This is a genomic window from Frankia sp. R82, from assembly GCF_023716925.1.
Classification (GTDB): domain Bacteria; phylum Actinomycetota; class Actinomycetes; order Frankiales; family Frankiaceae; genus Frankia.
This window is the reverse complement of record NZ_JAMQQG010000016.1, coordinates 1-44,871: the sequence shown is the minus strand read 5'-3', so window position 1 is coordinate 44,871 and position 44,871 is coordinate 1. Positions and strand designations below refer to the sequence as shown.

Genomic DNA, 44,871 nt, shown 5'->3' with positions numbered 1-44,871 from the left:
GGCCGGGGACACGGCCGCCCCCGTCGATCCGGTGCTCGCCGCCGCCGCCCGGGAGGGCGTGGCCGACCCGCGGGCCGCCCTGCAGGACGCGTTCGACGACGGACGGATCCTCGCCGTCGCCGACCGCATCGCCCTCGAGCGTTATGCGATGGCCGAACAGTCCATCGCCGACGGCGTCGAACGCCTCATCGCCACCGCAGAGCCGCTGCGGGCCGGTGAGCCCCGGGTTCGCCGCCGCCCCGACTCCACCGGCGACACCGACGACGACTCCCCCGGCACCGACGCCACCCCGTCCGTCCCCGCCCCGCCGCCGGCCACCGAGCTGAGCTTCGACGACGGCCCGTCGGACGACGACACCCCAGCCGACCCGGACGCCGGCAACGCCGATCGCTCCGACTCCGGTGTCATCCCCACTGCCGGCGCCGGCCTGGATGGTGCCGCCGCGGACGCCTCCGGCCCCGATGCGACCAGGGACGCCGACGACGCCGTGCGCGGACTGGACGAGGTCCAGCTGCGCGCGGCCCACGCAGCGCTGGAGTCGGGGGTGAGCGTGCTCACCGGTGGTCCGGGCACCGGCAAGAGCCGCACCGTCGCCGCCGTGGTCCGCCTGGCCGAGGCGGCCGGCGCCGAGGTGGCGCTCGCCGCGCCCACGGGACGGGCCGCCAAGCGTCTCGAGGAGCTCTGCGGCGCACCGGCGAGCACCCTGCACCGCCTGCTCGGTGCCCAGGGCCGCGGCGCCGGTTTCGCCCGCGGCGAACACAATCCGATCGACGCCGATCTGGTGGTCGTCGACGAGGCGTCCATGCTCGACGCCGAGCTCGCCGCGGCCCTGCTCGACGCCTGCGCCGACGGCACCCACCTGATGTTCGTCGGCGACCCCGCACAGCTGCCGAGCATCGGCCCCGGCCAGGTCCTCACCGACCTGCTCGACTACGGACTGGCCCGCGGCCCCGCCGACGGCAGCCCGCCCGGCACCGATCCCGAGGACGGCCCGGCCGACCCGCATCCACGGGGTGAGGTGCCGGTGACGGAACTGCGCCGGCTCTACCGACAGGTGGACGGTGGAGGTATCGCGACGCTGGCGGCCGCGGTGCGCGGCGGGGAACTGCCGCCACCCGCCCCCGATGCCGGACGGGAGGTCGTCGTCGTGCCCGCGAAGAGCTCCGGCGAAGCCGCCCACCGCACGGTGCAGCTCGTCACCGACTCCATCCCGCGGGCCCTGGGCATCCCGGTCGCCGACATCCAGGTCGTCACCCCTGTCCACGCCGGTCCCGCCGGCACCACGGCGCTGAACGCGGCCCTCAAGCGCGTCCTCAACCCCGGGGGCACGTCCGGCGCTGGAGCTGGGGCAGGTGGCGGTGGCGGTGGGGCGGGCTCCGGCGGCTCGGCCTCGGGGTTCGATATCGGTGATCGGGTGGTGGCCACGGCGAACCACGTCGACATCGGGTTCGCCAACGGTGAGATCGGCACGGTCGTCGCCCTCGGCGATCGCGGCGCGCTGCGAGTCGCCTTCCCCGGCGGGACGGTCGAGGTGCCCGCCGGCCTGCTCGGCGACCTGCGCCTGGGCTGGGCGGTGACCGTGCACCGGGCCCAGGGCAGCGAGTGGCCGGCCGTCGTCGCCGTCTTCCCACCGGAGGCCGGGCGGATGCTCACCCGTCCGCTGATCTACACGGCGCTGACCCGGGCGGCGAGCCACCTGTCGATCGTGGCGGTCAACGGCCCGGCCGTCCGCCACGCCGTGCGCACCTCCGGCGGACGCCGCCGGACGACGTCGCTCGGCCCGCTGCTGGCCGGCCACGAGGCCGGTGAGCTCGAGGACGACTCCGACGACGACCTCGACGACGACCTCAACGACTCTCCCTGACGCCCTTGCGCCCCGCCTGATCTCCCTACCTCCCCGCCACCTCGGTCATCCCGGCTATTCCGGCCATTCCGGCTATTCCGGCCAGACGTGGAGGGTTATTCGGGAAATGACCCGCTTGATCCTCGAACAGCCCTCCACATGTACCCGAACAAGCCTCCGCATGAGGTCAGCACGACAGCGACCTCCGCCGCCGCACAGCGCACCCCGGCTCCGTCCCCGCCACCCACCCGAGGAACCGCCCTGGACCACCGCAACACCGAAAAACCCCAGGCCGCTGCCAGGGTCTGTTACCTGGCCGGGCGGCGGCCCACCCCGGACGACCACAACGTCGAGGAGTCTGACGCCGTCGCCGATCCTGCCGAGGCGTAGTGAAGGATCCAGGGCCCCAGGTCTTCACTAACCCTCGGCAAGACGTGATCAAGGTCTCGGCGCGAGGCGATCAGGGTAGCTTCGACGGCCGACGAGGTAGCGGCGCGACCGCGCCCGGAGCCAGTCTGGACGTCAGGTCACGACACAAACTCCAAGGAACTTCGTGCTGCGCCACAGGAACTCGGGACTCCGGGGCGGCGAGCAAACGCATCGATGCAGGACACCGGGGCAAGGCATCCAGGCGAGGGCCCCAAGGGAGGCACGACTCAAGACGGAAGCACAGCCCACAACGGAGGCACGACCCCAAGACGGAAGCGCAGATCCGAGACAGGGCGGGGCTCGGCGAAGATCAGAACACGGATGCGGACCTGGGCACCTGTGGTGCCACGGCCAGCGAAACTGTACCGTTCCGTTCCTGGGCGATGATGGCGGTGACGACGATGACGGTGGGGTGAGGCCGTGGCAGACGGTGGTGACGGGGCTCGACCTGAGGGCTCGGCGGTGACGCGGGTCCGGCCGGCGGGCAGCCGACGACTGAGCGCCGAACGGGTCGGGGAGATCTACGCCGACGTGATCGAACTACTGATCGAACTCGGCTACGACGGCCTGACCATGGACGGAATCGCCGCCCGATCCCGGGTCAGCAAGGCCACGCTGTACCGGCAGTGGCAGGGCAAGGCCGACCTCGTCGTCGAGGCCCTGCACCACGACAACCCCGCCCCCGCCCGCATCGACACCGGCAGTCTGCGCGGCGATCTGATGGCGATGACCACGGTCCTCGGTGACGTCGCCCCGACCGACGCACCACTGCTAGCCGGCCTCGCCCACGCCTGCCACACCGATCCGGATCTCGGCGCCGCGTTACGCCGCCGGCTGTTCGCCCCGTTCCATGGCATCCTGCGCGAGATCCTCGACCGCGCGGTGCAACGCGGCGAGATCGCACCCGGCAACCCGGCGCTCGACTTCGGCCCGCTCGCCTTCATGGCCATGATGCCCGCCCGGGCCCTGTTCGAAGGCATCCAGGTCACCCCCGAATACCTCGCCGGATTCGTCGATCACCTCCTGCTGCCGTCGCTGGTCGGATCACCACCGACGATGTCGCCGTCGTCAGACGTGTCGCCGTCGGATGTCCGATCGTCGGCGGTCGCAGACGGTACGCCGCCCGGTGCCTCGTAGCCGGCCCGCTCACCGAACGCCGTTGTCCGCCGTCGTGCGCCCCAACCACCGCCTGCTCGGCGAGCTTGCCGCCGAGCGGTATCCCGGGATCACGCTGCAGGTCGAGGACCGCCGGCAGGCGTCGCCGACGCGCCGTCCTCCCGAGGTTCGGACCCCCCGGGTCCGTCAACAACACGCCGAACGAACGCCCGACGACGCTGACCACCGTCTCGGACCCCCTGGGTCCGTCAACAACACACAGGTCAGAAGGGTGACCAGCTCATGAGTCAGCTCGCAGGTCAGGTCGCCGTCGTCACCGGTGGTGGCCGCAACATCGGACGCGCGATCGCGCTGCGGTTCGCCGAAGAGGGGGCGGCGGTCGTGGTCACCGCCCGCCACATCGCGGAGATCGAGGAGACGGTCGCCCTGATCCGGGCCGCCGGCGGCCGGGCGGCAGCCCGCCAGGCCGACGTGACCGACCTGGACGCACTCAGGGACGTTCTGGATTTCGCCCGGTCCGAGTTCGGCCCGATCACCCTGCTGGTGAACAACGCCGGTGGTGGTGGCCGTGGCACATCGGGTCGGTTCAGCCTGCTGGAACCCGAGGGCATCCTGCGCGGGGTCAACCTGAACCTGCTCACCCCGATCTACGCCAGCCGTCTGGTGCTGCCCGACATGCTCGAGGCCGGGCAGGGACGGATCATCAACGTGGCCAGCGGAGCCGGCATGATCGGCATGGCCTACCAGGTGCCTTACGGCGTTTCGAAGACGGGCCTCATTCGGTTCTCCGAAATGCTTGCCCTGGAACTGCAGGAACACAACATCTCCGTCTTTTCGATCACGCCCGGCAATGTGCTCAGCAAGCTGACCCAGCCCATGTGGCCCCACCGCGACGAGCTCATCAACAACCCGCCGCCCGATTTCCCGAAGGTCTTTCCCGCGGGGCATGCCCTGGAGGACGAGGGCTGGTATCCGGCGGAACGGTCGGCCGAGCTGTGCCTGTTTCTCGCCTCCGGCAAGGCCGATGCGGCGACCGGCCGGTTCTTCTCCGTCCACTACGACGAGCACGAGATCGTCGCGCAGGCAGAGCGGGTGGAACGCGAGGAGCTGTATGCCCTGCGCATCCCGACCCTGACCGGGCTGGAACCGTCCATCGACTACCGCAGGCCCAGCAGCCCGGACGAGGCTGCCGGGAACGGCTGACCGAGAGGTCGCCCATGTTGTCTCCCTTGATGTGGCAGGGGTGTGTCCCCGTCTGAGACGGTGGGTCGCCGGGGACGGCCCGATGGCCGTACGGTGACCGTCGGATGACAAGCTGAGGGTGCGGCGACGAGGCCGACGTCGCCACGGCTGGCGCGCCCTGCCCCGGGCGCGTACGCGCCCCGGGCAGGAGGCAAGATCGTGCGGCGAGAGGATGGGTAGCGTTCCCATCGTGGATGCAGAAGCGGCGGACAGCAGCGAGGCCGGTCCGGGACCGGCGCTGCTGCCCGGCCCCCGCGAACCCGGCCGCGCTCAACCTCTCGAGGGCAGAGTGCCATCCTTCGGTGGCAGCCCGCCACCTACCAATGGCTCGTCGTCCGAGCCGAAAGTTGCCCAGTCCGGCCCGGACGCCAGGCTGGCCCCCAGCGCCGGGCTGACCCAGCACACCGAGCTGGTCCCCGCGGCCCCGCCGTCCCGCGACACCGGATCGTCCCGCCACGCGGGGCCGGCCACTGCCGGCGGGCTTCCCGCCGAGGCCGAGTCGCCGGCACAGGTCGGGACCCCGGCACAGGTCGGGACCCCGGCACAGGTCGGGACCCCGGCACAGGTCGAGTCGCCGGCACAGGTCGAGACCCAGACACGGGTCGGGGGGGGCGGGCCGGGCTGGCGGCGGTTGTGGGTGCTGGCCTGCGGGCATACGCGCGCGCTCCTGATGCTGGCGGTCGGACTCGCCGTGGCCGTCGGCGCGGTCCTGCGGTTCGCGACGCCGAGCCATCTGTGGCTGGACGAGTCGCTGACCGTGGCGATCGCCTCGCTGCCCGTCCCGGATCTGCTGCACGCCCTGCGGCACGACGGTTCACCGCCGTTGTACTACCTGCTGCTGCATGTCTGGATCGCGGTGTTCGGCGACGGCGATGTGGCCGTGCGGGCGCTGTCCGGCGTGCTGTCGCTGCTCACTCTGCCGATGGCCTGGCTGGCCGGACGCCGCGTCGGGCGGATCGCGTCCGGTGCCGGCAACGCCGGGTCGGATGCGCCGACCTGGGTGGCCGTCGCGACGCTGCTGCTGTTCTCCTGCTCTCCCTACGCCATCCGGTACGGCAGCGAGACGCGGATGTACTCGCTGGTCGTGCTGCTGGTGCTGGTGTTCGGGTTCACCGCGGTGCGGGCGCTGGAACGGTCGAGTCTGCCGCGGCTGGGGCAGCTCACACTTACAACGACCGCGCTGGTCTACACGCACTACTGGACGTTCCTGCTGATCTTCACGGTGGCGGCGTTCCTGCTGCTGCAGGCCCGGCGGCGGCCGTACTACCGGCGGGTGACGCTGCGGGCGTTCGCGGCGATGGCGGCGTCGGCCGTCCTGTTCGCGCCGTGGATGCCGTCGTTCGCCTTCCAGATGCTGCACACCGGTACTCCGTGGGCACCCAAGGTGCAGGCCCAGGTGCTGCTGGACACGGTGTTCGACTGGGCGGGGCCGCAGTCCACCGGAGCGCTGCTCGGCGTGGTGCTGCTCGGCGGGGCCCTGATCGGGTTCACCGCCCGTCCCGCGGGCGGTCGGGAGCTTGCGGTTCGGGTCACCGGGCGGGTGCCGGGACGCTATCTTGCGGCGATCTGGCTGGCACCGCTGGTGCTCGCCTACTTCGTGAACGCGTTCGGCGGCAGCGCGTACGCCGAGCGGTACACCGGCATCGCGCTGCCGGCCTGCCTGATGCTCGCCTCACTCGGCATCGCCGTGCTGCCCGGGACAAGAGTGCGGGCGATCGTGCTGGTGCTGGCGGTGGGCAGCGGGCTGATCGGCGGCTGGCAGCTGGCCCGCACCGAACGCACCCAGGCCGGGGAGATCGCCGGACGGATCGTGGCGCTGGCCCGCCCCGGCGACGTCGTCGCCTACTGCCCCGACCAGCTCGGCCCCGCGGTGCACCGGGCGCTGAGCCGACACGGCCCGCCGACCGTGCGCGAGATCGTCTACGCGGACTCCTCGGGCCCCTCGCTCGTGGACTGGGTCGACTACCCCGACCGGATGCGCCATGCCAACGGCACGGCGTTCGCCGCCGAGGTCAACGAGCTCGCCGGCCCCGACCATGCTGTGCTGCTCGTGCGCGCCGACGGCTACCGGTTCCTCGAGGGCGCATGCGCGGTGCTCTCCGACCAGCTTGCCACCCTGCGCGACCGCACTGTGCAGGTCTACCAGCGCGACCTGTACGAGGGCGCGTCCCTGGAACGTTTCTCCACCCTGCGCTGAGCAGCCCCACCCGCGCGCCACCCGACGTCGTCCCGCCCCGGGCCACTCGACCACCCACCCACCCATCCGCTCGGCCCGATCGGGTGAACGGGTGGTCGAGTGGTCGAGTGGTCGAGTGGCGAAATGGTGACCGGATCGCGCAGGTGTCGATCCTCCGTAGTCCACCGCACCTCTTCCCTGTGCACTTTTGGTACGGTACCGTTTCGTTCCCGAGCGACGTTCGGTGGAACGAAGGGGTGAGACCATGACGGACAGCGACAGCGGGGCTCGTCCCGCGGGGCCAGCGGTGACGCGGGTCCGGCCGGCGGGCAGCCGACGACTGAGCGCCGAACGGGTCGGGGAGATCTACACCGACGTGATCGAACTACTGATCGAACTCGGCTACGACGGCCTGACCATGGACGGAATCGCCGCCCGATCCCGGGTCAGCAAGGCCACGCTGTACCGGCAGTGGCAGGGCAAGGCCGACCTCGTCGTCGAGGCCCTGCACCACGACAACCCCGCCCCCGCCCGCATCGACACCGGCAGTCTGCGCGGCGATCTGATGGCGATGACCACGGTCCTCGGTGACGTCGCCCCGACCGACGCACCACTGCTAGCCGGCCTCGCCCACGCCTGCCACACCGATCCGGATCTCGGCGCCGCGTTACGCCGCCGGCTGTTCGCCCCGTTCCATGGCATCCTGCGCGAGATCCTCGACCGCGCGGTGCAACGCGGCGAGATCGCACCCGGCAACCCGGCGCTCGACTTCGGCCCGCTCGCCTTCATGGCCATGATGCCCGCCCGGGCCCTGTTCGAAGGCATCCAGGTCACCCCCGAATACCTCGCCGGATTCGTCGATCACCTCCTGCTGCCGTCGCTGACCCTGATCCGGCCGGTGGCCGCGCGCTAGGGGCGCCCCGCCCCGTCCGACCGGGTTCCACACCGATATCGCAAGGGAGCGCCATGGAGAAGGTCGTCTTCGTCGCCCACCAGCCGGGGGACATCCCCGCGCTCAGCCCTGCCGACGTCGTGCAGTTCAACCACCGGCTGCTGGGCGAGCTGCCCGCCGACCGCTGCCCCGGGATCGCCGTGCGGGTCGAGGACCGCGAGACGACCGACCGGTGGCAGCGTCGGAGCGAGCCCGTCACCCGTCGCTTCGTCGCCGCGCTGTCGGTGTGGGTCGAGGCGGGCGAGGACACCGGGGACGTCGCCGCCCTCGTCGCCGACGTCTGGCCGGACCATGTGGCCGCTGTCGTGACGGAGGCCGTCGTCCGGTGGGGTGGCTCCCGGCCGGTCAGCGCCACCCGGCCGCAGCCAGGCCACACGGTGGCCGCGCTGCTGTACCGGTTGCCGTCGCTGACCCACGACCAGCTCGTGCGGCACTGGATCGACGTGCACCAGCCGATGTCCCTGCGTATCCATCCGGCGCGCACCTACGTCCGCAACGTGGTCGCTCGCGTCGTGCCGGCGACGGGCCGGCCGACACCCGACGGTCCGCTGGTCGAGGGCGAGCCGTTCGACGCGCTCAGCGAGGAGGGCTTCGCGTCGCTCGAGGACGTTCTCGATCCGGCCCGTTTCTTCGGCGGCGACGTGACCGAGGCGACCTGGCAGCAGAACGCCAGCACAATCGGCGACGACATCAGGCTCTTCCTCGACGGCACGCGGACGGTCGCCGCGGTCATGGACGAGTACCTGCTGCGTGACCTCCGGTCGTCCCGCCCGCCCGGCGCCGGCTGACCCGGCCGATCCGGATGCGCGTGCCCGGCGGTGCGGAAACAGAACCTGGCAGCCGTCGCCGACGGTCTGCCCGCCGGGGATCGGAATCCCCGATTCCACCGGCAGAACTCACATCACGAAAGGTGATCGACTGATGAGTCAGCTCGCTGGTGAGGTGGCCGTTGTCACCGGTGCCGGACGCGGCATCGGCCGCGCCATCGCCCTGCGCTACGCCGAGGAGGGCGCGGCCGTCGTGGTCTCGGCCCGCTCGACGGACGAGATCGAGGAGACGGCGTCCCTCATCCGGGCCGCGGGCGGGCGGGCGGCGGCGCATACGGCCAACGTGACCGACCTGCCCTCCGTCCAGGCGCTGCTGGACTTCACGACGTCCGAGTTCGGTACGCCGACCATTCTGGTGAACAACGCCGGTGGCGGCGTCCCCGGCACGTCGGGCAGGTTCGAGAAGATGGATCCGGAGGCCATCGTCAAGGGCCTGAACCTGAACCTGATCGCCGCGATCCACCTCAGCCGCCTGGTGCTGCCGGGCATGCTCGAGGCCGGTCACGGCCACATCATCAACGTGGCCAGCGGCGCCGGCATGGTCGGCATGCCGTTCCTGGTTCCCTACGGCGTCTCCAAGACCGGGATCATCCGTTTCTCGGAAATGCTCGCCCTGGAGCTGGAAGGCCGCGGCGTGTCGGTCTTCTCGATCACGCCGGGCAATGTGCTCAGCAAGCTGACCGACCCGCTGTGGCCCATCCGTGACACCCTCGCGGCAAACCCACCGGACACCTTCTCCTGGATCTTCCCGCCCGGCCACGAGCTGGAGGACAAGGGCTGGTACCCGCCGGAGCGCGCCGCGGAGCTGGCCACGTTCCTCGCCTCCGGCAGGGCCGACGCGGTGTCCGGGAAGTTCTTCTCCGTCCACTACGACGAGCATGAGATCGTCGCCCAGGCCGAGCGGGTGGGGCGCGAGGAGCTGTACGCGCTGCGCATCCCGACACTGGACGGGCTCGAGCCCGCCATCCTCTACGGCGAGCGGGCCCGCAGGCAGGCCGACGCCGCCACCTGATCTCGCCGGACAACCAGGCCGGGTGCGTTCACCCGGTGGTCTCACCACCAGGGCGGTGCGGCGGGTCAACGACGACCTCGCGGTATCGCCCTGTGGGCGTTGGGCTGGTGAGCAGCACGGCGGTGAGCACGAGCAGGCCCATCGGCAGCGTGTAGTGGTTGAAGAACGTCTGCTTGTTCATCAGGCTCGCGCCGAGCAGGACGAGCGCGCCGCCGAGACAGAACCCGCCCGCGTCGCCCCGGGCCCGCCAGGCCAGCACATAGGCCGCGGCCAGCACGACCAGCGCCGGTCCGAAACCGAGCGTCACGCCGAAATGGGACGCCCAGCCCGGTACCGACAGTGAGTGGCCGAGGACCCGGTAGTGCAGGTTCGTGGTCACGGCATCGTCGACAAAGTCGCGTGGGCCGGCGACCAGCCAGGGCGCGACCAGCAGCAGCGCCGTGCCCGCGCTCACCGCCGTGCGCCGCACGCCGAACGCCGGCCAGGCCGCCGCGACCGGCACCAGCAGCGTCACATGCTGTTTGGACGCCAGGGCCAGCGCGAACGCGACGACCGCCACCCGGGGGTGTCCCCGGGCCACCGCGAGCACCATGGCGGCCAGGCAGGCGATCAGCAGCGGCTCGGTCCACGACTGCTGCAGCGCGTACATCGACTCGGGCAGGATCACCACCAGCAGCGGCAGCAGCCCGACCGCGCCCGCCGCCGCTCCCCCGTCCGGACCAGGCGAGCCAGGCGAGCCAGGGGCGGCGCCCAGCCGGCGGGCGCAGATCGCGGCGATGGCGAGGGCGGCGAGCAGACCGTAGCGGACGTCGCCGAGCAACAGCCGGGCCGGGGCGAGCAGCACGGACGTCCACGGCAGGTACGGGTAGACGTCGAACAGGCCGTCGAGGCCGTAGGACGCCCGGTCCGGCGCCCACTGCTGGCGGTACAGGTCCGCGCCGTGAACGAGCCCCACCGTGGAGACCTGCAGCAGGTGGAACACGTCGATGCGCGGCGCGGGCGCGGCCCGGATGGTGGCCACCCCGGCCGCACCGGCCAGCGTCAGCACCGTCCGGAACACCGCGGTGGACCCGGCCGTCCACCGGCGCGGCTGTCCGCCCGCCGCCCCGGTACTGCGGCGGCCCAGGAGGGTGCCACTGGCGCCCCGGGCGATGGTGGCGGCGGCCAGCAGGCCGGCGCAGGCCGCGAGGAAGTCGGCGGCGGCGGCCGGTGTTCCACTGGCGTAGTACCGGGGATGGCGCACCAGCGGACCCAGCCCGACGGTGAGCGCAACGAGCGCCCAGGACAGGCGCTGTCCGCCCGACTCGCCCCCTCCGGCCTGCTGGCGTGCGTCCAGTGGCCGGGGCCCGATCGGCGCAGGTCCACGGGGACGTGGTCGGGCCCACCACGTGGCGCAGGTGGCGGCGGTGACGCCGATGCCGATCGCGGCCATCGCCCAGGCGCCGTAGCGCCCGTCCTTGGCCGCGATTCCCCAGGCCAGCGCACACCAGCTGACCAGCACCGCGGCCAGCACCGGCCGGGAGCCGGCGGCCGGTGCCCCGGCGGCGGGGGCAGCCAGCGTGAGGTGGGCGTCCCGGACCTGGCCGCGCCGGGACGTCACGCGCCGCATCGGCGCACAGGAGCCATGACCGCACGATCCCAGAGGCCGACCACCCCCATCCCGGGGGATCGGTGCGGGGCCGCGCCGGGTGCCCCGCGTACCACGGTTGGCTGGCACGGAACGGCAAGGGGGTGGGGGTGGATCACAGCCGTACACGTGCAAGACTCACCCCGTGGCCGGCCCCAGGGTCCGGCGCCCCCATGGACCGGTGCATCGGCATCGGCTCGGGAGTGACCATGCAGGTGTGTTGAGGAGAGGTCCGGCACAGTGACCGAAAAGCCAGAGGTAGTCGTCATCGGGGCCGGGCCGGCCGGCCTGACCGCCGGCTGGGAGCTGGTGAAACGGGACGTGCCCGTGACGATTATCGAGGGTGACTCGGTCGTCGGCGGAATCAGTCGTACCGCGCAGCGCGACGGCTGGCGTTTCGACATCGGCGGCCACCGTTTCTTCACGAAGGTTCCCGAGGTCGAGAAGCTGTGGCATGAGATCCTCCCCGACGAGGACTTCCTGCTGCGGCCGCGGTCGAGCCGTATCTACTACAACGGCAAGTTCTTCGACTACCCGTTGAAGGCGACGAACGCGCTGGGCAATCTCGGGGTGGTCGAGGCGGCGCGCTGCATCGCGTCCTACGCCGCGGCCCGGGTGCGTCCGCCGAAGGACCAGAGCAACTACGAGAACTGGCTGGTCGCCCGCTTCGGGTGGCGGCTGTACCGCACCTTCTTCAAGACCTACACGGAGAAGCTGTGGGGGGTGCCGGTCAACGAGATGCCCTCGGACTGGGCGGCGCAGCGCATCAAGAGCCTGTCGATGTTCAACGCCATCGTCAACGCGGTGCTGCCGAAGCGGAACCAGAAGGACATCACGTCCCTCATCGAGGAGTTCCAGTACCCCAAGTACGGACCCGGCATGATGTGGGAGACCGCCACCGACAAGATCGTCAAGCAGGGCGGGCGGGTCGTCTTCGAGGAGAAGGTCCGTAAGATCCACCACGAGAACGGCCGTGCCACCGGGGTGACCACCGAGGTCATCGGCGGGTACGGGCCGGGAGCGGGAGCGCCCGAGTCCTCGCGCACGGACCTGGGCAGCGAGTACCAGTACACCGGCGACCAGTTCATCTCCTCGATGTCGTTCTCGTCGCTGGTGAAGGTGATGGACCCGCCGGCACCCGCGCACGTGCTCGCCGCGGCGAACGCGCTGAAGTACCGCGACTTCCTCACCGTGGCGCTGGTGGTGCCGGAGTCCGCCGGATTCCCGGACAACTGGATCTACATTCACGCGCCCACGGTGAAGGTCGGCCGGATCCAGAACTTCGCATCCTGGTCGCCGTTCCTGGTCAAGGACGGCAAGACGTGCCTGGGCCTGGAGTACTTCGTCTTCGAGGGCGACGAGACGTGGAGCAGCTCGGACGAGGACCTCGTCGCGCTGGCGACCCGGGAACTCGTCGAACTCGGCCTGATCCGGTCAAACCAGGTCGAGGCGGGCTATGTCGTCCGTATGCCAAAGGCGTACCCGTACTATGACATGCAGTACAAGAAGAATGTGGACATCATCCGGGCCTGGCTGGCCGAGAACACGCCGAACGTGCACCCGGTCGGGCGCAACGGCATGCACCGGTACAACAACCAGGACCACTCGATGCTGACCGCCATGCTCACCGTCGAGAACATCGTCGACGGCACCCACCACGACGTGTGGGAGGTCAACGTCGAGGAGGACTACCACGAGGAGGTTTCCTCCACCAAGCGCTGACCCGGGCGTCCGGTCAGCGCCGACACCTGACGGCGCCGACCGGACCGTCAGCACGTCAAGACGTGGGCGGCGTCCACCTCCCGGCATGCCGGGGTGGGTGGGCACCGCCAGACTAGGTGCCGGGGTGTGGTCCTCCGCCGGCTGGTGATCTTCGCATCATCGGCCGGTCGGTGGCGCATGCCCGGCGGCAACCGCGGCCTGACCCCCGCACCCGTCCGGACCCGCCGGGCGCGTGGGTCCGCCGCACGAAACCAGCCCGCACGAAACCAGCCCTGCGGGTGCGGGCCCTGCCCGCCGGTCGACGAGACGCCGACCCGGCTGACCCGCCCGCACCGCGGACCACGTGGACGGAAGGAACTGCCGTGACGGACGTCGCGGTGCGCCCGGCGGAGCACAAGCCCGAACCGGTCGACCAGGTCGGCAACGCATCCGGCCGCGCGGGGCGGGCGTTCACCATCGTGGTGGGCGCACTCGTCGCCGCCGCGGTGATCGTGCGGTTCACCGCCACCCAGGCCCTGTGGCTGGACGAGGCGCAGAGCGTGGCGATCGCCCGCCTGCCGCTGTCCGGAGCCGGCACCACCCTGTGGGACGGCCTGCTCCAGGACGGTTCGCCGCCGCTGTACTACCTGCTGCTGCACGGCTGGATCTCCGTGTTCGGGGAGAGCACCCTGGCCGTACGGTCACTGTCCGCGGTGATCAACATTCTGGCGGCCTGGCCGCTGTACGTGGTCGCGCAGCGGGTGATCGGCGAGCGGGGCGCGCGGGTCAGCGTGGTGCTCTATCTGACCTCGCCGTTCGCGCTGTACTTCGGCACCGAGACCCGGATGTACAGCCTTATCGTGCTGCTGACCGCACTCGGTGGCGTGGCCCTCGAACGGGTGCTGCGCGCCCCGTCGGCGAAATCGGTGATCGGGCTCGCGGTGGCCGCCGGCTGCCTCGCCCTGACCCACTACTGGTGTCTGTACCTGCTGGTCACCGTCGGTGTATGGCTGCTCGGCCTGCTGTTCCTGCGACCCTGGTACCGGGCCCGACGAGCCCGCCGCGGCGGGACGACCGGTCAGGCTCCCGGAACCGGTGATGGCACGGACGGTGTCGACGGACTCGGCGGCGCGGGCATCAGGGTCTATCCCGCGACCGGGGGCGGGACCGGCCTGGGCTCGCCGACGGCGGCGGGTACGGGCCTGGGCTCGTCCGCAGGCGTGGGACCGGTGGGGCGACCCGCAGGCGGGGCGCGTAGCCATCGGTCAGGGGGACGTGGTGCGTCGTCGGGCACGGCGTCGGCCGGTGTGGCCTCCGCCCGGCGCGGGCCGATCTACGCGCTGATCGGCCTGGTGGGCGGCGGCCTGGTGTTCGCCCCGTGGCTGCCGAGCTTCTTCGACCAGCTCGCCCACACCGGCACGCCGTGGGGTGAGCCGGCGAGCTACGCCGCGATCTCCCACGCCTACGGCCAGTGGGCCGGCGGACCGACCACCCTCGGCCGGCTGCTGCTGTTCCTCGTCACCGGGCTGGCCGCCGCGGGCCTGGCCGGGCAGTCCACCGGCGGCCGGTTCCTGCTCATCGACCTGCGCGGACGCGAACCCGGCCGGACCCTGTTCTTCCTCGCCACCGGCACCCTGTTCGTCGCGGTCACCGCCGGCAAGCTCGTCGGCAACGCCTGGGCCGACCGCTACACCGCCACCGCGTTCGTCCCGTTCCTGCTCGTGCTCGGCCTCGGCTCGACGGTCATCGGCGACCGGCGGATCTTCCAGGGTGTCATCGCCGTCGCCGCGGCCATCGGCCTGCTGGCCGGCACCTCGGACGTCCACCGGGAGCGCTCGCAGGCCACCGAGGCCGCCCACGTGCTGCAGCGGCTGGCCCGTCCCGGCGACGTGATGCTCGTCTGCCCCGACCAGATCGGTCCCGGCCTGTCGCGCACCGTCCCCTCGTGGCTGAAGGTGTACGTCGTGCCGACGTACGCGCCGCCGGACCGGGTCGACTGGGTCGACTACGAGCAGCGCAACGAAAACGCCGACGGACGCGAGATCGCCCGGCGCGCTCTGGCCGAGGCCGGTCCCGGGCACACCGTGTTCCTCGCCGGTTCCGGGGCGTACCGCACGTACGAGGACCTGTGCACCGAGGTGCAGACCACCCTCGCGCAGGCCCGCCCGCACGCCGACCAGGTCATGAAGCAGGGCCTGCCAGCGAAGGTCTACGAGAACTACGCCCTGCTGCGCTTCCAGGCCTCCTAGGATGACCGCCGCCCCGCCGTCCCCCGCGTCCGCCGCGTCCACGTCCGCTGTCGTGGTGGACGAACGACGCGGGACGCGACGGGACGGTGGGCGGCACACCGGGGCACGCCGGCGCCCGGACCCGTGGCGCTGGCGCGAGGTGCTGCTCGCCTGGCTGGCCGCCCGGGTCGTCGTCGGCGCGGCGCTGGCCATGACCCACTTCATCGCCGACCAGGCCCAGGGCACGCAGCACGTCACCCTGCGCACCACCGGCCTGCTCGGCTGGGACGCCGGCTGGTACCGCACCATCGCCGAGTCCGGCTATGGCGGCGCCGGCGCGGAGAGCCGCCGGTTCTTCCCGCTGCTGCCGATGCTGGTGCGCGGCCTCGCGCACCTGCCGGGTGCGGCCGGGCGTGAGGGCCCCATCCTGCTGGTGATCGTCAACGTGTGCGCGCTTGGTCTTGCGCTCGCGCTGGTGCGCCTTGCCGCCGTCGAGGGCCTCGGCGAGGACGCGACGTTTCGCCTGATCTGGTTCACCGCCCTGGCACCGCCGGCGTTCGTGCTGGTCATGGGCTACGCCGAGGCGCTCGCCGGCCTGCTGGCCGTCGCGGTGTTCCTCGGTGCCCGGACCCGCCGCTTCGAACTCGCCGCCCTCGCCGGCCTGCTCAGCGGCCTGTGCCGCCCGCTGGGCGTCCTGCTCGTCATCCCGGTCGCGATCGAGGCCGCCCGCACCCTGCCCTGGTCACTGCCCCTGACCCGCCGCCTCGGCCCACCCCCCCGGCCCACCGGGGTTTCCTCTCCCTTCGGCAACGTCTCCTCCCCACACGCCGCCTCCGCCCACCCCGCCACGGCCACCACGGCTTCGGCTTCGACCACGGCGGCTTCGGCTTCGGCGGCTTCGGCTTCGGCTTCGGCCACGGCGGCTTTGGCCACGGCGGCTTCGGCTTCGGCGGCTTCGGCTTCGGCTTCGGCTTCGGCTTCGGCTGATCCTTCCTCGCCGTCCACGTCGGCATCGTTGACCGCTGCGCCGGGCAGTCTCTGGCGACCCGGCGGACGGCTGCGCGGGGCGTCCGTGGGCTGGCAGGTGGCGGCGGTACTCGCCCCGCTGGTCGGCGCCGGGATCTACGTCGCCTGGTCGGCGCACACCTACGGCGACGGTTTCGCCCCCTTCACCATGCAGCGCGACGCCGCCCGTCACGGCGCCACCAGCAACCCGCTCGCGGTGCTGTGGCACGCCGCCAGCGGCGCGTTCCACGGCGAACTCGGCACCGCCCTGCACGTCCCGTGGATCCTGCTCGCCGTCGTCGGCCTCGTCGTGATGTACCGCCGGCTCCCCTTCTCGTACGCGCTGTGGAGCACCCTGGTGCTCGTCGCCGTGCTCACCGGCAGCAACCTCGACTCCGGCGAGCGCTACCTCTACGGCGCCTTCCCGTTCCTGCTGGTCGCCGCCCTGGTCACGGCCCGCCGTGAGATCTTCACCGCAACCCTGGTCGCCGCCACCACCGCGATGACCCTCTACGCCACCCTCGCCTTCACCCTCGCCTACGTCCCCTGACGTCCCTGGCCGGGCATCCCTGGCCTGCCCTGGCCTGGCCTGGCATCCCTGGCCTGGCCTGACGTCCTTGGCTGACGTCCCTGGCCTGCCAGGTGGGCATGCTGGCCGGACCCGACGCACCCGACGGGCCTGCCCGGTGCCAGCGGTCGCCAGGGCGCATCTCATGGATCCTCGATCACCCTCGCCATCCACACATTGCCACCGCGAAACCACTGGACGTGTAGGTGGCCGCACCCCTGCCACCATGCCGGGAGTCACCCCCCGAACCGTGGTAGCTCAGCCCGACTATCACCGTGCCCAGCGACCACACATCGCACCCCGACCACAGCAGTTCCTTGATCCACAAAAAACGGCCCGACAGCCAGCCATCTGCGACCGACCGGACACGGCACGACATGATGGCGCACCGTGGAGCAAGATCGTCACGGTGAGTCCACCTGGGATTTCTTTGTCTTCTATACCGACGCGGACGCCGACTGGGCCCGGTGGATCGCCTGGCATCTGGAGGACAGCGACTACACCGTGCCAATCCAGGACTGGGACTTCGTCGCCGGCACGCACTGGCCGACCAGGGTGTCCGTCGGACGTTCGGCGTCGGAGCCCGGTCCGAGGTCGGGGTCAGACTCGGCAGACGAGGCGGTGGGCACGAGTCATCCTCCCCGAGGCCTGCTTTCGGCGGTTCGAGCTTGGCGGTTTGTGCTGCCGGTACTCATCCCACTGCTCCCGGTTCGCCAACAGAGCACCGGGACGGTTGCGCGGAACCGGTTGGGTTCGGGCTCGCCGTCCTCGTGGCCGGCTCGAGGGCTCATCCGCCAGGAGCCTTCGGCTCGAACCCGTCAACCGGGGCGGGCCGCCAGCACCGGACAACCCTCACGGCCCGCGCAGTCGACCGGCCCGCACGGGAACCCCCGCGGGTCGCGCGCGATCAGCAAAACGGACACGAATACGACCACGGCGACCCATGTAGCCGCCACCTAGGCAAATATCGGGCATAAATAACAAATTTTCCAAGGAATGCGATACGGAGAGTAGCCTTCGGACGGCCTCGGTGGCGACCGGCGGCCCACCACGGCAGAGGCGGAACCCACAACTTCCGGACGCGGATCGCGTCCGGATACGTTGCAGGAGGTAGCGGGACGGTTAACGTGGTGGGACCGCACGGTGGTAAGTGTCGATTCTCGACGCGGCGGAGTCAGGTCGCTCGCAGCCGTCGCCGATGCACCGTCGGCTGCCGCAGTTCCTGCCCGTCCGCAGTCACCCGCGTCCGCAGTGCCCGTCCGTCCGAACTGTTGTCCGCTCTCCGTAACTGTTGTCCGCTCGTCGTACAAGGTCAGGTCACATTGGCTGGAGTCGAGCTCGAATACCAGAAGCTGTACATGCCGCCGGGCACGGACCGCCGGGCCGCGGTGCAGATCCTCACGATGCACGCCGAGTTCGGGGACTGGGAGCTGGATCGGCTCCGGCTGTTCCCGGACGGTTCCCGCCGCGCGATCCTGCGCCGTCGGCGGCGCCCCGGCGGGCTGCCCGGCTATCTGCCGACCTGACCGGCCTCGCCGCGACGCACGGCGGTCCGGGTTTGGGTTTGGGTTTGGACGCGGGTGCGGGTGCGGGCTCGGTGTCGCGCGGGTCAGCCGTCGATCTCGCGGCGGGCCTGGGCCGGGGTGCGGATCTCGACCGCGTCCGGGGGGATGCCGCCGGAGAGCAGGTGGCGGCCAGAGAGCGCGATCGCCCCGAGCTTGTGGTGGGCGCGGGTGGTGGATCTGACCGCTCCGTTGACACTGTGCGCGGCGGGGTCGTGGCACGGGGTGGCGGGATCGAGGGACCAGACGTCGACGCGGAACCACATGCTGTGACGGTGCGGGTCGCCGTCCGCCCGGACCTGCAGGAAACGACGCCGCAGCACCCGGCGGGCGATCTCGGTGGCCCCTGCCGCGGGGCGCGCTTCGGGTTCGAAGCCGCCGGAGGGTTCCGTCCAGTCGGCGTTCCAGTGGGAACCATCGGCGCTGACCTGCACCAGGTAGGCGTAGGTGCGCGGCGGTGGGCCGACGCGGGAGTCCTCGGCCGGCCGGTTCAGGCCGAGGGCAGCCAGTGCGTCATCGGTCACATTCCCATCATGTCACAACGAGCCGATGAGCCTTTCACAAGGAGTGATATTCCGTGTGGCCGTGATGTCCGTCAGCAGGCGCGCAGGAAGCGGTCGAGGACGCGGACGCCGAAGCGCAGCGACTCGAGCGGGACGCGCTCGTCCACGCCGTGGAACATGCCGGAGAAGTCGAGGTCGGCGGGCAGCAGCAGGGGGGAGAAACCGAAGCAGCGGATGCCCAGCCGGGAGAAGGACTTCGCATCGGTGCCGCCGGAGAGCATGTAGGGGACGGGGCGGGCGATCGGGTCCTCGGCGCGCAGGGCGCCGGCCATCGCGTCGACCAGCGGGCCGTCGAAGCCGGTCTCGACGGCGTCGTCGAGCACGACCCACTCGCGGCGGATGTCGGGGCCGAGGATCTCGTCGAGCTGGCGGAGGAACTCCTCTTGCTGGCCGGGCAGGTAGCGGCCGTCCACATAGGCGACGGCCTCGCCGGGGATGACGTTGACCTTCTCCCCGGCGGCGAGCTGGGTGGGGTTGACGGTGTTGCGCAGCGTCGCGCCGATCATGCGGGCGACCGGGCCGAGCTTGGCGACGGTGGCGTCCAGATCGTCGAGGTCGAACTGGACGCCGATCGCATCGCCGAGTTCGCCGAGGAAGCGGCGCACCGTGTCGGTGAGCACGATCGGGAACTCGTGGCGACCCAGGCGCGCCACCGCCTCGCACAGCGCCGTGACCGCGTTGTCGTCGCTGATCATCGAGCCGTGGCCGGCGCGGCCGGTGGCGGTGAGCTTCATCCAGGCCAGACCCTTTTCGGCCGTCTCGATGAGGTAGAGGCGCAGGTCGTCGGAGACGGTGTAGGAGAATCCGCCGACCTCGCCGATCGCCTCGGTGCAGTCGGCGAAGTGCTGCGGATGGTTGTCGACGAGCCACCGGGCGCCGAGCACGCCACCGGCCTCCTCGTCGGCCAGGAACGCCACCACCAGGTCCCGGGACGGCTTGCGCCCGCTGCGCACCAGGTCACGGACGGTGGCCAGGGTCATCGCGACCATGTCGAGCATGTCGACGGCACCGCGCCCCCACAGGCAGCCGTCGAGCTCCTCGCCGGAGAACGGCCCGACCCGCCACTGGCTGGCGTCGGCCGGCACCACGTCCAGATGCGAATGGACGAGCAGCGGCGCCCGGCTCGCATCCGCCCCCTTGATGCGCGCGATGACGCTGGTGCGCCCCGGCTCGGACTCGAGGATGGTCGGCTCGATCCCCACCTCGGCGAGCTTCGCCGCCACGTACTCGGCGGCCGGACGCTCCCGCCCGTCGCCGTCGCCCCGGTTCACCGAACCGAAGCGCAGCAGCTCCGCGCACAGCTCGACCACCTCGGCCTCGGCGTTCGGCGCCGCCACCGGCAGCCGCAACCCACCCGGGCCCGAGGTCACCGGCTGCGCGGACGGGGCAGACGGGTTGGACGACGGTGGCGGCGTGGTCGACATATCCCCAGTCTGCTCCGCACCCGCCCACCGCATCGACCACGGCACGCCTGCGGCAACACTTCGGTAGTACGCCTGCAACATCCCACTCCGTCCCGTATGTTCCTGTACCCGCTCCCCTGCCGGGCCGAGCCCTCGGCCGCTTCCCGCTTCGTCCACGATCGGCGCGGATACCCCCTGTGAGCTGTGGGTATGTCGTCAGGGACGGAGGGAGCCCGACGTGACGACCTACCTGTGTCCACGCACCGACCTCGACTGCGCCGCCACGTTCACCAGCCCCGGCGACCTCGACTGGCATTTCCGGATGACCCACGGCTACAGCCGCCTCTACAGCCTCTGGACGAGCCTGCGTCCGCCCCAACCGCTCGGCCCGCCCCCCGAACGCCACGTCCCCGACGGCCTCGTCGAAGGCCCAGGCACCCGCACCCTCGCCGAGCAGCGCGCCGACCAGCGCGCCGACCAGGCCACGCGCCATCCCGAGCGTCTCGATGATCCCGACCTGCCCGCCCTCGGCGCTCGGACCGGCGGGACGCGCCATACCGGCGGGACTGGCCACACAGGTGAGCTCAGCCACACAGGCGGGCTCGGCCGCACCGGCGAGACTGGCCACACCGGCGAGACTGGCCGCGGTGCCGCTGACGATTCCATGCTGGATTCCGCCGCACTGGCCGGACTACGCCCCTCGGCGACCCGAGGTGCCGCCGCCACGCGCCACCGCAGGTCCAAGCGTCACGCACGGTCATCCCACTAAGAGCGGGTCTCGTGTGGTCGCTGCCTGGCGGCCAGCGCTGCGCGACCGTGCGTCACGAACGCACGCGGGCTCCGTTTCCTCGGCCTCTTCGGATTCCGCGGCCCGGCCGCGGCGATCACCTGGAGAAAATTCCCAGCCACTCCACCCCAAGGATACGCTCGGATTTCCCCTGATTACAGATGGTAGCCTTATCGCGCTCCGTCGCGGTTTTTCTTTGTCCGGCTTGTCGGCTGCCTGTGCCACTGAGGCTGGTGCCGTTCGCTCTGTAGGGTCCGGCGAGCGTTTCGTCCGCATAGCGAGAACAGCGACCGTGACAGCGTCGTCGATCACGGTCGCGGCGCAGGCGCGGGCCCACCTCCGAAGCCCCAGGCCGCGACGACGAGCAACGGAAGACACACCAGGCACTCGGATAGCCACGGAACGTCATAGGCGGAGGGTGAAGGTGCGGCCGACGCGAGACATGCCGTGAGCCGCTTCTTGTGAATCACTGGCCACCCTGGGCATCGCTGAATCGTCACCGTCCTGCCACCCCGCGCGTCCCGCAGCCTGGTTACCGCCGGATTCGGGGGCACCTGGTGAAGGTTGGTCGCTCACCCCGGCTATGACCGTGCTCAGCGACCGAGCTTCGGACCCTGGCAGCAGCAGGCCTTTGATCCACAAAAGACCGCCAATGATCCACAAAAGACCGCCAAGGCCGCGCGCCCATCGCCAGCCAAATGATCTATCATCGGGCGCCCACATCACCCTCGGAACTTATCGTCATACAAAGAGTGATACCGCCACCTCCATCCCGCCAAGCCCGCGGCCGTGATCAGCAGATGTGATGGGTTGCTCGGGACCCGAGGCCCCCCAATGGCGACAGGCCCGCGGGCGTCGACAGGCCGTCGGGCGTCGACAGGCAGCCGTGGACGCAGCGTCGGCGGATGGCACCATCCCTGCCCGGAGCCGGGACGCCACCGATTGCGGTAGTCATCACCGTCCGCAGCAACAGCGCGGCGTGGTGAGTGTTTCCTGGCGTGATGGGCAGGCGACTACAGGGCGCCGCGGGACGCCGATGGTCCGGGTTCCGTTACAACGATGTCTTGAGCCTGTGTCAGACGCGCATCGAGCCGCACATCTGAGGCTTCCTGTGTGCCAACTGAGAAAAGTTTCCTCGACAACCACCTCCGCCGGGTATTCAGTTCCGCCAGCGAGGTCTAGCGTCCCTCGGCGGACCAGGTCGAGCTTTTTCTCAGTTGTGGGCGGGAGGTGGTGAATCTTGACGGCACCGCCGGGACAGATGATGGTCGATGCCGTCGCCGCGCCGGTGGAGGCGCCGATAGCGGGGCGTTCACTGTGGCAGTCAGGATGGCGTCGACTTCGGCGCAACAAAGTGGCGATGGCGAGCCTGGTATTCCTGGTTCTCCTTGCCCTCACGGCGACTTTCGCACCGCTGATCGTCAGGCTTCTGGGGCATCCGCCGAACGAACCGCACTACGAGCTCCTTGATCCGAACACCGCCGCTCCCCGGGGGCGGTTCGGGGGCATGAGCTGGCACTTCCTGTTCGGGGTGGAGCCGGTCAACGGGCGGGACATCTTCAGCCGCACCGTCTACGGGGCCCGGGTCTCGCTGCTGGTGGCGCTGCTGGCGACGGCCACGGCGGTGGTCATCGGGACGGTTCTCGGAATGCTCGCGGGCTACCTCGGTGGGCTGTGGGACACGGTGATCGCCCGGCTGATGGACCTGCTGTTGTCGGTACCGTCGGTGCTGTTCGCGATCGCGATCGTGGCGGTGATTCCGAACCGGGCGTTCGGACTTTCCGGGTCGGGGCTGCGTATCGGGGTACTGGTGTTCGTCATCGGAATATTCGCCTGGCCGTACATCGGGCGGATCGTGCGCGGGCAGGTGCTGTCACTGCGGGAAAGAGAGTTCATCGAGGCGGCCCGGTCGCTCGGCATGGGGACGTCCGCGGTGATTTTCCGTGAGCTACTGCCGAACGTTGCCGCACCTGTCCTGGTGTACGCCACACTGCTCATTCCGACGAACATTCTGAACGAGGCGGCGCTGTCGTATCTGGGCGTCGGAGTGCGTCCGCCGACGGCGTCGTGGGGGGACTCGCTGGCCACGTCGTCGCACGGCTGGTACAGCATCGAACCGATCTTCATGCTGGCGCCGGGGCTCGCGATCTTTGCCACGGTGCTCGCCTTCAACCTGCTCGGCGACGGCCTGCGCGACGCCTTCGACCCCCGCGGCGGTCGCTGACCCCGTGGTCCCGCGCCTTCGCGCCCTCGCACCCTCGCACTTCTGCACTTCTGCACATCTGTCGGCAGCGCGACGCAGACACTGCGCGACCGGCCGCCCGGGGCAGCGCCTCGCTGGCAGCGGGCACGGGGCTGGCCGGGCCCACGGACATCAACAGGGAGATCCATGAAACGGCGTGCAACATTCGGACGGACGCGGGTCTCGCGGCCGGAATCGCCACAGTCGGGCGCCTCGCGGTCAGGGGGCCGCCGGGCCTGGGGGCTTCGCACGGCGGCTGCGCTGACCGCGGCGGGGCTGGCGCTGGCGGCCTGCGGCGGATCGTCCGGCGGCGGATCGGGCGGATCGGGCGGATCGGGGTCGGGATCGGGGTCGGGGTCGGGGTCGGGGTCGGGGTCGGGCGGGTCGTCGGACACGACGACGACCATGCATCCGTCCGACAAGAAGGGCGGGACGCTGCGGGCGGTCAACGACTCCGACTGCGACTACTGGGATCCGGCGCGCACCTACTACGCGAACTGCTGGGACCAGCAGCGCTGGATCTCCCGCCAGCTCGTCACCTTCGCACCGCGCCCGGGCGAGCCGCAGCTCGTCGGTGACCTCGCGACCAGCGCACCCACCCCGGCCGACCTGAAGACATGGAAGTACACCCTCAAGGACGGGCTGAAGTTCTCCGACGGCACGCCGATCACGTCCAAGGACGTGAAGTACGCCGTCGAGCGGGTGTTCGCCACCGACGTGATCAACGGCGGGCCGACCTACCTCATCGACTACCTGGACGACCCGGCGAACCCCTATCCGGGGCCGTACAAGGACACCGACCCGAACAAGCTCGGCCTGAAATCGGTCGAGACCCCGGACGACCACACGATCATCTTCCATCTGAACAAGCCGTTCGGCGACTGGAACTACGTCATGGCGCAGCCGGGGGTCACCCCGGTGCCGAAGGCGAAGGACACCGGGGCGAACTACACGTTCAAGCCGATGTCCTCGGGGCCGTACATGGTGGAGAAGTACACGCCGAACAAGAGCATCTCGTTCGTGCGCAACCCGTACTGGGACCCGAAGACCGACACCGTCAACAAGGCGCTGCCGGACCGGATCGAGGAGACGATGGGCCTCGACCTGGACGACATCGACAACCGGCTGCTGGCCAACAGCGCCGACTTCTACGTCGGGCAGACCGGCGTGCAGATCACCGCGCAGAACAAGGTTCTCGGCGACCCGTCGCTACGCGCCGACCGCACCACCGACGATCTCAGCGGATTCATCCGTTACCTGTCGGTGGTCACCACGGTGAAGCCGTTCGACAACATCCACTGCCGTAACGCGGTGGCCTACGCGATCGACAAGACCGCCCAGCAGCTTGCCCGCGGCGGCCCGGTCGGCGGCGGCGACATCGCCACCACGATGCTCACGCCGCCGCTGAAGTACTACGCCTCGTTCGACCTGTTCCCCTCCGCCGGCCACCGCGGCGACATCGCCAAAGCCAGGCAGGAGCTCACCGCCTGCGGGCAGCCGAACGGCTTCGCCACCACGCTCGCGACCCGCAGCAACGGCAAGGAGGTCGCGCAGGCCGAGGCCGTCCAGGCGAGCCTCGCGAAGATCGGCATCAAGGTGACGATCAACAAGTCGGCGCCGTCGCAGTACTTCTCCTCGACGATCGGCATCCCGGCAAACGTCCACAAGAACGGCATCGGCCTCGCGATGGCCGGCTGGGGCCCGGACTGGCCGGCGCCGTACGCCATGCTGTCGTCCATCGTCGACGGACGGAAGATTCTCTCGGCCGGTAACAGCAACTACGCCGAGCTCAACGACCCGACCGTGAACAAGGGCCTCGACGAGGGCGTGACGACCACCGACGAGGCGAAGGCCCAGCAGATCTGGACCCGCACCGACCGGGCGATCGTCGCGTCGGCCGCGGACGTCCCCCTGCTCTACGACAAGGCGCTGAACCTGTTCAGCAACCGGCTGACGAACATCTACTTCACCACCGCCTACAACATGACCGACTTCGCCCAGTTCGGCGTCATGCGGTGAGGCCGACGACCGTGCCGACGACTGTCGGCCACGCGAAGCTCAGCGGCGTGCAGGGTGACAACGCCCGCCGCGACGGAGCTCACTGCGACAACGCTCACTGCGACAGGTCCTGCTGCGACAGGGCGCGGAACCCGGCCGCGGGCAGCAGGGACGTCGCATGACCCGGTTCGTCGTGGGGCGCCTCGTCGGCGCGGTCGTCATCCTGTGGCTGGTCAGTGTGCTCGCGTTCGTGCTGTTCTTCGTGGTGCCGAAAGCCCTGGGCAACAATCCGGCGGTGCTGTTCGCCGGGCGCAGCCCGGACCCGGCGACCATCGCGGGGGTCACGAGGAAGCTCGGGCTCGACCGGTCCTACGTCGACCAGTACTGGAGTTTCCTGCGCGGGGTGTTCGTCGGACGCCATTTCGACTCCGGTTCCGACCGCAGCTGGTGCCCGGCACCGTGCCTGGGATTCTCGTTTCGCAACGACCAGCCGGTGTGGTCGCAGATCGTCGACGCCCTGCCGGTGACGGCGTCGCTGTCGCTGGGCGCGGCGGTGCTGTTTCTCACGGTCGGGGTGAGCAGCGGCGTGCTGTCGGCGGTGCGCCGCGGCGGGCTGTTCGACCGGATCGCCGCGGCGGTGTCGCTGGCCGGGGTGTCGCTGCCGGTGTACTTCACCGGCCTGCTGCTGTTGCTGCTGGTCAGCTACAAGTGGCACATCATCGACAACGTCCACTACGTCGCTCTGACGGCGAACCCGGCGCTGTGGGCGTGGAACCTGCTGCCGGCGTGGATCGTGCTCTCGCTGCTCTACATGGCGAACTACCAGCGCCTCACCCGCGCCAGCATGATCGACACTCTGGGTGAGGACTATGTGCGTACGGCCCGGGCGAAGGGGCTGCCGGAGCGCACTGTGATCGGTAAGCACGCGCTGCGCCCGGCGCTCACCCCGATCGTCACGATCCTCGGCCTCGACCTCGGGGTGCTGTTCGGCGGGGCGATCCTCACCGAGCGCACGTTCGGTTTCCGCGGCCTCGGCGCGATCAGCATCGACGCCGTCAACACCCAGGACCTGCCCGTGACGATGGGAGTCACCCTGTTCGCCGCCTTCTTCGTGATCATGGCGAACGTCCTGGTGGACATCGCCTACGCCGTCGTCGACCCCCGGGTGCGCCCCCGATGAGCGCCCCCTTCCTGCAGGTGCGGGACCTGTCGGTGCGGTTCACCACGGACGACGGGGTGGTACGCGCCGTGGACGGGCTCAGCTTCGACGTCCACCGGGGCCGCACGCTGGGCATCGTCGGCGAGTCCGGGTCGGGCAAGAGCGTCACCAGCCTCGCGATCATGGGCCTGCACCGACGCGGGCGGCGGGTGAGCATCGACGGGCAGATCCGCCTCGACGGCGAGGACCTCGTCACCGCGAGCTCCGCCCGGGTACGGGCGCTACGCGGGCAGCGGATGGCGATGATCTTCCAGGATCCGCTGTCGGCCCTGCACCCCCAGTTCACCGTCGGCGACCAGATCGTCGAGGCCTACCGGGTGCACCACCGGGTTTCGCGGGCCGCGGCCCGCCGTCGCGCGGCCGAGCTGCTCGAGCTCGTCGGCATCCCCGAGCCGTCCCGGCGCCTGGACGACTACCCGCACCAGTTCTCCGGAGGCATGCGGCAACGCGCCATGATCGCGATGGCGGTGTCCTGCGACCCGGCGCTGCTGATCGCCGACGAGCCGACGACCGCGCTCGACGTCACCGTCCAGGCGCAGATCCTCGATCTGATGCGGGATCTGCAACGCGAGTTCGACACCGCGATCATCCTGATCACCCACGACCTCGGGGTCGTCGCCGAACTCGGCGACGACGTGCTGGTGATGTACGCCGGGCAGGTGATGGAGCATGGCAGCGTCGCCGACGTGTTCGCCCGCCCCGAACACCCCTACACCTGGGGTCTGCTGCAGTCGGTGACCCGCCTGGACGAGCAGCGCGACGACCGGCTGCGCACCATCCCCGGTGCACCGCCGAGCCTGATCACGGTGCCCCCCGGCTGCCCGTTCCATCCCCGCTGCGCCTACCGCGAGCAGGCCGGCCCCGCGACAGGCACCGTCCGTCCCGCGCTGGTCGAGGCGGCCCCCGGCCATCGCGTCGCCTGCCACCTGCCCGCCGAGGTCCGCCAGCGCATTCGCGCCGAGGAGGTGACCCCCGCCCGATGACCGACAACCACCCCACCACCGAAGACCGGCCCGCCGCCACCGACGATCGACCCGTCGCCACCGACGATCGGCCCGTCGCCACCGACGATCGACCGGTCGCCATTGACGATCGACCCGTAGCCGTGGACGAGCTGGTCCGAGTGGACAGGCTGACCAAGGTGTTCCCGGCTGGCCAGGGCACTTTCGGCCGCAGACGCGGCGCCGGTGCGGGGGTGCGGGCCGTGGACGGGATCAGCTTCTCGATCGCCCGCGGTGCCACCCTCGGTCTGGTCGGCGAGTCCGGCAGCGGCAAGTCGACGACCGGCCGGCTGCTGTCCCGGCTGCTCGACCCGACCGCGGGCACCGTCACCTTCGACGGCCGCGACATCACCCGACTGCCGTCCCGGCAGCTCCGGCCGTTGCGCCGCGACATCCAGATGATCTTCCAGGATCCATACTCGTCCCTGAACCCCCGTCACACCATCGGCGCGATCATCGCGGCCCCCCTGCGCGTCCAGGGCCTGGCATCCGACAGCGGGCAGGCGATGCGGGCGCGGGTGCGGGAGCTGCTGGAGCTGGTCGGGCTCAATCCGGAGCACTACAACCGGTATCCGCACGAGTTTTCCGGCGGGCAGCGCCAGCGGGTCGGGATCGCCCGGGCGCTCGCGACCCGACCAAAGCTCGTCATCGCCGACGAACCGGTATCCGCCCTCGACGTGTCGATCCGCGCGCAGATCATCAACCTGCTCGACGATCTGCGCGCCGAGCTGGGACTGACCTACCTGTTCATCGCGCACGACCTGTCGATGGTCCGCCACCTCAGCGACACGGTGGCCGTCATGTACCTCGGCCAGATCGTCGAGATCGCCGACCGCACCACCCTGTTCGAGCACTCCCTGCACCCGTACACCCATGCACTGCTGTCCGCGGTGCCGATCCCCGACCCGGCCAGCACCCGCCAGCGCGACCGCATCCGACTGCACGGTGACGTCCCGAGCCCGCGCAACCCACCATCGGCCTGCCGGTTCCATCCCCGCTGCTGGAAGGCCCAGGACATCTGCCGCACCGAGGCCCCGCCACTGGCCGACCGCTCCCCCGCCGGCTCCCTCGGCAGTTCACCCGCAGGCCTCGCCGACACCGCACCTACCGAGCCCCGTGGTCCCTCTCCCACTGGACGCCCCGACACCCCTCCCCCCGGGCCGCCCGATACGACTCCCGCCGGACGCCCCGGCACCTCCGCGACCGGCTCACCTGGTGGCCCTCCCAGACACCAGGTTGCCTGCCACTTCCCCGAGGAACGCACCGTCATCTGACGGCCACCCACGACCTTGAGGCCTTCGCCCTGCACCTGCAGTCCGGGGCCTGGGGTCGGGGTGGGTCTGTCCGTGCTCCGGCGCGCCCCCTGCCGCCTATGCCGACCGTGGCAACCCCACGATCCGCGGGTCCGGCCCCACCGATGCGCCTGGCCCGTCGAGATGCAGCCAGGCCATCACGTTCCGCGCAGACATGTCGGAGAGTGACGGTCTCGAGGACCGGTGGGCCTTCGACCGGAACACCCTCACGCCCAGCCACTCCCGGCACCCGTCGACCGATACATTCCGCATCATCCATACCACTTCCTGCGACGAAAGCGGCTCGCTCGAAGGTAGCCGAAAACCATGATCCGTTCTTGCCGAGGCTTGATGAAGGATCCGCGGGCCGGAATCTTCACTCCACCTCGGCAAGAGTCTGTGACTTTGCGCAATGGTCGCCGGCCAAGGTGGAGCCGACACGGCCGACACGGCCGACACGGCCGACACGGTCAGGGTGCGAAGCGTGGTTGCTGGGCGCGGTCCCGGTCGGGCTGAGCGACCGCGGCTCGTGAGGTGACGTGGGGGATGACCAGGCGAGGCTCACCATATGCACGCATGGTGGTGAAACGATTTCCTAGCGTGTCAGATCCGCGGTGAGACGGCGCAGATACGGCGACAGGTAATCCCGACATTGCTTTTAGTATCCGAGTGGATACCTTCTGTGCCCGATGGGGTATCGAGGGGATGAAGAGTGGTCGCTGGGCACCATGACGGTCGGGCCCGGCGACCGCAGATCGCGAGATGGCACCGGACCTGGCAGAAACAAGGCCACAATACACACCATATGCCCCCTAATCATTACTTTGCGTAAATGGCGACGACAGCCGAGATCCGCGAGAAACAGCCAGGCGGCACGAGCCATGGAGCACGAGCCGTGGAGCACGGCCACGAGATACGGACCATGAGGTGCGGTCTTGAGTCACGGACCATGGGGTGCGACCTTGAGTCACGGACCTGACTCCACAGGCCACGAGGCCGATTGTCGGCCGATCGGTACCGATCGGCACTGATCGCAGCGGCCGATCGTCCGCAGTCATGCCGTCACGGTATGACTGCACACCCCGCAAGATTGTTTACCCTAAGTACGCAATCAAATAAAATATGCGGATGCGGCACTGTAGATCAGCGGGCATTCGTCGCTTTCGCCACACGAACAGTGACGTTCATCTAGGGGCAGCCCGGATCACTACCGTCTGGCGGGCGGGACCGTCAGGATGTACGGAATCCGTCCGTGCGGCCGGCCCGCACCATGGGCCACGTCTCGCGGTTCGTGACCGACCATCGCATCCCCGCGACCGTGCCGCCCGACCGTGACCCCACGGCCCTGACGTCATGGCCGTGGCCCCAGACCCCGACCCCAGACCGCGATCCCAGACCGCGACCCCAGACCGCGACCCGAAGGGTGGGCAGCCCGAGATGACTGCACTCTCCGCATCGTCCTCGCCGATCGGCACTCCGGCCACCAGTTCTGCCAACTCCGCACCCGCGAACACAGGCGGTCCGAGCGCGACCGGCGCAAGCAGCGGGTCGCAGCCGGAGGTGCTGGTCAGCCGGGAGGGGATCGGCGGTGCCCTCGGCCGGCTCACCCTCAACCGGCCCAGGTCCATCAACGCGCTGACCACCACCATGGTCGAGACGCTGGACGAGGCGCTCGCCGACTGGGCGAACGACCCGGGCGTCGCCGCCGTCCTGCTCGACGGTGCCGGGGAGCGCGGTCTGTGTGCCGGCGGTGACATGCGCGCCGTACGCGCCGCCATCGTCGCAGGTCAGCCCGAGGACGCCCTGGCGTTCTGGTCGTCGGAGTACCGGCTCAATGCCCGCATCCGCCGCTTCCCCAAGCCCTACATCGCGATCATGGACGGGATCGTCATGGGCGGCGGCCTCGGCCTGTCCGCCCACGGGGACGTCCGCATCGTCACCGAGCGTTCCGTGCTGGCGATGCCGGAGGTCGCGATCGGGTTCGTCCCGGACGTCGGCGGCACCTGGCTGCTCTCGCACGCCCCCGGTGAACTCGGCACCCACCTCGCCCTCACCGGCCGCCACATCGGCCCCGCCGACGCGATCACCGCGGGCCTGGCCGACCACTACCTGCCCTCCGCGGAAATCCCCGCCCTGCTCGAGGTGCTGCGCACCGCCGCGGATCCCGCCGAGGCCATCGCCAACTACAACTTCTCCATCCACACCCCGCCGCCCGGCGAGCTCGCCGCCCAGCGGGAGTGGATCGACGACCTCTACCGCAGCGACAACATCGCCCGCATCGTGAACCTGCTCACCCACAGCGTGAAGCCCGCCGCCCGCGATGCCGGCGCCGAGATCGTCACCAAGTCCCCCACGGCGCTGGCCGTCACCCTGCGGGCCCTGCGCGCCGCGACGACGATGAGCTGCCTCGAGGACGCGCTCGACCAGGAGTACCGGATCGCCAACGCCGCCCTGTCCACCCACGACCTGACCGAGGGCATCCGCGCCGCCCTCGTCGACAAGGACCGCACCCCCCGCTGGTCCCCCGCCCGCCTGGCCGACGTCACCGACGCCGAGGTCGACCGTTTCTTCGCCCCCGCCCCCACCGACCTCGGCCTGGGTCTCGCCGCCGCCCTCGGCGAGGTCCACGACCTCTAGCCGGACGAGCGGACGACCGGACGGCCTGCCGACCCGTCCACCCGCCGACCTGCGAGGGCCGGGTGCCTGCGCTGGCCGACGTCGCGGGTGGGGCGCCGCTGGCCGGCGTCAAGGGTGGGGCGCTGCTGGGCGGGCATCAGGCGGAGCGGAGCGCAGCACGCGACGCAGGACGAGGGCGAGGTGCAGGCGCAGCCGGCCGTGCGGTGCGCGCAGGGGCCAGCCGAGCAGGGACTCGGCGTGCACGAGGCGATCCTGCAGCGTCGAGTGGTGCACGTGCAGGGTGCGGGCGGCGTCGCGCAGGCTGGCCGCGGTGACCAGGGCGTCGAGGGTGGCGAGCAGCCACGGCGTGCTCGCCGCGGCCCGGGTCAGGATCTCGACGTCCGCCACCGGCCCCGGATCTGCCAGAGCGGCCCTTACCAGCAGGGTGAGACTGCCGAGGGTGTCGGCGTGCACGATCCGCGGTCCCGGATCGGCGGCGGTGCCCGGCGCCGTCAGCCGTAGCGCGAGCCGCGCCGCGTCCCACGACGAGGGCAGCTCGGCGAGGGTCGCCACAGGGCCCACACCAGCGCGCGTGCCCGCCGGAAGCTCGCGGGCACCGGTCCCGGCCGATGGCTTGTGGTCGGCCGGGAGGACGCGGGCGGTGCCGTCGTGCAGTGCCACCGCGCGCGCTCGCTCCGGCAGGCCCAGCCGGCGGGCACAGGCCAGCCGGTCGGGCTCGGCGACCGCGGCGTCCAGAACCAGGTCGAGCAGCTCCGGATCATGAGGCCGGGGGTGGGTCGGAGTGCGGTCGAGGACGACCCGGGCTGCCGCCGCCGCCCGCTCCAGGACCACCGCCTGTAATGTGCCGATCGGCCGGGCGGCCTCCAACCAGAGGATCGCGTCGTCGGCGCCCAACGCCGCCGACGGCCAGCTCGGATCCGGTTCGGGCGAGGCCGCCCACAGCGTGCCGTCCGGCCGGGCCCGCACCACGCGGCGGCGGGCGGGGTCCACCAGCCGCACCGGGTGGCCGGCGAGCTGCGCCGCCCGTCCGACGATCGCCGTCAGGCCCGCTCGGGTCGCCACCAGGACGTCGAAACTGCCGATCACCCCGACCGCGCCGGCTGCCTCGGGTCCAGGGTGGCCAGGCGTATCGCGAGTTCCCGCATCTGCCCATGCTCCCCGGCGGACCCGGCACTGGCCAGTTTCTCGCCCCGACCACCGACCGCCCCGGACGGCGACGGGCTGCATACCGGGCTCGGGGCACCGGAGGCCGACCGGGCCGCCCGGTGCCGGCGCCGGATGGCGGGACATGAGCGCCGGATGGCGGGCGCCCGGCGGCCGGTTCTGCGCGCAGAATCACCTATGACCCAGCACACACGAAGTGCGGCGATCCGGTCGAGGCGGGTTCGCCGAAACGGGTCCGCCGGGATGAAACCGCCAACGAGGCGAGGAGGACAGGCGTGAGCGAGTGGGTTCCGCAGAGTGTCAGCGAGCAGGCACGTAAGTTCCTGGCGATGCCACCGGTCCGCCAGAACATGCCGGCTCTCGACGACACGCCGGGATGGGAGCGGATGGTCGAACAGACCGACCAGCTGCTCCTGCAGCGCTTTCTCGGTGTCGAGCTTCCGGTCGAGAGCGAGGAGACCGAGATCGACGGTGTGCACACCTACGTGCTGCGCACCCAGGGCCTGCCCGACGACGCCCCCGTCTACCTCAGCCTGCACGGCGGTGCCCTGATCCTGGGTGGCGGGGAGGTGTGTCGTCTGATGGGCTCGATCACGGCGATGACCAGCGCCATGATCACCTGGGCGGTGGACTACCGGATGCCGCCGCGCCACCCCTTCCCGGCCGCCCTCGACGACTGCGTCACGGCCTACCGGGCGCTGCTCAAGGAGCGGGATCCGCGCGACATCGTCGTCGGCGGCGGGTCGGCGGGCGGCAACCTCGCGGCGGCGCTGCTGCTGCGGGCGAAGGAGGAGGGCCTGCCGATGCCCTCGGCCCTGGTGCTGATCACCCCGGAGGTCGACCTCACGGAATCGGGTGACAGCTTCCACACCAACCGTGACTTCGACAACATCGCCGCCAGCCTGATGGAGGTCAACCAGCTGTACGCGAACGGGCACGACCTCGCCCACCCCCACCTGTCCCCGCTGTTCGGCGACCTCGCCGGCTTTCCCCCCACCTTCCTGCAGACCGGCACGCGCGACCTGTTCCTGTCCAACACCGTGCGGATGCACCGCCGGCTGCGCGCCGCCGGGATCCAGGCCGAGCTGCACGTCTTCGAGGCCATGCCGCACGGGGGTTTCGGCGGCGCCACCCCGGAGGATCTGGAGCTGCACGCCGAACTGCGCCGTTTCCTCGACGCCCACCGCCGCCCCGCAGCCGACCCCGGGGCAGCGTCCTGACCCGGGGGCGCTTCGGCCACGGCGGCGCCCGCCAGTCGAGGCCGGACTCGCGTGCCCAGGCGAGCAGCTGCGGGGCGAGCAGCTGCGGGGTTCAGGCGGCTCCGGATCGTGGCGCTACGGGCGGTCGCCGTCCCGGGTGGGGGTGCGGGGGGTGCGGCGCAGCAGGTAGATGTCCATGATCCAGCCTTTGCGGCGGCGGGCGTCGGCGCGGGTGCGGGTGATGGTACCGGCGACGTCGGGCAGGCGGCCGTGGATGAGCAGTTCGTCGTCGGTGCCGAGGTAGGCACCCCAGTAGATGTCGAGGTCGGCTCCGGCGTCGGTGGCGGCCAGTGCGGTGAAGGCGGTGTCGCCGTCGAGCATGACGACAAGGTCGTCGACGTCCGGGGGGAAGCCGGATTCGGCGAGGCGACGGCCGGTGGTGATGGTCACCGGGGTGCCGATGCCGTTGAGGACCAGGCGGTGGCTCGCGGCCAGGGACTGCACGCTGGAGATCCCGGGGATCACCTGGTGCTCGAACGCCACCCTGCCGCGGGCGGCGACCCGTTCGAGGATGCGCAGCGTGCTGTCGTACAGCGACGGGTCGCCCCAGACCAGGAACGCGCCGGTGCCCTCGTCGTCCAGTTCGTCGAGGACCATCCGCTCGTAGAGCTCGGCGCGGCGCGCATGCCAGTCGTCCACGGCGGTGGCGTAGGCGGCGCGACCGGCGGTGCTGCGGTCCTCGGACGGGGCGCGATCGCGCGGCGGGTCGGGGGCGGCGACCAGACGGTAGCCGCCCTCGCCGAGGTGGCGGTCGAGGATCTCGCGGCGCAGGGCCGTCAGGTCGGCTGCGGCCGGGCCCTTGTCGAGGACGAAGAAGACGTCCGTGCGCGCCAGGGCCCGCACCGCCTGCAACGTCAGCTGGTCGGGATCACCCGCCCCGATCCCGACCACCAGCAACGTGCGCATCTAGTCCGCAGCCGGCCCGGGGGCGACGGACGGGATGATCTTGCCGGGGTTGAGGTTGTGGCCGGGGTCGATGCCGTCGAACAGCGCCGAGACGAACGAGACGCCAGCAGGTGAGATGTCGTCGGCGAGCCAGGGGGCGTGCTCGAGGCCGACGGCGTGATGGTGCGACAGGGTGCCGCCGAGATCGATGAAGCCCTGCTGGAGCGCGGACTTGACCGTGTCGTAGCGCTCGAGCGCGTCCAGGGTTACCGGGGAGGCGAAGGCGAAGGTGAAGTACAGGCAGGCGCCGGAGTGGTACGAGTGTGACAGGTGGGCCATGATCCAGCCCTGGACGCCGATCTCGTCGAACGCCTTGTGGGCCCGGGCGACCACGCCGGTGTAGAGGGAGGCGAGCTGCGACCAGCTGGTGGCGGTCTCCGACACGTCCGCGAGGGCGCCCTGGCCGAGCAGGAAGTCGCGGATGTAGGGGGTGTCGAACTTCTTCTGGTCGTAGAGCTGCCCGGGGCCGGTGCCGACGCACACCCCGCCATGACGTTTGACGATGGCGCCGACCAGCTTGCGCTGGGTGCTCACGTGACCCGGCGACCCCTCGAAGCCGATGAACGACAGGCACATCCGCTCGAGGTCGAAGTGCTTCACCCGGGCCAGGTACTGCTTGAGCCCCTTCGAGACGAGGGCCGTGACCGCCGAGCCCTTCTTGCTGGTGGCCAGCGAAAAGCGGGTCTCGCCGGGGTCCGCGACGCGGGTGACGCTCGGCGCCGCCTCGCTCTCGGCGATCTCGCGCATGGCGACGAGCGCCGCGTCCCAGGTGGGGAAGAAGTAGCCGAGGATGGTGCGTTCCTCGGGCACCCGGTGGACCTGCACGGTGGCCTCGGTGATGATGCCGAGCCGGCCCTCGCTGCCGAGGATCATCTCGCGCACGCTCGGCCCGGTGGACTGGCTGGGCACCGCCCGGGTCGCGAGCACACCGGCGGGGGTGACGACCCGCACCGCCCGGGTGATCTCGGCGATGTCGCCGTACTTGTCCGACTGCATGCCGGACGAGCGGGTCGCGATCCACCCGCCGAGGGTCGAGTGGCTGAAGCTGTCCGGGAAGTGGCCGAGTGTCCAGCCGAGTGCGTTCAGCTGCTCCTCGAGGTCCGGGCCGAGTGCCCCGGCCTGAATGCGGGCCAGGCGTGCGTCGGTGTCGATGTCGAGCACCCGGTCGAGGCGGCCGAGGTCCACCGACAGCACCGGACGGGTCTCGCCGCGCGGAGCCTCGAGGCTGCCGGAGATGTTCGTCCCGCCGCCGAACGGGATCACGACGGCGTCGGCCGCCAGCGCCGCGGTGAGCACGGCGCGCACCTCGTCCTCGCCGCCCGGGTAGACGACCGCGTCGGGCAGCCGTCCCAGGTCACCGCTGCGGACGCGGACCAGGTCACGCAGGCTCTTGCCGTAGGCGTGCACGACCCGCTCGAGGGTCTCGGTGTGCACGTGCTCGGCGCCGACCGCGGCCACCAGGGCGTCGCGCAGCGCGTCCGGCAGGATCGGCTCGGCGACGTCGAGGTCGGCGAACGCCGGGGCCTGTGCCGGCGGACGGGTGACGTCCAGGCCGATGTGCGTGCGGATGAACGGCGCCAGCGCCGGCTTGTCCGCGGGCGAGAACGAGACGCTCTCCCGGCCCCAGCCCCACCACTTCATGTGCTCGACCAACGGTGACTCCTCCACGAACGACGGACGGACGGGGCGGGACAGACGGGGCGGGGCGGACGGGACGGGGCTCAGCTCAGGTGCCGGCGAGGCGGGCGACCACGGGGGCGAGCACATCCAGGGCGTCCAGGGCGACGCCGACGGTGCTGATGCCGAACCGTTCGCGCCGCTCGACGAGATCGTCGCAGATCTGGTCGACCGAGCCGCACAGCGCGTGCGGGGTGGTCAGCGCCTGCTCGGTGGTCAGGCCGAACCCGGTGGCGAGCAGCGTGGCGACGGACTCACGGTCCTCGGTGACGACCACCATGTGCACCCGGACCTGCAGGGTCAGCTCGTCCCAGCGGGCCCCGGCCGCCTCCCGGATCCAGCCGATCTTCTCCTCGGTGGCGTCCGTGGTGGCGTTCGGACCGAGGGAGGCGTCGATGACCCCGCCGGCCATGTTCATGTTCAGGCCGATGATGTCGGCCTCGCGGGCGGCGAGCGTGAGCATCCGGCGCCCGCCGCCGCCGATCACGATCGGCGGGTGGGGCCGCTGCACCGGCTTCGGCGTGCCGTTGAGCCCGTCCACCTGGTAGTACGTGCCCTGGTGGTGCAGGGGGGCGTCGGCGAACATGCCCTTGATGACGGTGAGCGCCTCGGCCAGCCGCGCGATCCGCACGCCCGGTGGGTCCAGGGTGAGACCGGCGCGGCGGTAGTCCGACGTCATCCACCCGGCGCCGAGACCGAGCTCGAACCGTCCGCCGGACAATGCGTCGAGGGTCGCCGCCTCCTTCGCGAGCACCACCGGATGCCGATAGTCATTGCTGAAAACCATCGACCCGATGCGTAGTGTGGTCGTGGCGTTGGCGGCGGCCATCAGCGACGCGATCGGCGCGACCTGCTCGTCCAGATGATCGGACACGGTGAGCGTGGCATAGCCCAGGTCCTCCACCCGCCGGGCCAGCGCCGCCCACGACCGGGCGTCCACCTGCTCCGGCGACGAACACTGGATGTTGAACCGGAACGGCCGTTTGTACGGCCCGCCGGAGATGTCGCCCACCGCGGCCACTCCCTGTCTGCCTCGTCAGTCACGCACTGTTCAGTCCCGCATTGCTCAGTCCCGCATTGCTCAGTCCCGCACAGTCCCGCACTTTTCCCGTGGCCGACAAGGATGTCACGACCACCCGAACCCCGTCGCGCTTCGCCCGGTCGACGACCGTCGCCCTCCGACCGGCCGGCCGCGCACCGTCACCTCACGACCGGCCGAACACCGTCGTCCCGCCTCCGGCCGGTGACCCCTCGCCACCCGCGGGCGACCCCTCGCGACCGGCCGGCAGCGCCTCGCGCAGTGCCCGCACCGCCGCGACCCGCGCGTCCCCGGTCAGCCGGTTCAGATAGAGAATCCCGTCGAGGTGGTCACACTCGTGCTGGAAGCACCGGGCGGCCAGTCCCTCCCCCGTGTACTCCACCGGCTCCCCCGACGCGTCCACCCCGCGCACCGTCGCCCGCCAGGCCCGCGGCGTCGGAAAGTACAGCCCCGGGACGGACAGACACCCCTCCGCGACCTCCAGCTCTCCCGCCCCCGCCACGTCCTGCGGATGCTCCGGATGGCCGGGGTGCTCGGGGTTCGCGCCGTCCCGAACGTTCACGGCGCCCGTGACGTCCTCGGAGCTTCCGACAACCTCGGGGCTTCCGACAACCTCGGGGCTCGCGCCGTCCTCGGGGCTCGCGCCGTCCTCGAGGATGAGCGCGGGGTTGACAACGACCCTCGGCCGCCGGGGTACGGCCAGGTCGCGCGGGTCATAGCCCACGTCGTAGACGAACACCCGCAGACCCACACCGACCTGCGGCGCCGCGAGCCCCACCCCGGGCGCAGCGTACATGGTATCGATCATGTCCTCGACGAGCCGCGCCAGCGCCGCGTCGAACGTCGTGACAGGCACCGCCGGGGTGCGCAGCACCGGGTCGCCGACGGTGCGGATCGGAAGCACAGCCATGCGGACACTGTGTCACAACACTGGTCACAACCAGGAAGAGGCAGGAGGAGGACCGTCCACCCGGACCGCTCCCACGCGTCCCGGCGCGGTGCGACGCGGCCTCCGCCATCGGGATCCGCCCCTTGATCGTGCCCTCCCCAGGCCCCATAGCCACACCATAGCCACAACCCAAAGTTGATCACCTTCCGATCTACAGGTGGAGGCCTGTTCGGGATTTCGGGGCCCTTACACCGAACAACCCTCCACTTGTAGATCCGCCGACCTCCACCCCGCCCTTGTGATCACGTCACGGCCCTTGTGATCACGTCATCCTCACCGCCGCCACGCCCACCCCCAACCCAGCCACGTCCACCCTCGACTCCGAGCTCACCTCACCCCCACCGTCTCGTTCGACAGACACCCAACTACCGTCCGCACTGGACGGTGACCGTTCCGCGAGGTCACGGATTCGCACCGGATCACCGGTCGGGCCGGACGCGCGGATCGTAGGGTGGCGACGGTGGACGTAGGCGGCAAGCGACATGTCGGAACGCCGGCGGATCCCCCCATGGCAGCGGCGGCGGGGGTGGCGCGGTTGCGGGCGTTGGGTGAGCGGGTGACGCCGGCGCGGCGGGCGGTGCTGCGGGTCCTGGCCGAGACAGATGATCATCTGTGCGTCGAGGATGTGCTGGCCAGGGCGGATCTGATCGTCCCGGGGCTGCATCGGACCACCGTCTACCGAGCGGTGGAGACGCTTGGTGATCTGGGGCTTGTCACGCATGTGCATCCGGCGCACGGGCCGGTGGTGTATCACCTGGCGGCGGGGCTGACCGGCGGTGGGCACCTGCATGTGCGCTGCCGGCGCTGCGGCGCGATCCAGGACGTCCCGGCCGACCTGCTGGACGGCGTCGCCGAGCGGCTCGCCCGGACCGTCGGCTTCCGCCTGCAACCTGACCATGCGGCGCTGACCGGCGTGTGCCGAACCTGCCGCCTCGCCGGACCGGGCCCGGACACCGCCGGGTTGGAGGCGAGCCCGGCAGGCCCCGCGAGCAGCGGGAGCCCCGCGAGCCCGGCGTAGGCTGGACCTCCGATACCTGGCACGTACCAGGTAGGTGCCACCAGACCCGGCCGAGACCCGGCCGGCGCGGCTGCCTGGTACGCAGCTGGCGGCCATCGACGCTGGGGCGGGTGTCAGGGTGGCGAGGAGTCGGTGACAGCAGGGACCAGCGGCAGCTGATGTCGGTGGCAGCGGGAGATCAGGGTAGGGAGGCCGCGGGAGATGCCGGCGCAGCAGGGCCCGGCCGTCGGACGGCCAGCCGCCACGGAACCCGGCGTTGGACCGACGGCGGTCGCCGGGCCGGTGGTGCTGGGGATCGAGACGTCGTGCGACGAGACCGGGGTCGCGCTGGTGCGCGACGGGGTGCTGCTCGGCGAGGCGTTGTCCACCAGTATGGACGAGCATGCCCGCTACGGCGGAGTGGTGCCGGAGATCGCCGCACGGGCGCATGTGCAGGCGATCGTGCCGTGTGTGCGGGCGGCGTTGGCGTCCGCGGGGCTGGGGACGTCCGACATCGGGGCGGTGGCGGTGACGGCGGGGCCGGGGTTGGCCACGGCGCTGCACGTGGGGGTGTCGGCGGCGAAGGCGTATGCGACCGCGCTCGGCGTCCCGCTGTACGGGGTGCATCATCTCGCCGGGCATCTGGCGGCCGATCTGGTCGACGGGACGCCGCTGCCGAACCCGCTGATCGCGCTGATCGTCTCCGGCGGGCACACGTCGTTGCTGCAGGTCGGGGACCTGGCGCGGGATCCGATCGGCCACCTCGGCGACACGGTGGACGATGCCGCCGGGGAGTGCTTCGACAAGGTCGCGCGGGTGCTCGGGCTGCCCTACCCGGGCGGGCCGGCGGTGGACCGGGGGGCGGTCGGGCATGATCCGACGGCGTTGGCGTTTCCCCGGCCACTGACGGGGCGCAACGACGCTCCGTACACGTTTTCGTTCTCCGGGTTGAAGACGGCGGTGGCCCGTTGGGCGGAGTCGCATCCGGATTCGGGCGTGCCGTCCGGGGACGTCATCGCCTCGTTCCAGGAGGCGGTTGTCGACGTGCTCACCGCCAAGGCGATCCGGGCGTGCCGTGACCAGGGCATCGCCGATCTGCTGATCGTGGGTGGGGTCGCGGCGAACAGCCGGCTGCGGGAGCTCGCCGCGTCCCGGTGCGCGGCGGCGGGCATCCGGCTGCGGGTGCCCGCCCGGCGCCGCTGCACCGACAACGGGGTGATGATCGCCGCGCTCGGTGACCTGCTGGTGCGGGCCGGCGCGCCGCCGTCACCACCTGATCTTGCTGCCATGCCCGGGGCATACCTCGAGCGGGCGCAGCTCGGCGTCACCGCATCCCTGACCCCGACCGCCGCCTGACTCGGGAGGACACCCAGGATGCATCTCGGCCACGACCACATCGACGCCCTGCCCGCCGCCGGCGGCGGCGCCGGCAGCACAGCCACCGGTGCCGGTGGCAGACCGGGTTCGGTGGACGCTGGACGGGCACCGCGGATCGGCATCGGTGGGCCGGTCGGCAGCGGAAAGACGGCGCTGGTCGCGGCGCTGTGCCGGGCGCTGTCGGGGAGCCTGCGCCTGGGCGTGGTGACCAACGACATCTACACCACCGAGGATGCCGACTTCCTGCGGCGTGCAGGCGTGCTGGACCCGCGGCGCATTCGCGCGGTGGAGACCGGCTGTTGCCCGCACACGGCGATCCGTGACGACATCAGTGCCAACCTCGACACCGTCGAGGATCTGGAGGCCGAGGCCGGTCCGCTTGACCTGGTCCTGGTGGAGTCCGGCGGCGACAACCTGACCGCGACGTTCAGCTACGGACTCGTCGATCGGCAGATCTTCGTCGTGGACGTCGCCGGCGGCGACAAGGTGCCACGCAAGGGCGGCCCGGGGGTGACCAGCAGTGACCTGCTCGTCATCAACAAGACCGACCTGGCCCCGCTGGTCGGCGCCGACCTCGACGTGATGGCCCGTGACGCCGCCGCCGCCCGCGGCCCGCGTCCGGTCCTGTTCACCTCCCTGGCCGCCGACCCGACCGCCACCGATGTGACGGCCTGGGTCCGCACCCAGCTCGCCGAACTCGCCCCCGCCGGCGCCGCACCCTGACGCCGATGCCGACGCTCAGCGTCCGCCGAGCTCGCCGGCTACTTCGAGCCGTGGCAGGCTCGGCGGCGGTCCCGCGGACAACGGCATCGGGGTTGTCAGCGACGACAGGGGTGGGGTCGAGACGTCGAGGCCGGGCGGCAGCGGCTGGGACCGGTGCGCCCGGGCGACGAGGGTGCCGGCGAGGACGGCGGTGACGGCCTGGCAGGCGAGCAGGGCGACGGCCGTCGAGGTGATCCCCCCCGCGAACAGGGCCACCACCACGGTGGACGCCGGGGTGCACACGGCCAGCACCCAGACGATCCCCCGGTTACCGATGCCCAGCAGGTAGGTCGCGAACAGCAGGGTGGCGGCGAGGAAGGTCGTCGCCAGTGCCAGCACCCACAGGACGTCGGACGCCGAGGCCAACCGCGAACCGAACATCAGCATCAGCAGCGGACGGCCCGCGACCGCGCCCGCCGCGGACAGCAACAGCCCCGGGACGATCACAATGACCATGGCCAGGGCCAGCGCCGCATAGGCGGTCCGTCCCTGCCGGCGGCGCCGGGCCGCCTCCGCCAGCAGGTAGTTCGCCACCGCGAGTCCGACGAACACGGGGACCTTGCAGGCCGTGGAGATCGCCGCGTAACTGCCCGCCCCGTCCGGGTTGCGCCAGCCGACCAGCACGACATCGACGTTCTGCAGCAGTGCCAGCGGCATCAGGGTCGCCAGTGCCACCGAGGAGTCCGCGAGCAACGCGGTACGCGTACGTCGCGGCAGTGTCGGTGTGGACGGCAGTGTCGGTGTGGACGGCGGTGTCGGTGTGGACGGCGGCGTGGGCGCAGCAGTCCCACCCGGCTCGGGCCGAGCATGGTCTGGGCGGACGTGGTCTGGGCGGACGTGGTCACCGGACGTGCGGGACACGGACGTGCGGGACACGGACGTGCGGGCCGAGGAGGTGGCGGCGAGGGCGCCGACGAGCAGGCCGAGGCCGGCACCGTCGACGCCGAGCCCCGCGCAGGCCGCGGTGATGATGACGGTGACCCGCAACACCGTCTCGTACACCATGTTCCGGGCCAGTCCCAGGTAGTTGCCGCGGGCCTGCAGCAGACCACGCTCGACGCAGACCGCCAGCCACAGGCCGGCGGCGGCCCCCGCCTCGGCGATCGCGACCGGATGCGGGTAGGACAGCAGTGCCGCGACCGGCCAGCACGATGCCAGTGCGAGCAGCGTCGCGATCAGCGCCATGAACGCGGTGGCCCCGCGCAGCCGGCGGATCCAGGCAATCCTGGCCCGTCCGGGGATGCTGCTGGGAGCCAGGTCACGGTGCACGACGGCAGTCAGCACGGCCGTGCCCACCACTGCCAGCACGAGGTAGATGTTCGTCTGCACGACCACAGCGCCGTAGTCGGACGGGTCGAGCACCCGGGCGAGCACCAGGTTCATCACCAGGTTCAGTCCGTTGGCGGCGCCACCGGCGACGGCCAGCAGCATCGGCCCGCGCAGCAGCTCGACCACGAGCTCCCGCCATCTCTGCCGCGCCCGACCGGGGCGGGTTTGACCGGGACGGGTTCGACCAGGGCGGGTTCGGCCAGGGCGGGTTCGGCCAGGGCGCAGTTGCGGCCGGGCCCGTCCCGGTCGCCGCGTCCATCTCATCGGCCGGCCGTCCCGTTGTCCGCAAGGGTGTACACGCCGCGTCGACCAGTGTGCGGGGACGGGACGGCGGTGGGCGGGGCAGTGGCACCGGGCGTGCTGGTGAGTTCGCGGACGGCGGCGTCGAACAGGTTGGCGAACGTCCGGACGGCGGCATCGTCCCACAGTTCGCGGGCGTGGCTGAAGGTGAGGTGGATCCGGTCCGCCATCCCCACGACGTGGATGGCCAGGCCCTGCGGCATCCGGGCCGGGGCGGTCAGGTGCAGGTCGAGCAGTCGGGGCCCGCCCGTGCCCACGGTGAGATCGGTGCCGACGCGACCCAGGTTGCTCACCGCGGCGCTCGGCATCAGCACGGGCCTCGACGCCGCGACGGCCAGGTTCAGCAGGGCCGCCCGCGGCCGGTCGGGCAGTGCGTTCGCCAGGACATCCGACAGCCGCGTGGCCAGCGACACGACGACCGGACGCGTCGACCCGCCGACAAGCGCGGCCGAGGTCACTGCGACCCGAGACTTGGCGGTCGAGGTGCGCTCGACCACGGCGGCGAGCAGCCGGGCCGGGGCGGCCCGGGTGTCGGCATCACTCGGGACGATCACGAAGCGGCTGGACAGTCCGCCCAGCGCGGTGGGGGTTCCGTGGGCCAGGGCCACCCGAACTCGCAGCACATCGCTGGCGCGACCATGACCGGCGTTCCACCGTCCGATGGCCAGATGGGCGGCGGCCACCAGGACGTCGTTGACCGTGGGCAGCTGTCCGTCGGGCAGCCGACGCGGGCGGGGCACGGGAATCACCTGAGGTAACAGGCCGAACCCGTGGTCGGCCGAGGTCCCCACCGGCTGGATGAACCGCGACCGGTGTGTCGGCCAGGGTCGTTGCCGCGTGCGTCCCGGCTGGCCGGGCCCGCCGGCCGTCGGTGCCGGCAGGTCCTCGCCGACCAGGTCCTCGCCGACCAGGTCCTCGCCGATCGTGTGCTGGTCGGACGGGAACGGAGGATCCGTCCGGTAGGCGGCCATCGTCTCGGTCAGGACGGCCAGCAGGCTTCGGCCGTCCAGAGCCAGATGGTGCCCGACGATGCCGAGCCAGTCACCGCCCGGCTGGTGGACCACCAGCAGCCGGGCCAGCGGGGCGCGGCGCAGATCGAGGCCTGCCCGCATCACCCGGTTCAGTGCCTGCCAGGCGTCGTCGCTCGTGGCCGCCGCGCTCTCGTGGACCGGCGCGCGCCGTGGCCGGGGGCGGATCCGCCAGCCGCCGCGTCCCGACAGGTCCGCCAGCTCCGACCTGGTGGCCGGATGCCGGGCGAACACCTCGATGGTGGCGGCAGCGAGGCGGCGGGCGTCGAGCTGGCCGTCCGTGCGGCCGAACAGGGCGATGACGATCGGGGTGTGTGCGCGGTCGGAGGCCAGCAGCACCTGCTCCGGCAGGCTCAACGGACGGCCGGTGGTTTCGGTGGCGGTCCCGGACTCCGATGGTGCCCCTGCCCGCACCCCCAGACCCGACCGCGACCGCGGGCCCGCACCCGTGGCCGTGGCCGTGGCCGTGGCCGTTGTCGGTGCTGTCGACGAGGTGGCGGCCAGAGCGGCGAGAACCGCGGCGAACGCGACCGCGCCGGCGGCCTGCGCCCAGGCGCCGAACGCGCCCGCGCCCGCGCGTGGTGGCAGACGTCGTGGTGCAGCCCGGTCTGCCAC

34 protein-coding genes and 2 pseudogenes are annotated in these 44,871 nt (G+C 71.3%); 24 read left to right on the top strand and 12 right to left on the bottom strand.

The features are described 5' to 3' along the window. The 8 genes from ND747_RS04895 to ND747_RS04860 form a co-directional block, all read left to right on the top strand. Positions 1 to 1,864 (top strand): ATP-dependent RecD-like DNA helicase (locus ND747_RS04895; protein ID WP_251732138.1); only part of this gene is annotated, 1,864 nt, incomplete at its 5' end. 138 nt (positions 1,865 to 2,002) lie between these two features. Continuing rightward, on the top strand, positions 2,003 to 2,233 hold the full coding sequence (locus ND747_RS04890; RefSeq protein WP_251732136.1) for a hypothetical protein: 231 nt from the start codon (positions 2,003 to 2,005) through the stop codon (positions 2,231 to 2,233). A 459-nt stretch (positions 2,234 to 2,692) separates the two neighbouring features. Further along, positions 2,693 to 3,409: a TetR/AcrR family transcriptional regulator gene (locus ND747_RS04885; RefSeq protein WP_251732134.1), complete on the top strand. Its 717-nt coding sequence runs from the start codon at positions 2,693 to 2,695 to the stop codon at positions 3,407 to 3,409. A 261-nt stretch (positions 3,410 to 3,670) separates the two neighbouring features. Beyond that, positions 3,671 to 4,591 carry an SDR family NAD(P)-dependent oxidoreductase gene (locus ND747_RS04880; RefSeq protein ID WP_251732132.1) on the top strand — a complete coding sequence of 307 codons (921 nt, stop codon included), beginning with the start codon at positions 3,671 to 3,673 and terminating at the stop codon, positions 4,589 to 4,591. Between the two features lie 229 nt (positions 4,592 to 4,820). Next, the gene (locus ND747_RS04875) at positions 4,821 to 6,827 is read left to right on the top strand and encodes a hypothetical protein (RefSeq protein ID WP_374216143.1); all 2,007 of its coding nucleotides are present in this window, start codon (positions 4,821 to 4,823) and stop codon (positions 6,825 to 6,827) included. Positions 6,828 to 7,071: 244 nt separating this feature from the next. Continuing rightward, complete coding sequence (locus ND747_RS04870; RefSeq protein ID WP_251732128.1) at positions 7,072 to 7,719, top strand: TetR/AcrR family transcriptional regulator; 648 nt, start codon at positions 7,072 to 7,074, stop codon at positions 7,717 to 7,719. Positions 7,720 to 7,772: 53 nt separating this feature from the next. Continuing rightward, the gene (locus tag ND747_RS04865; protein ID WP_251732127.1) at positions 7,773 to 8,546 is read left to right on the top strand and encodes an EthD domain-containing protein; all 774 of its coding nucleotides are present in this window, start codon (positions 7,773 to 7,775) and stop codon (positions 8,544 to 8,546) included. A gap of 133 nt (positions 8,547 to 8,679) precedes the next feature. After that, positions 8,680 to 9,597 carry an SDR family NAD(P)-dependent oxidoreductase gene (locus tag ND747_RS04860; protein WP_251732125.1) on the top strand — a complete coding sequence of 306 codons (918 nt, stop codon included), beginning with the start codon at positions 8,680 to 8,682 and terminating at the stop codon, positions 9,595 to 9,597. 28 nt (positions 9,598 to 9,625) lie between these two features. Here ND747_RS04860 and ND747_RS04855 read toward each other — a convergent pair whose 3' ends face one another. After that, the gene (locus tag ND747_RS04855; protein ID WP_251732123.1) at positions 9,626 to 11,197 is read right to left on the bottom strand and encodes a glycosyltransferase; all 1,572 of its coding nucleotides are present in this window, start codon (positions 11,195 to 11,197) and stop codon (positions 9,626 to 9,628) included. Positions 11,198 to 11,464: 267 nt separating this feature from the next. Between ND747_RS04855 and ND747_RS04850 the strand changes: the two genes are divergently transcribed. The 4 genes and pseudogenes from ND747_RS04850 to ND747_RS29680 form a co-directional block, all read left to right on the top strand. Further along, the gene (locus ND747_RS04850; protein WP_251732121.1) at positions 11,465 to 12,946 is read left to right on the top strand and encodes an NAD(P)/FAD-dependent oxidoreductase; all 1,482 of its coding nucleotides are present in this window, start codon (positions 11,465 to 11,467) and stop codon (positions 12,944 to 12,946) included. 362 nt (positions 12,947 to 13,308) lie between these two features. Continuing rightward, positions 13,309 to 15,174 carry a glycosyltransferase family 39 protein gene (locus ND747_RS04845; RefSeq protein WP_251732119.1) on the top strand — a complete coding sequence of 622 codons (1,866 nt, stop codon included), beginning with the start codon at positions 13,309 to 13,311 and terminating at the stop codon, positions 15,172 to 15,174. A 1-nt stretch (position 15,175) separates the two neighbouring features. Then, positions 15,176 to 16,708, top strand: coding sequence for a hypothetical protein (locus ND747_RS04840; RefSeq protein WP_251732118.1), 1,533 nt, complete (start codon positions 15,176 to 15,178; stop codon positions 16,706 to 16,708). Positions 16,709 to 17,116: 408 nt separating this feature from the next. Then, positions 17,117 to 17,224, top strand: a pseudogene (locus tag ND747_RS29680) (hypothetical protein); the annotation flags it as partial. On the opposite strand, the gene ND747_RS29675 reads toward ND747_RS29680, so the two are convergent. Further along, entirely contained in the window at positions 17,224 to 17,355 is a 132-nt protein-coding gene (locus ND747_RS29675; RefSeq protein WP_308204558.1) for a hypothetical protein, read from the bottom strand. The pseudogene ND747_RS29680 and the gene ND747_RS29675 overlap by 1 nt on opposite strands. 693 nt (positions 17,356 to 18,048) lie before the next feature. Between ND747_RS29675 and ND747_RS04830 the strand changes: the two genes are divergently transcribed. After that, a complete protein-coding gene (locus ND747_RS04830; protein ID WP_163550860.1) occupies positions 18,049 to 18,252 on the top strand; it encodes a DUF5703 family protein in 204 nt (67 codons plus the stop codon). Positions 18,253 to 18,335: 83 nt separating this feature from the next. Here the strand turns inward: ND747_RS04830 and ND747_RS04825 are convergent, their stop codons facing one another. Beyond that, the gene (locus ND747_RS04825) at positions 18,336 to 18,812 is read right to left on the bottom strand and encodes a hypothetical protein (protein ID WP_251732116.1); all 477 of its coding nucleotides are present in this window, start codon (positions 18,810 to 18,812) and stop codon (positions 18,336 to 18,338) included. Between the two features lie 71 nt (positions 18,813 to 18,883). Then, positions 18,884 to 20,275 carry a M20/M25/M40 family metallo-hydrolase gene (locus ND747_RS04820; protein ID WP_251732115.1) on the bottom strand — a complete coding sequence of 464 codons (1,392 nt, stop codon included), beginning with the start codon at positions 20,273 to 20,275 and terminating at the stop codon, positions 18,884 to 18,886. 217 nt (positions 20,276 to 20,492) lie between these two features. On the opposite strand from ND747_RS04820, the gene ND747_RS04815 reads away from it, so the two are divergent. The 5 genes from ND747_RS04815 (at position 20,493) to ND747_RS04795 (ending at position 27,483) form a co-directional block, all read left to right on the top strand. Beyond that, positions 20,493 to 21,023, top strand: a complete 531-nt coding sequence (locus ND747_RS04815) for a hypothetical protein (RefSeq protein WP_251732113.1) — start codon at positions 20,493 to 20,495, stop codon at positions 21,021 to 21,023. Between the two features lie 1,279 nt (positions 21,024 to 22,302). Next, complete coding sequence (locus tag ND747_RS04810) at positions 22,303 to 23,265, top strand: ABC transporter permease (protein WP_308204557.1); 963 nt, start codon at positions 22,303 to 22,305, stop codon at positions 23,263 to 23,265. 423 nt (positions 23,266 to 23,688) lie between these two features. Continuing rightward, positions 23,689 to 25,302 carry an ABC transporter substrate-binding protein gene (locus tag ND747_RS04805; RefSeq protein WP_251732109.1) on the top strand — a complete coding sequence of 538 codons (1,614 nt, stop codon included), beginning with the start codon at positions 23,689 to 23,691 and terminating at the stop codon, positions 25,300 to 25,302. Between the two features lie 157 nt (positions 25,303 to 25,459). Next, complete coding sequence (locus ND747_RS04800) at positions 25,460 to 26,461, top strand: ABC transporter permease (RefSeq protein WP_251732108.1); 1,002 nt, start codon at positions 25,460 to 25,462, stop codon at positions 26,459 to 26,461. Next, complete coding sequence (locus ND747_RS04795; RefSeq protein WP_251732106.1) at positions 26,458 to 27,483, top strand: ABC transporter ATP-binding protein; 1,026 nt, start codon at positions 26,458 to 26,460, stop codon at positions 27,481 to 27,483. Before ND747_RS04800 ends, ND747_RS04795 begins: the two co-directional genes overlap by 4 nt. A 58-nt stretch (positions 27,484 to 27,541) precedes the next feature. Here ND747_RS04795 and ND747_RS30015 read toward each other — a convergent pair. Continuing rightward, positions 27,542 to 27,586, bottom strand: a pseudogene (locus ND747_RS30015) (hypothetical protein); the annotation flags it as partial. A gap of 19 nt (positions 27,587 to 27,605) precedes the next feature. On the opposite strand from ND747_RS30015, the gene ND747_RS04790 reads away from it, so the two are divergent. Then, positions 27,606 to 28,775 (top strand): ABC transporter ATP-binding protein, encoded by a 1,170-nt coding sequence (locus ND747_RS04790; protein ID WP_374216142.1) that lies wholly within the window; start codon positions 27,606 to 27,608, stop codon positions 28,773 to 28,775. Between the two features lie 1,455 nt (positions 28,776 to 30,230). Then, a complete protein-coding gene (locus ND747_RS04785) occupies positions 30,231 to 31,430 on the top strand; it encodes an enoyl-CoA hydratase/isomerase family protein (protein ID WP_251732104.1) in 1,200 nt (399 codons plus the stop codon). Between the two features lie 108 nt (positions 31,431 to 31,538). Here ND747_RS04785 and ND747_RS04780 read toward each other — a convergent pair whose 3' ends face one another. Continuing rightward, positions 31,539 to 32,516: a helix-turn-helix domain-containing protein gene (locus ND747_RS04780; protein WP_251732103.1), complete on the bottom strand. Its 978-nt coding sequence runs from the start codon at positions 32,514 to 32,516 to the stop codon at positions 31,539 to 31,541. Positions 32,517 to 32,869: 353 nt separating this feature from the next. On the opposite strand from ND747_RS04780, the gene ND747_RS04775 reads away from it, so the two are divergent. Then, on the top strand, positions 32,870 to 33,814 hold the full coding sequence (locus tag ND747_RS04775; protein ID WP_251732100.1) for an alpha/beta hydrolase: 945 nt from the start codon (positions 32,870 to 32,872) through the stop codon (positions 33,812 to 33,814). Between the two features lie 114 nt (positions 33,815 to 33,928). Here the strand turns inward: ND747_RS04775 and cobF are convergent, their stop codons facing one another. The 4 genes from cobF to ND747_RS04755 form a co-directional block, all read right to left on the bottom strand. Then, positions 33,929 to 34,759, bottom strand: a complete 831-nt coding sequence (gene cobF / locus ND747_RS04770) for a precorrin-6A synthase (deacetylating) (protein ID WP_251732098.1) — start codon at positions 34,757 to 34,759, stop codon at positions 33,929 to 33,931. Beyond that, positions 34,760 to 36,451, bottom strand: a complete 1,692-nt coding sequence (locus ND747_RS04765; protein ID WP_251732096.1) for an FAD-binding oxidoreductase — start codon at positions 36,449 to 36,451, stop codon at positions 34,760 to 34,762. Between the two features lie 73 nt (positions 36,452 to 36,524). Beyond that, positions 36,525 to 37,487, bottom strand: coding sequence for an LLM class F420-dependent oxidoreductase (locus ND747_RS04760; protein ID WP_251732094.1), 963 nt, complete (start codon positions 37,485 to 37,487; stop codon positions 36,525 to 36,527). A gap of 193 nt (positions 37,488 to 37,680) precedes the next feature. Beyond that, positions 37,681 to 38,424: a peptide deformylase gene (locus tag ND747_RS04755; protein ID WP_251732093.1), complete on the bottom strand. Its 744-nt coding sequence runs from the start codon at positions 38,422 to 38,424 to the stop codon at positions 37,681 to 37,683. A 547-nt stretch (positions 38,425 to 38,971) separates the two neighbouring features. Here ND747_RS04755 and ND747_RS04750 point away from each other — a divergent pair. From ND747_RS04750 to ureG, 3 genes are all read left to right on the top strand, one after another. After that, positions 38,972 to 39,481, top strand: coding sequence for a Fur family transcriptional regulator (locus ND747_RS04750; protein WP_251732091.1), 510 nt, complete (start codon positions 38,972 to 38,974; stop codon positions 39,479 to 39,481). Between the two features lie 282 nt (positions 39,482 to 39,763). Further along, positions 39,764 to 40,816: a tRNA (adenosine(37)-N6)-threonylcarbamoyltransferase complex transferase subunit TsaD gene (gene tsaD / locus ND747_RS04745; RefSeq protein ID WP_374216144.1), complete on the top strand. Its 1,053-nt coding sequence runs from the start codon at positions 39,764 to 39,766 to the stop codon at positions 40,814 to 40,816. Between the two features lie 18 nt (positions 40,817 to 40,834). Next, a complete protein-coding gene (gene ureG / locus ND747_RS04740; RefSeq protein WP_251732087.1) occupies positions 40,835 to 41,560 on the top strand; it encodes an urease accessory protein UreG in 726 nt (241 codons plus the stop codon). A 15-nt stretch (positions 41,561 to 41,575) separates the two neighbouring features. On the opposite strand, the gene ND747_RS04735 is transcribed toward ureG, so the two are convergent. Continuing rightward, entirely contained in the window at positions 41,576 to 43,054 is a 1,479-nt protein-coding gene (locus ND747_RS04735; RefSeq protein WP_251732085.1) for a lipopolysaccharide biosynthesis protein, read from the bottom strand. Between the two features lie 134 nt (positions 43,055 to 43,188). Beyond that, positions 43,189 to 44,871, bottom strand: a 1,683-nt coding sequence (locus tag ND747_RS04730) for a condensation domain-containing protein (protein ID WP_251732083.1), incomplete at its 5' end; no start/stop codon positions are given.

Coding starts and splice junctions, on each gene's coding strand:
- ND747_RS04800 (WP_251732108.1), top strand. CDS start 25,460: ATGACCCGGTTCGTCGTGGGGCGCCTCGTCGGCGCGGTCGTCATCCTG.
- ND747_RS04860 (WP_251732125.1), top strand. CDS start 8,680: ATGAGTCAGCTCGCTGGTGAGGTGGCCGTTGTCACCGGTGCCGGACGC.
- ND747_RS04750 (WP_251732091.1), top strand. CDS start 38,972: ATGGCAGCGGCGGCGGGGGTGGCGCGGTTGCGGGCGTTGGGTGAGCGG.
- ND747_RS04810 (WP_308204557.1), top strand. CDS start 22,303: ATGATGGTCGATGCCGTCGCCGCGCCGGTGGAGGCGCCGATAGCGGGG.
- cobF (WP_251732098.1), bottom strand. CDS start 34,759: ATGCGCACGTTGCTGGTGGTCGGGATCGGGGCGGGTGATCCCGACCAG.
- ND747_RS04890 (WP_251732136.1), top strand. CDS start 2,003: ATGTACCCGAACAAGCCTCCGCATGAGGTCAGCACGACAGCGACCTCC.
- ureG (WP_251732087.1), top strand. CDS start 40,835: ATGCATCTCGGCCACGACCACATCGACGCCCTGCCCGCCGCCGGCGGC.
- ND747_RS04840 (WP_251732118.1), top strand. CDS start 15,176: ATGACCGCCGCCCCGCCGTCCCCCGCGTCCGCCGCGTCCACGTCCGCT.
- ND747_RS04865 (WP_251732127.1), top strand. CDS start 7,773: ATGGAGAAGGTCGTCTTCGTCGCCCACCAGCCGGGGGACATCCCCGCG.
- ND747_RS04820 (WP_251732115.1), bottom strand. CDS start 20,275: ATGTCGACCACGCCGCCACCGTCGTCCAACCCGTCTGCCCCGTCCGCG.
- ND747_RS04870 (WP_251732128.1), top strand. CDS start 7,072: ATGACGGACAGCGACAGCGGGGCTCGTCCCGCGGGGCCAGCGGTGACG.
- ND747_RS04755 (WP_251732093.1), bottom strand. CDS start 38,424: ATGGCTGTGCTTCCGATCCGCACCGTCGGCGACCCGGTGCTGCGCACC.
- ND747_RS04805 (WP_251732109.1), top strand. CDS start 23,689: ATGCATCCGTCCGACAAGAAGGGCGGGACGCTGCGGGCGGTCAACGAC.
- ND747_RS04785 (WP_251732104.1), top strand. CDS start 30,231: ATGACTGCACTCTCCGCATCGTCCTCGCCGATCGGCACTCCGGCCACC.
- ND747_RS04795 (WP_251732106.1), top strand. CDS start 26,458: ATGAGCGCCCCCTTCCTGCAGGTGCGGGACCTGTCGGTGCGGTTCACC.
- ND747_RS04880 (WP_251732132.1), top strand. CDS start 3,671: ATGAGTCAGCTCGCAGGTCAGGTCGCCGTCGTCACCGGTGGTGGCCGC.